This window comes from Nitrosomonas sp., from assembly GCF_024282095.1.
Lineage (GTDB): Bacteria > Pseudomonadota > Gammaproteobacteria > Burkholderiales > Nitrosomonadaceae > Nitrosomonas.
Genome location: NZ_JAMWZS010000003.1, coordinates 57,672 through 115,342 on the forward strand (window position 1 = coordinate 57,672; position 57,671 = coordinate 115,342).

Annotated in this window: 55 protein-coding genes (2 of these 55 cut by a window edge); 26 read left to right on the plus strand and 29 right to left on the minus strand. The window is 45.7% G+C overall.

What is annotated here, in order from left to right:
- On the plus strand, window positions 1-672 hold the final stretch of the coding sequence (locus Q0K92_RS01765) for a calcium-binding protein (protein ID WP_297324089.1). 1,293 nt of this gene lie to the left of the window's left edge; only the last 672 of its 1,965 coding nucleotides appear in the window; its start codon lies off the left edge, out of view; it ends in the stop codon at window positions 670-672.
- Between the two features lie 111 nt (window positions 673-783).
- Here the strand turns inward: Q0K92_RS01765 and Q0K92_RS01770 are convergent, their stop codons facing one another.
- Together Q0K92_RS01770 and Q0K92_RS01775 are read right to left on the minus strand one after the other, a co-directional pair.
- Window positions 784-2,037, minus strand: a complete 1,254-nt coding sequence (locus Q0K92_RS01770; RefSeq protein ID WP_297324090.1) for a hypothetical protein — start codon at window positions 2,035-2,037, stop codon at window positions 784-786.
- A gap of 20 nt (window positions 2,038-2,057) precedes the next feature.
- The gene (locus Q0K92_RS01775) at window positions 2,058-2,507 is read right to left on the minus strand and encodes a DUF4124 domain-containing protein (RefSeq protein WP_297324091.1); all 450 of its coding nucleotides are present in this window, start codon (window positions 2,505-2,507) and stop codon (window positions 2,058-2,060) included.
- Between the two features lie 171 nt (window positions 2,508-2,678).
- On the opposite strand from Q0K92_RS01775, the gene guaB reads away from it, so the two are divergent.
- The 3 genes from guaB to Q0K92_RS01790 all read left to right on the plus strand — a co-directional run bounded on the left by guaB (window position 2,679) and on the right by Q0K92_RS01790 (window position 6,280).
- On the plus strand, window positions 2,679-4,142 hold the full coding sequence (gene guaB / locus Q0K92_RS01780; RefSeq protein WP_297324092.1) for an IMP dehydrogenase: 1,464 nt from the start codon (window positions 2,679-2,681) through the stop codon (window positions 4,140-4,142).
- A 12-nt stretch (window positions 4,143-4,154) separates the two neighbouring features.
- Complete coding sequence (gene guaA, locus Q0K92_RS01785) at window positions 4,155-5,717, plus strand: glutamine-hydrolyzing GMP synthase (RefSeq protein WP_297324144.1); 1,563 nt, start codon at window positions 4,155-4,157, stop codon at window positions 5,715-5,717.
- Between the two features lie 71 nt (window positions 5,718-5,788).
- Window positions 5,789-6,280 (plus strand): CDP-archaeol synthase, encoded by a 492-nt coding sequence (locus Q0K92_RS01790; protein WP_297324093.1) that lies wholly within the window; start codon window positions 5,789-5,791, stop codon window positions 6,278-6,280.
- Here the strand turns inward: Q0K92_RS01790 and Q0K92_RS01795 are convergent.
- A complete protein-coding gene (locus Q0K92_RS01795) occupies window positions 6,277-7,212 on the minus strand; it encodes a metallophosphoesterase (protein WP_297324094.1) in 936 nt (311 codons plus the stop codon). The two genes, Q0K92_RS01790 and Q0K92_RS01795, sit on opposite strands and share 4 nt — an antisense overlap.
- A gap of 216 nt (window positions 7,213-7,428) precedes the next feature.
- On the opposite strand from Q0K92_RS01795, the gene Q0K92_RS01800 reads away from it, so the two are divergent.
- The 3 genes from Q0K92_RS01800 to nudB all read left to right on the plus strand — a co-directional run bounded on the left by Q0K92_RS01800 (window position 7,429) and on the right by nudB (window position 10,120).
- Window positions 7,429-7,752 (plus strand): FmdB family zinc ribbon protein, encoded by a 324-nt coding sequence (locus tag Q0K92_RS01800; RefSeq protein WP_297324095.1) that lies wholly within the window; start codon window positions 7,429-7,431, stop codon window positions 7,750-7,752.
- Window positions 7,753-7,860: 108 nt separating this feature from the next.
- A complete protein-coding gene (gene aspS, locus Q0K92_RS01805; RefSeq protein WP_297324096.1) occupies window positions 7,861-9,642 on the plus strand; it encodes an aspartate--tRNA ligase in 1,782 nt (593 codons plus the stop codon).
- A gap of 19 nt (window positions 9,643-9,661) precedes the next feature.
- Window positions 9,662-10,120: a dihydroneopterin triphosphate diphosphatase gene (nudB, locus tag Q0K92_RS01810; RefSeq protein WP_297324097.1), complete on the plus strand. Its 459-nt coding sequence runs from the start codon at window positions 9,662-9,664 to the stop codon at window positions 10,118-10,120.
- A 3-nt stretch (window positions 10,121-10,123) separates the two neighbouring features.
- Here nudB and Q0K92_RS01815 read toward each other — a convergent pair whose 3' ends face one another.
- Entirely contained in the window at window positions 10,124-11,473 is a 1,350-nt protein-coding gene (locus tag Q0K92_RS01815; protein ID WP_297324098.1) for a SulP family inorganic anion transporter, read from the minus strand.
- A gap of 481 nt (window positions 11,474-11,954) precedes the next feature.
- Here Q0K92_RS01815 and Q0K92_RS01820 point away from each other — a divergent pair, with 481 nt between their 5' ends.
- Window positions 11,955-12,206 carry a hypothetical protein gene (locus tag Q0K92_RS01820; RefSeq protein ID WP_297324099.1) on the plus strand — a complete coding sequence of 84 codons (252 nt, stop codon included), beginning with the start codon at window positions 11,955-11,957 and terminating at the stop codon, window positions 12,204-12,206.
- A gap of 462 nt (window positions 12,207-12,668) precedes the next feature.
- On the opposite strand, the gene Q0K92_RS01825 is transcribed toward Q0K92_RS01820, so the two are convergent.
- The 10 genes from Q0K92_RS01825 to Q0K92_RS01870 form a co-directional block, all read right to left on the minus strand.
- Complete coding sequence (locus tag Q0K92_RS01825) at window positions 12,669-12,920, minus strand: hypothetical protein (RefSeq protein WP_297324100.1); 252 nt, start codon at window positions 12,918-12,920, stop codon at window positions 12,669-12,671.
- Window positions 12,921-13,081: 161 nt separating this feature from the next.
- Window positions 13,082-14,242: a carboxysome shell carbonic anhydrase domain-containg protein gene (locus Q0K92_RS01830; RefSeq protein ID WP_297324101.1), complete on the minus strand. Its 1,161-nt coding sequence runs from the start codon at window positions 14,240-14,242 to the stop codon at window positions 13,082-13,084.
- 52 nt (window positions 14,243-14,294) lie between these two features.
- A complete protein-coding gene (locus Q0K92_RS01835) occupies window positions 14,295-15,344 on the minus strand; it encodes a carboxysome shell carbonic anhydrase domain-containg protein (protein ID WP_297324102.1) in 1,050 nt (349 codons plus the stop codon).
- Between the two features lie 29 nt (window positions 15,345-15,373).
- The gene (locus Q0K92_RS01840) at window positions 15,374-16,879 is read right to left on the minus strand and encodes an NADH-quinone oxidoreductase subunit M (RefSeq protein ID WP_297324103.1); all 1,506 of its coding nucleotides are present in this window, start codon (window positions 16,877-16,879) and stop codon (window positions 15,374-15,376) included.
- Between the two features lies 1 nt (window position 16,880).
- Window positions 16,881-18,467 (minus strand): NADH-quinone oxidoreductase subunit M, encoded by a 1,587-nt coding sequence (locus Q0K92_RS01845; protein ID WP_297324104.1) that lies wholly within the window; start codon window positions 18,465-18,467, stop codon window positions 16,881-16,883.
- Between the two features lie 7 nt (window positions 18,468-18,474).
- Window positions 18,475-20,043, minus strand: a complete 1,569-nt coding sequence (locus Q0K92_RS01850) for a proton-conducting transporter membrane subunit (protein WP_297324105.1) — start codon at window positions 20,041-20,043, stop codon at window positions 18,475-18,477.
- Window position 20,044: 1 nt separating this feature from the next.
- Window positions 20,045-23,332, minus strand: coding sequence for a DUF2309 domain-containing protein (locus Q0K92_RS01855; RefSeq protein WP_297324106.1), 3,288 nt, complete (start codon window positions 23,330-23,332; stop codon window positions 20,045-20,047).
- 8 nt (window positions 23,333-23,340) lie between these two features.
- Window positions 23,341-24,813, minus strand: coding sequence for an NADH-quinone oxidoreductase subunit M (locus Q0K92_RS01860; RefSeq protein ID WP_297324107.1), 1,473 nt, complete (start codon window positions 24,811-24,813; stop codon window positions 23,341-23,343).
- A gap of 570 nt (window positions 24,814-25,383) precedes the next feature.
- On the minus strand, window positions 25,384-26,331 hold the full coding sequence (locus Q0K92_RS01865) for a calcium-binding protein (protein WP_297324108.1): 948 nt from the start codon (window positions 26,329-26,331) through the stop codon (window positions 25,384-25,386).
- Window positions 26,332-26,587: 256 nt separating this feature from the next.
- Window positions 26,588-27,739: an RNA methyltransferase gene (locus tag Q0K92_RS01870; protein WP_297324109.1), complete on the minus strand. Its 1,152-nt coding sequence runs from the start codon at window positions 27,737-27,739 to the stop codon at window positions 26,588-26,590.
- 36 nt (window positions 27,740-27,775) lie between these two features.
- On the opposite strand from Q0K92_RS01870, the gene msrB reads away from it, so the two are divergent.
- Genes msrB through Q0K92_RS01890 form a run of 4 tightly spaced genes read left to right on the plus strand, consistent with a single transcriptional unit; the run spans window position 27,776 to window position 30,565 of the window.
- The gene (gene msrB, locus Q0K92_RS01875; protein WP_297324110.1) at window positions 27,776-28,243 is read left to right on the plus strand and encodes a peptide-methionine (R)-S-oxide reductase MsrB; all 468 of its coding nucleotides are present in this window, start codon (window positions 27,776-27,778) and stop codon (window positions 28,241-28,243) included.
- 8 nt (window positions 28,244-28,251) lie between these two features.
- Window positions 28,252-29,688, plus strand: coding sequence for a Na+/H+ antiporter NhaC (nhaC, locus tag Q0K92_RS01880; protein ID WP_297324111.1), 1,437 nt, complete (start codon window positions 28,252-28,254; stop codon window positions 29,686-29,688).
- 1 nt (window position 29,689) lies between these two features.
- Window positions 29,690-30,085, plus strand: a complete 396-nt coding sequence (locus Q0K92_RS01885) for a lysophosphatidic acid receptor (RefSeq protein WP_297324112.1) — start codon at window positions 29,690-29,692, stop codon at window positions 30,083-30,085.
- An 18-nt stretch (window positions 30,086-30,103) separates the two neighbouring features.
- The gene (locus Q0K92_RS01890) at window positions 30,104-30,565 is read left to right on the plus strand and encodes an isoprenylcysteine carboxylmethyltransferase family protein (protein ID WP_297324113.1); all 462 of its coding nucleotides are present in this window, start codon (window positions 30,104-30,106) and stop codon (window positions 30,563-30,565) included.
- Window positions 30,566-30,913: 348 nt separating this feature from the next.
- On the opposite strand, the gene Q0K92_RS01895 is transcribed toward Q0K92_RS01890, so the two are convergent.
- Complete coding sequence (locus Q0K92_RS01895) at window positions 30,914-31,663, minus strand: IS5 family transposase (RefSeq protein ID WP_297324077.1); 750 nt, start codon at window positions 31,661-31,663, stop codon at window positions 30,914-30,916.
- Between the two features lie 254 nt (window positions 31,664-31,917).
- On the opposite strand from Q0K92_RS01895, the gene Q0K92_RS01900 reads away from it, so the two are divergent.
- Both Q0K92_RS01900 and Q0K92_RS01905 read left to right on the plus strand, forming a co-directional pair.
- Window positions 31,918-32,616 (plus strand): PEP-CTERM sorting domain-containing protein, encoded by a 699-nt coding sequence (locus tag Q0K92_RS01900; RefSeq protein WP_297324114.1) that lies wholly within the window; start codon window positions 31,918-31,920, stop codon window positions 32,614-32,616.
- A 266-nt stretch (window positions 32,617-32,882) separates the two neighbouring features.
- Window positions 32,883-33,473 (plus strand): cytochrome P460 family protein, encoded by a 591-nt coding sequence (locus Q0K92_RS01905; RefSeq protein ID WP_297324115.1) that lies wholly within the window; start codon window positions 32,883-32,885, stop codon window positions 33,471-33,473.
- A gap of 157 nt (window positions 33,474-33,630) precedes the next feature.
- Here Q0K92_RS01905 and gloB read toward each other — a convergent pair whose 3' ends face one another.
- Window positions 33,631-34,404 (minus strand): hydroxyacylglutathione hydrolase, encoded by a 774-nt coding sequence (gloB, locus tag Q0K92_RS01910; RefSeq protein WP_297324116.1) that lies wholly within the window; start codon window positions 34,402-34,404, stop codon window positions 33,631-33,633.
- A gap of 94 nt (window positions 34,405-34,498) precedes the next feature.
- Between gloB and Q0K92_RS01915 the strand changes: the two genes are divergently transcribed.
- The 3 genes from Q0K92_RS01915 to dnaQ are packed head-to-tail and all read left to right on the plus strand — an operon-like array spanning window position 34,499 to window position 36,472.
- Window positions 34,499-35,275: a methyltransferase domain-containing protein gene (locus Q0K92_RS01915; protein WP_297324117.1), complete on the plus strand. Its 777-nt coding sequence runs from the start codon at window positions 34,499-34,501 to the stop codon at window positions 35,273-35,275.
- Window positions 35,272-35,742, plus strand: a complete 471-nt coding sequence (gene rnhA / locus Q0K92_RS01920; protein WP_297324118.1) for a ribonuclease HI — start codon at window positions 35,272-35,274, stop codon at window positions 35,740-35,742. The genes Q0K92_RS01915 and rnhA overlap by 4 nt, the downstream gene beginning before the upstream one ends.
- Before the next feature lie 10 nt (window positions 35,743-35,752).
- Window positions 35,753-36,472 carry a DNA polymerase III subunit epsilon gene (gene dnaQ / locus Q0K92_RS01925; RefSeq protein ID WP_297324119.1) on the plus strand — a complete coding sequence of 240 codons (720 nt, stop codon included), beginning with the start codon at window positions 35,753-35,755 and terminating at the stop codon, window positions 36,470-36,472.
- Between the two features lie 54 nt (window positions 36,473-36,526).
- Here dnaQ and hpnA read toward each other — a convergent pair whose 3' ends face one another.
- The 10 genes from hpnA to tsaE form a co-directional block, all read right to left on the minus strand.
- Window positions 36,527-37,516: a hopanoid-associated sugar epimerase gene (gene hpnA / locus Q0K92_RS01930; protein ID WP_297324120.1), complete on the minus strand. Its 990-nt coding sequence runs from the start codon at window positions 37,514-37,516 to the stop codon at window positions 36,527-36,529.
- Between the two features lie 100 nt (window positions 37,517-37,616).
- On the minus strand, window positions 37,617-38,666 hold the full coding sequence (locus Q0K92_RS01935; RefSeq protein WP_297324121.1) for a phytoene/squalene synthase family protein: 1,050 nt from the start codon (window positions 38,664-38,666) through the stop codon (window positions 37,617-37,619).
- A gap of 71 nt (window positions 38,667-38,737) precedes the next feature.
- The gene (lysA, locus tag Q0K92_RS01940) at window positions 38,738-39,991 is read right to left on the minus strand and encodes a diaminopimelate decarboxylase (RefSeq protein WP_297324122.1); all 1,254 of its coding nucleotides are present in this window, start codon (window positions 39,989-39,991) and stop codon (window positions 38,738-38,740) included.
- On the minus strand, window positions 39,988-40,161 hold the full coding sequence (locus Q0K92_RS13015; RefSeq protein ID WP_366083914.1) for a lipoprotein: 174 nt from the start codon (window positions 40,159-40,161) through the stop codon (window positions 39,988-39,990). The genes lysA and Q0K92_RS13015 overlap by 4 nt, the downstream gene beginning before the upstream one ends.
- Before the next feature lie 124 nt (window positions 40,162-40,285).
- Complete coding sequence (locus tag Q0K92_RS01945; protein WP_297324123.1) at window positions 40,286-40,906, minus strand: ABC-type transport auxiliary lipoprotein family protein; 621 nt, start codon at window positions 40,904-40,906, stop codon at window positions 40,286-40,288.
- Window positions 40,903-41,802 (minus strand): MlaD family protein, encoded by a 900-nt coding sequence (locus tag Q0K92_RS01950; RefSeq protein ID WP_297324124.1) that lies wholly within the window; start codon window positions 41,800-41,802, stop codon window positions 40,903-40,905. The genes Q0K92_RS01945 and Q0K92_RS01950 overlap by 4 nt, the downstream gene beginning before the upstream one ends.
- Entirely contained in the window at window positions 41,775-42,578 is an 804-nt protein-coding gene (locus tag Q0K92_RS01955) for an ATP-binding cassette domain-containing protein (RefSeq protein ID WP_297324125.1), read from the minus strand. Before Q0K92_RS01955 ends, Q0K92_RS01950 begins: the two co-directional genes overlap by 28 nt.
- Before the next feature lie 3 nt (window positions 42,579-42,581).
- Window positions 42,582-43,712 (minus strand): ABC transporter permease, encoded by a 1,131-nt coding sequence (locus tag Q0K92_RS01960; RefSeq protein ID WP_297324126.1) that lies wholly within the window; start codon window positions 43,710-43,712, stop codon window positions 42,582-42,584.
- Between the two features lie 125 nt (window positions 43,713-43,837).
- Complete coding sequence (locus Q0K92_RS01965) at window positions 43,838-45,250, minus strand: N-acetylmuramoyl-L-alanine amidase (RefSeq protein ID WP_297324127.1); 1,413 nt, start codon at window positions 45,248-45,250, stop codon at window positions 43,838-43,840.
- A gap of 101 nt (window positions 45,251-45,351) precedes the next feature.
- Complete coding sequence (gene tsaE / locus Q0K92_RS01970) at window positions 45,352-45,858, minus strand: tRNA (adenosine(37)-N6)-threonylcarbamoyltransferase complex ATPase subunit type 1 TsaE (protein ID WP_297324128.1); 507 nt, start codon at window positions 45,856-45,858, stop codon at window positions 45,352-45,354.
- Here tsaE and queG point away from each other — a divergent pair.
- The 5 genes from queG (at window position 45,853) to Q0K92_RS01995 (ending at window position 51,645) form a co-directional block, all read left to right on the plus strand.
- Window positions 45,853-46,965: a tRNA epoxyqueuosine(34) reductase QueG gene (queG, locus tag Q0K92_RS01975; protein ID WP_297324145.1), complete on the plus strand. Its 1,113-nt coding sequence runs from the start codon at window positions 45,853-45,855 to the stop codon at window positions 46,963-46,965. The genes tsaE and queG overlap by 6 nt on opposite strands.
- Window positions 46,962-48,173, plus strand: a complete 1,212-nt coding sequence (gene purT, locus Q0K92_RS01980; RefSeq protein ID WP_297324129.1) for a formate-dependent phosphoribosylglycinamide formyltransferase — start codon at window positions 46,962-46,964, stop codon at window positions 48,171-48,173. Before queG ends, purT begins: the two co-directional genes overlap by 4 nt.
- Window positions 48,174-48,205: 32 nt before the next feature.
- The gene (locus tag Q0K92_RS01985) at window positions 48,206-49,108 is read left to right on the plus strand and encodes a D-hexose-6-phosphate mutarotase (protein ID WP_297324130.1); all 903 of its coding nucleotides are present in this window, start codon (window positions 48,206-48,208) and stop codon (window positions 49,106-49,108) included.
- Between the two features lie 108 nt (window positions 49,109-49,216).
- Window positions 49,217-50,176: a hypothetical protein gene (locus Q0K92_RS01990; protein ID WP_297324131.1), complete on the plus strand. Its 960-nt coding sequence runs from the start codon at window positions 49,217-49,219 to the stop codon at window positions 50,174-50,176.
- A gap of 98 nt (window positions 50,177-50,274) precedes the next feature.
- Window positions 50,275-51,645, plus strand: coding sequence for an SLC13 family permease (locus Q0K92_RS01995; protein WP_297324132.1), 1,371 nt, complete (start codon window positions 50,275-50,277; stop codon window positions 51,643-51,645).
- Here Q0K92_RS01995 and ampD read toward each other — a convergent pair.
- Window positions 51,635-52,189 carry a 1,6-anhydro-N-acetylmuramyl-L-alanine amidase AmpD gene (gene ampD, locus Q0K92_RS02000; protein ID WP_297324133.1) on the minus strand — a complete coding sequence of 185 codons (555 nt, stop codon included), beginning with the start codon at window positions 52,187-52,189 and terminating at the stop codon, window positions 51,635-51,637. The two genes, Q0K92_RS01995 and ampD, sit on opposite strands and share 11 nt — an antisense overlap.
- A 74-nt stretch (window positions 52,190-52,263) precedes the next feature.
- Between ampD and tmk the strand changes: the two genes are divergently transcribed.
- A complete protein-coding gene (gene tmk / locus Q0K92_RS02005) occupies window positions 52,264-52,890 on the plus strand; it encodes a dTMP kinase (protein WP_297324134.1) in 627 nt (208 codons plus the stop codon).
- On the plus strand, window positions 52,883-53,923 hold the full coding sequence (gene holB, locus Q0K92_RS02010; RefSeq protein ID WP_297324135.1) for a DNA polymerase III subunit delta': 1,041 nt from the start codon (window positions 52,883-52,885) through the stop codon (window positions 53,921-53,923). The genes tmk and holB overlap by 8 nt, the downstream gene beginning before the upstream one ends.
- Here the strand turns inward: holB and Q0K92_RS02015 are convergent, their stop codons facing one another.
- Together Q0K92_RS02015 and Q0K92_RS02020 are read right to left on the minus strand one after the other, a co-directional pair.
- Entirely contained in the window at window positions 53,924-54,445 is a 522-nt protein-coding gene (locus tag Q0K92_RS02015) for a heme-binding protein (RefSeq protein ID WP_297324136.1), read from the minus strand.
- Window positions 54,446-54,671: 226 nt separating this feature from the next.
- Entirely contained in the window at window positions 54,672-55,256 is a 585-nt protein-coding gene (locus Q0K92_RS02020) for a hypothetical protein (protein ID WP_297324137.1), read from the minus strand.
- Window positions 55,257-55,596: 340 nt separating this feature from the next.
- Between Q0K92_RS02020 and Q0K92_RS02025 the strand changes: the two genes are divergently transcribed.
- Both Q0K92_RS02025 and Q0K92_RS02030 read left to right on the plus strand, forming a co-directional pair.
- Window positions 55,597-56,307, plus strand: a complete 711-nt coding sequence (locus Q0K92_RS02025) for a dienelactone hydrolase family protein (protein ID WP_297324138.1) — start codon at window positions 55,597-55,599, stop codon at window positions 56,305-56,307.
- A 55-nt stretch (window positions 56,308-56,362) separates the two neighbouring features.
- Window positions 56,363-57,671: the 5' portion of a hypothetical protein gene (locus Q0K92_RS02030; protein ID WP_297324139.1), read on the plus strand. Its footprint extends 1,235 nt past the window's final position; the window shows 1,309 of its 2,544 coding nt (coding positions 1-1,309); the start codon lies at window positions 56,363-56,365; the stop codon falls past the right edge of the window.

Consider the following 57,671-nt stretch of genomic DNA (forward strand, 5'->3'; position numbering starts at 1 on the left):
TTGATCGGTAATACGGCTGCCAATCAATTGAACGGTGGTGATGGTGACGACACACTCAATGGTATAACGGGTGCGGATACTATGATCGGCGGACTGGGATTCGATAGCTATGTGGTTGACAATGTGGGTGACACTATTATCGAGAATCCGGGCGCAGGTACCGATAAGGTCAGCAGCAGTGTCACTTACACGTTATCCGCCAATGTAGAGAATCTCACATTGACAGGTACAATAGCGATTAATGGCACGGGTAATGCGCAAGCGAATAGCATTACGGGAAATGGCGTCAACAATCAGTTAAATGGCGGAGCGGGTAACGATATTCTGAATGGCGGCACGGGTACCAATACACTAACAGGTGGAGCCAATGCGGATATTTTTCGTTTTACTACGATCAATCACACTGACACGATCACCGATTACAGCGTGGCTGAAGATACTATTCAGTTTGAAAATTCTGTATTTACCGCGTTAACGACGTCTGGCACATTGGCTGCTGATCAATTCAGAATCGGCACAAAAGCATTGGATACGAATGATTTCATCATATATAACGATGCGACGGGTATATTGTTATACGATGCGGATGGAAGTAATGCCGGGGTTGCGAAGCAAGTGGCTATCGTTGGTGTTGGATTGAACATGACGAATGCGGATATTGTAGTGATCTAGCGGGTCGTTGAAAAATGCATTGCCTGCGGTGCTAAAAAACAGGCTCAAATGTTTATTTATCAAGCATAAACTATGCTTTTCAACAGCCTGTTAGTCAGGGAAGTTAGTTGTTTAAAGCGTGTGAGCAGGCAAATTAGAATCCGATGAATCAGGAAAAAATTTTTCTTTACGCCTCTGTTCATTAAAGTAGAGCGATTCGTTGGGTTCAAGCCGATACCCCAGATCTTGAATTTGCACCCAGATATCAGGAAATTTTCCCAGCCGTTTAAAGCGGCGAGCATTTTTCTTGAAACCCGATTTGTTATTCAATGCGTATAGCAGTTCAAATAATAACAACCATCCTGAGATATCAAACTTATTGGTTGCTAATTGTTTCTGCAGGAATTGAATAGCAGCTTCAGAATTGTCCTGCTTGATCAGCAAACGGGCTTCGGATGCCATGTCACTGGATGATGTCTCAGGTGAGTTTTGCATGGGATCGGCGCTATGGCGGTTTTGATCCAGAAATAACACCTGGTATTGATGCGGATTGGAAATTCCAGGTGGTAATGATGCTTCGCGAGGCTGTGTCAGTCTTTCCTGAATCCTGCGGTAGTTGCGCAATATTAGGATGACGATCAGTACCATCAATAAAATTCCCAAAACAAATACACTATCGAATCTGAATGGGTTTTCCCACGAAGTATCACTGGATTCTGCTGGCGATATCGGATCTTCAAAGCGTTCAGTAGGTTGTAGGCTGATTTCTTGGAATCCGCCTGAATTGGCGATCTGTGACTCGCTTGATTGCTGAGTTTTCATTGCATATAGAGATTGAATTTCAGCGATTCGTGATGCAAGAGATGCGGTGTGTTGAGTCAATGCAGTAAGATCGTGCGTTTCTTTCTGCGCAATTTGTTCGAGTTGTGAGATCAATTGCAAGAATAAGTGATTGCTATTTAAGTTGGAGATCACTGCAGTGGGCGTTATTGGGGATTTGCTTTGTGCCTCGTTGTTGGCGGTAATTGCGCGCCGTTTTTTGACGGTCGGTGCAGAATATGCATGAATCGTTCTTAAATCAGGAATATGAATGACGGTGCCGGCAGGTAGTGGCTGATAAGTGCCGGCAGGAAAGTGCTCAGGATTTATACGAATGACTGCCCGAATGAATGTGTCGCGAGTGGTGGAATCCTTAGGAAACATCAGGCGCGCGATCTGTAAGATATTTTCGCCGGGCAGAAGCTCCCATTGCATTGTCCGGTTTGTTGCTTTTTTATGGACAGCGTTATCCTGTCCCGAATATGCAGCAGCTGTTTCAGCGACAACCGAAGCGCTTGCCAGGGAAAATATGGCAACCAGTATTAATTTGCTGATCAATGCAACCATCTAGTCTTTAAGTAATTAATTTATTTGCAGAATGCCGCAACTGCCTTGTTGGCTTCAGCAATTTTCTTCTGACGAACATCATCATCCACATAAGCGATGCCGCCACTGCCGTCAGGCACGGTCAAACGGGGTGAATCAGTATATAATCTAACCTGCCCTTGGGCGTCAATACATTTCTTTTTATTCTCTTCTGCTTTCGCTAGTTGTTTGGTTTCTTCCTCTTTTCTCTGTTCTTGGCGTTTGTTGAATTCAAGCCGCTCATCAGCCGGGTTTTGGGATTTGCTGGTCTCATTATTTGCAGGTGCGAGCACCGGTTTGATATTCAACCGTTGCCCTTCCTTGGCAGCACCCGGCGGAGGAGGCAGGTCGGTGTATTGTGTTTTGCCATTTTCATCAACCCATTTATAAATCTGGGCGCTGGCTGTTACACTGAATAGCAATATGAGTCCTGTAAATACAAAATTTTTCATCGCATACTCCTGAGAATGAATGATTTGAACTACATCGGACATGTATTTATGTAACTTGAAGATTTGCCACATTACATCACAATTACCGGAGATATGTTGTATTCTTAGCTAAATTGGAGCGAAATTTGCGGTCGCTTTGGCTATAATGTCACTTTGTACAGGATTGTTATTATGCAGTTGATTCAAAAAGCACTCACCTTCGATGATGTTCTTTTAATTCCGGCTCATTCGACCGTTTTGCCGCGTGATGTCAGTTTGGCGACAAAATTAACCCGTACCATTGCACTGAATATTCCACTGATATCGGCTGCCATGGATACCGTTACCGAGGCACCACTGGCCATCGCCCTGGCGCAAGAAGGCGGTATCGGAATTATTCATAAAAATATGTCGATTGATGCGCAGGCAGCGCATGTGGCGCAAGTCAAACGCTTTGAAAGCGGGGTAGTGAAGGATCCCATTACCATCCACCAGAATATGACGGTGCGCGAAGTGCTTGAGCTGATTCGCCGCTACAAAATTTCCGGATTACCGGTAGTGAACGGCAAGAAAGTTGTCGGTATTGTAACCAACCGGGATCTGCGTTTTGAAACGAATCTGGATCAAGCCATTAAACACATTATGACGCCGAAAAGCCGATTGGTGACGGTCAAAGCGGAAACTTCGCGCGATGAAGTATTGGCATTGCTGCATAAACACCGTCTGGAGCGTTTGCTGGTTATCAATGATCAATTCGAATTATGTGGACTCATCACCGTTAAAGATATTATCAAAACTTCAGAATATCCACTGGCCAGCAAAGATGAACAGGAGCGTTTGCGTGTCGGTGCGGCGATTGGTGTCGGAGAGGGTAGTGAAGAACGTGCCATTGCGCTGGCTGAGGCTGGCGTTGATGTGATTGTGGTCGATACTGCGCATGGTCACTCGCAGAGTGTTCTGGATCGCATTGCCTGGGTCAAAAAGAATCTGCCGTCAGTGCAGGTGATTGGCGGCAATGTTGCCACCGCAGCGGCTGCCAGAGCGATGGTGGACAATGGTGTGGACGCGGTAAAAATCGGCATCGGTCCCGGCTCCATCTGTACCACGCGCATTGTCGCCGGCGTCGGTATTCCGCAAGTAACCGCTATCCACAATGTATCGGAAGCATTAAAAGGCAGTGGTGTGCCCACCATTGCCGATGGCGGCATTCGCTATTCAGGCGATATTGCCAAGGCGCTAGCAGCCGGCGCGGATACGGTGATGTTGGGAGGATTGTTTGCCGGAACCGCAGAGGCGCCAGGGGAAATCGAATTGTTTCAGGGCCGTTCCTATAAAAGCTATCGCGGCATGGGTTCGCTGTCGGCGATGCAACAAGGATCCAGCGATCGCTATTTTCAGGAAAAAGAACAGAAGAATAATGACAAACTGGTGCCTGAAGGGGTGGAGGGCCGTGTGCCTTTCAAAGGCAGTATTTCCGCGGTCATTCATCAACTAATGGGGGGCGTGCGCTCAAGTATGGGTTATCTGGGTTGTGGAACAATTGCGCAGATGCATGAGAAAGCGGAATTTGTTGAAATTACATCCGCGGGTATTCGTGAATCTCACGTACACGATGTGCAGATTACCAAGGAAGCGCCTAACTATCATGTCAAGTAAACAGTAATGCCAATGCATCAAAAAATTCTTATTCTGGATTTTGGTTCCCAGTACACGCAACTGATTGCCCGGCGTGTTCGTGAAACGAATGTTTACTGCGAATTACATCCGTATGATGTCACCCCGGAATTTATCAAAGCATTTGCCCCCAAAGGCATCATACTTTCCGGCGGTCCCGCATCGGTCACCGAAGATGAGACGCCACGTGCGCCGCAGATCGTTTTTGAACTCAATGTGCCGGTGCTTGGCATTTGCTATGGTATGCAAACCATGGCGGCACAATTGGGCGGTACGGTTGAAAATGCGCTGGTGCGCGAATTCGGCTATGCAGAAATCCAAACGACGCAAGATGGTGCATTATTTCAGCAAGTTAAGGACCGCACCAATGCAGCCGGAAACAACATTCTGGATGTGTGGATGAGTCATGGCGATGCAGTAGTGGCGCTGCCTGCCGGATTTCAGGTGATGGCACAGAATGCCGCGACACCGATTGCCGCCATGGCGGACGATACACGGCGGTTTTATGGCATTCAGTTTCACCCCGAAGTTACCCACACGCTGCAAGGCAAAGCGATTATCGACCGGTTTGTGCATGACATTTGCGACATTGGACATGACTGGAATATGCCGAATTATGTCGATGAAGCCATCGGCAAGATTCGTGCAGCCGTCGGCAACGATCAGGTGATCCTGGGTTTATCGGGCGGCGTGGATTCCTCGGTAGCAGCTGCATTGATTCACCGCGCTATTGGTGACCAACTCACGTGTGTATTTGTGGACAATGGTCTGCTGCGCGCCAACGAGGCTAAGCAGGTGATGGAAACTTTTGCCAGCAATCTGGCGGTTAAAGTGATTCATATTGATGCCAGCCGCGATTTTTACCGCAACCTCAAAGGCATTGTCGATCCTGAAACCAAACGACGGGTGATCGGACGTGAATTCGTGGAGGTATTTCAGCGCGAATCGGTAAAAATCAAAGATGCCAGATGGCTTGCGCAAGGTACTATTTACCCCGATGTGATTGAATCTGCCGGTGGTAAAACCAAAAAAGCCCATACCATCAAATCCCATCATAATGTCGGCGGATTGCCGGAAACACTACACCTCAAATTACTCGAGCCGCTACGTGAGCTATTTAAGGATGAAGTGCGCGAATTGGGATTGGCGCTCGGCTTGCCGCGCGAAATGATATTCCGTCACCCATTCCCCGGACCGGGGCTGGGCGTGCGCATTCTGGGCGAAGTCAAATATGAATATGCCGAATTACTCAGGCAGGCAGACCAAATCTTTATCGAAGAATTACAACATTCCGGTTGGTACGACAAAACCTCGCAGGCATTTGCGGTTTTTTTGCCGGTCAAATCCGTAGGCGTGATGGGGGACGGACGCACCTATGAATACGTCATCGCCCTTAGAGCCGTGCAAACTCAGGATTTCATGACCGCCAACTGGGCGGAATTGCCGTACTCACTATTAAGTAAGGTTTCCAATCGCATCATCAACGAAATTCGCGGTATCAACCGCGTGGTCTACGATATCTCCGGGAAGCCACCGGCAACGATTGAGTGGGAGTGATTTATAAGTGGGAACAGGGCATCAACCCGGAGCCAATGAAATAACCGTTGTTTTTACCTTTGGTGCATCCAATGGAAGAATTACAACAAGAAATGATTTTGTTGTTTTGGTTGATGGGAGTAAATGGCGCGCCCATTTTGCTGGCGAAGTTTGCTGGCAAGCGGTTCGATTATCCGATTGACTGCAATCAATTATTTTTCGATGGGCGACCCATCCTGGGCGCATCGAAAACCTTCCGTGGTTTCATAGCTGCGCTTGCAATATCGGTTCTGATCGGCAATATCCTGGCGCTGCCATTGCTGACAAGCTTGCTGTTCGGCGCGCTATCGATGGCAGGCGATATGATTTCAAGTTTTATCAAGCGACGCTTGGGGTTACGGTCCAGCGCTATGGCACTGGGTCTGGATCAAATCCCGGAATCTCTGTTTCCGCTGGTGGGATGCCAAGTGTTGCTGGGAATCAATGCCGAGCAGATTTTTTCGATTGTGCTGGCATTCTTTTTTATAGAATTGATTCTTTCACGGATTTTGTTCTGGCTGAAAATCCGCAAAACCCCGTACTAAACTTGCAGCAAATGATGGATAGTGACTTCGGGCGGACAATTGAATCGCACGTTGACAATGGACGTGCCGGCGCCTACCGAGGTATAGCCCTGCATGTGCTGATAGCGCCACTTTCCGGCTCCCATATAACGCGGACATTTGGAGTCCAACGTCAACGGAATGCCGCCGGGCAGGCAAATCTGGCCGCCGTGCGTGTGACCGCACAGCATCACATCAAAATCAGCGTGTGCCGCCAGACGATAAATTTCCGGTGTATGCGAAAGCAATAGCGAGACAGCATCCGGCGGGATATGTTGAGCTGCTTTCTCAAGATTATCCACGCGAAAATAGTGAGGATCGTCAACGCCTGCCAGGAAAATCCGCGCACCCTCTCTTTCCAACGCAGTGGCCTCATTCATCAGCATGATGACACCCATGGATTCCAACGCCGGCAGCATGCGCACCGAGTCATGATTTCCCAGAATCCCGTAGACAGGCTGTTTCAACATCAGTACAAGCCGCTGCATACCAGCTACCGCACCTTCAATCTCGCCAAAGGTGCGGGCACGATAATCTCCCGTCAGCACACAGATATCATAGTGCAGATCAGCAACCGTTTGAATCAGAGCATTTAAATTGCGCTCATCCATATCGACGTGCAGATCGGTGAGATGCAAGATCTTGAAATCATGAAATGCCTTCGGCAGATGCGGCAAATGAATCGGATTTTTCTTCACTTGCAAGTTACGCGCATTGCGCTGTCCGCGCTCATACATGCCGACTAATTGGATGGCATACCGAACCAGCGCATGCGCCGAGTACCAGTTCTCCGGATGAAAAAAATTCAACCCCCGGCCAAATACATGGTGCCCTCGTTCAGCTTCAATACCAAGCCGTTGCCGGGCATGCACCCGGCCCAAGCGTGTTGCTAGTTGTTGTTCGATGTTATCCATATTGGCCCGGTTATTTTGTGGTTGAAATTCATAACATTCGCTGAAAAACTTCCCTGCGCAATTGGTTGAGGCATGTCTATGATATTTTGATGGCGTTCGCGTAGCAAAACATTCTACCAATACCACATCAGCATACCTTGCCATATTAAGTTCTTAAAAGAAAGCCGGTTCAGGTATAATTCCCGATTTCTCAATATTGGATTGTTGGAGGTCTCTATGCCAATTTATGAATATCTTTGCAATTCATGCGGTGCCGAGAAAGAACACTTGCAAAAGATTAGCGATGCACCCATTACTGTTTGTCCTGTTTGCGGCAGCAGTAACTATACCAAGTTGATATCCGCTGCAGGATTTCAACTGAAAGGCAGCGGGTGGTATGTTACCGACTTCAAGAATAACAAAGCAAAACAGACGGATACCAAGCCAGCTGCCAAAGCAAGTACAGAAAGCGCAGAGAGTGCGCAGTCGGCAGCACCTGTTGCTGCGGATACAACTGCAAGTAAAGAAAGCAAACCGACTTCTACTGCAGCGGCTGATTAATTGCTAGCCCGCGATGTGATCGACTCAACAAATTTTTATCGCAACAACATTGCGGTATAACAAAGAAAAAATCATCAATCCCACCACTTCAGACTATTGAACAGAACTATGCGTACAAATTACTGTGGCGCCATTAATGCCGGATATCTTGATCAAACCGTTACACTTTTTGGCTGGGTGCACCGGCGCAGGGATCACGGTGGCGTGATATTCATTGATTTGCGTGACCGTGAAGGCTTGGTACAGATCGTTTGCGATCCTGACAATGTGGAAACATTTCAAACGGCAGAAAAAATACGCAATGAATTTGTACTGAAAATTAGCGGCAAAGTAAGGAGACGTCCTGAAGGAACCATTAATGCGTCTTTATTCAGCGGTGAGATTGAGATTCTGGTGGCAGACATTGACGTGTTAAATGCCTCATTAACGCCACCTTTCCTGATGGATGATGACAATATCAGCGAAGTGGTGCGATTGGAACATCGCTATCTCGATTTGCGGCGTCCGGCGATGCAATCCAATCTGCGCTTGCGCCATAAGGTTGCCATGGCGGTGCGCGTGTTTCTTGATCAACATGGATTCCTGGATATTGAAACACCGATGTTGACCAAATCCACGCCGGAAGGTGCACGGGATTATCTGGTGCCGTCACGGGTCAACGCCGGTCATTTTTTTGCGTTGCCGCAATCGCCGCAATTGTTCAAGCAGCTTTTGATGGTGTCCGGGTTTGATCGTTATTATCAGATCACCCGCTGTTTCCGCGATGAAGATCTGCGTGCGGACCGGCAACCGGAATTTACCCAAATCGATATTGAGACCTCTTTTCTGTCGGCGAACGAAATTATGTCACTGATGGAAGAAATGATTCGCGGCCTGTTTAAAACCGTGAGTAATGTGGATTTGCCCAATCCATTCCCGCGTTTGACGTACGCTGAGGCGATGTTCAAATACGGTTCGGACAAGCCGGATTTGCGCGTTCCACTGGAATTTACAGAATTGACCGACATCATGAAAGATGTGACTTTCAAGGTATTCCGTGAAGCGGCGGAGAAGCCGGACGGCCGCGTGGCGGCGTTATGTGTGCCGAAAGGCGGGGAATTGTCGCGCAAGGAGATTGATGACTATACCAATTTTGTCGCGATTTACGGCGCCAAAGGCTTGGCGTATATCAAAGTCAATAATCTGGCCGATGGCGTGGAAGGATTGCAATCGCCGATTCTGAAATTCCTGCCGGAAGAAACGATTAAAACCATTCTTGCCCGTACCAACGCAAAGAATGGTGATTTGATATTCTTTGGTGCGGATAAAGCCAAAATCGTCAATGAATCTCTGGGTGCTTTGCGTATCAAAATCGGCCACCAGCACGGTCACGCCGAATCCGGCTGGAAACCGTTATGGGTGGTTGATTTCCCAATGTTTGAGCGCGATGAGGAAGAAAATCGCTGGCAGGCGCTGCATCACCCCTTTACTTCACCCGCCGATGGGCATGAGGATAGGTTGGAAACAGATCCGGGTAATGCCATCTCCAAAGCCTATGATATGGTTCTGAATGGCTCAGAAATTGGCGGAGGGTCGGTGCGGATTCATCGTCAGGATATTCAATCCAAAGTATTCCGTGCGTTAAATATTTCAGAGCAGGAAGCGCAAGAGAAGTTTGGTTTTCTGTTAGAAGCATTGCAATATGGTGCGCCGCCGCATGGTGGCATTGCGTTCGGCCTGGATCGTATTTTGACCATGATGACCGGTTCGGAATCAATTCGTGACGTGATCGCTTTCCCTAAAACACAACGTGCGCAATGCCTGTTGACCCATGCACCCAGCACGGTGGATGAAAAGCAATTAAGAGAATTGAATATTCGCCTGCGTCAAACTGAAACCAAACCGAGTTGATAGATAGCTGGTTGTTCTGATGTACAAAATACCGGTTTCTGTTCTGGTTGTGATTCATACTACGGATTTGCAGGTATTATTATTGGAGCGAGCTGATCACCCGGGTTACTGGCAATCGGTGACGGGCAGCCAGAATCCAGGTGAAACGCTGTATCAGACCGCAGTACGCGAAGTTTCTGAAGAGACCGGCCTAAACGCTGCCGATTATGCACTGACCGATTGGCACATTGAGAACCAATACGAAATATATGAAGAATGGCGCTGGCGTTATGCGCCTGATGTGAGATTCAATACCGAGCATGTCTTTGGATTATGTTTGCCGGGCGTAACGCCGGTAAGAGTCGCTGCAAGAGAACATCTCAATCACATTTGGCTGCCGTGGCAGCAAGCGGCTGAAAAGGTATTCTCAAGCAGTAATGCAGGAGCCATTCTTGATTTGCCTGCACGGCACAGCCTGACTCAATCTGACCAGCAATAATCCTTAATCCGCCCCACCTTCACCGGCAAATCGTTCAAGATATTTCTTGATAATCGCTCTACTTTTCATATTGTGTACATGATGCAGCACAATGTAATTGACGATTCCATGCATTGCCAGCGCTAATAATAATCCTTCAAAAATACCAAGCCGATAAACAAGCAGGGCACAAAGCATGGCCAATATCATTGCATATTGACCTTGATGAGCTACATGCAATAACCCCATCATCATTTTCCAACCGGTAAAGATCATGATGACCGCTAGGGAAAATTTAGGTAGGTACTCCAAATATTGTGTATTCACTACAAAGAAAAGAATCACAAAGCCGATGACCAGCACGGAAAATTTGGTGTAGGCACCCGCTAGTTTATTGGTGGTGCTTTTGGCGACACCATCCAGGTTGGTCATGCCGCCAAAGAAGCTTGATCCCATATTGGCAATCCAGATAGCCAATAAGCTGTTATTGGTATTGCATTTGCGCTGCAAAGGATCTATTTTTTGGATAGCTGCATTACTCATAACCTGTTCAATGACATCAATAATGGCCAGCATGGCCGCAAAACCAATGACATATAGCCAGGTTAATGTGCTGTCAAAATGCGGCAGTGGTAATGACAGGTTAAGTGGCACATCTTCCACATGCAACATAGGCATGGTAATCAATTGGGCTAAAAGCGCTCCAGCGATAATCAATACAAAGTAGGGGATAGCGGGTTGTGTCGTTTGGAATTTGGTAAAGAGATAGATGAAAACAGCAAATCCTGCGACGGATATCAAAACCATTTGGGTACGTGCGCCATTCCAGAATACTTCGGATGCCAATCCTTCGGGTATTTCATAAGTCATGGCAAAAAAATTAATGGCAATCTTCAGCCCTACACCGGCTAACAGACCTTCAACCAGATATTCGGGTACCGCCAGGAGAATATATTTCTGTAAATCGAATTTCCAGATGATGGCTTGCATAAATGCAGTCAAAAAAATGACAAAGGCCATATTTTCTATCCCGAAGCTTGCGACACCCAATGCAAGAACGGGCGCTAAACCAGCCGCTACGCCAGGTGCTCCAATATAGTTTCCCGGCCTGATCCAGGCATTAATCCAACCGACAAAACATGCTAAAACAACAGTAGCGAGTGCAACTTTGATGGGATAATCTGACATCATCGCAATACCGGTTGTCAATGGAATCGCCATTGCGCCGGTAATAATTCCTGCCTGCAAATCCCGGAAAAAGAAATTAACCTGAAATGCGGCTGAGTTTGATATTGGAATTTGTATCTTTTTTTTACGGTCTGTTTGCTTGGATTGTGGTGTAGATTGATCAGGTGAATTGTTATCTTGCGCCATAAGTAATTTTTCCTGAGTTAATTTTCATGCTTCCGAAGCAAATTGTTGCCATCTAACTATGAATGCGGTTGTGCATATGCTGCTTTCGCCAGATTAGCAATTTGTTCATGATTAATACAAATGAAGAATTTGAATAACAGCCGTGGAAAATTGCATTGTTTGCGTACTTATCATAGGTCTTCGCTAATTGAATTGATTGCATACTTTTCTTGTGTACTGGAAACACTCCAAGTAGCCATTTAATTTAGCAAGTTACACCAATGGCTTCTTTGTTATTTGAAGAAAGAAGATCTGCTGATTTTTGACGGCCATTTAAGACTCGCAGAAAATACGAATATAAGACTCATCATAATTCAGTTTATTTTAGAAATATTGTGAACATTCTGTGAGAATGATGTAAACTTTGTGTGAAGTTATAAGTTTTCTACTGGAAACTTTAAAAAGCTTTAATTTACTTTTCATATAGGTATAGGAGATTAATATGAAAACAAGTCATTTTTTTCTTAGCACGGCAGTCAAAGTGAGTTTTATTTTGTTTGGCATTATGCCAGTAATCGGCTTAATTTTATTTGGTGCTATGCCTATATCTTCAATAGTGCAATCGGTAATAAACTGGGCGGGAATGGATATTATTCTCGGAGTAACAGTTTTTCTGGGCTATCTTATAATTACTGCAATACGTGGTGTTTTAAAGAAGAGAACATATCATTCTTCAATGAGAATTTCTGCATAGACTTTCCCTAAGCTCAAATAGTGTCAATGTGGTCTAATGATAAGCATTGACACTGCTTTCACTCCGATACTTTTTGCAACTTGTATTTTTCATTAGCTGATAATTGCTAGTGGAAGCGCAAAAGTACTGTTATCTGCATAGTATCGTATAAGTGCATGCTAATTGCTAATAATTTGATTCTATGTAAGATTACTGTTAAATGCTGTTTTTCTGAATTAGCATTGCTGATCTGTATGACTCACAGCTTTAGTGTGTATTCTGCTCCCATGCTTATTAGGTTGTAAATATTCCTATTTAGCGAGAGCGCTATGGTTATACATAGCCGTTAACTTCCTCATCTGTTTTATAGTTATCATCACAGATTTCGTAAGATTACTACTTTAAATGATAAACAGTTATCTCGTGCACTCTTGCGATAAGGTATATAGATGAAATTAACCGCGCGAATCGCTACAAAACCTGCTACGCGTCTTGCTGCGCAGCTGTTTCTGCAGTTTCTCGTTCTTCAATTTCTGGTACAGCTATTTCAGATTCGTTTTGTATTTGCTCGTTGCTGTAAACTGCATCATGTGTTTCATCCTTGGCATGAATATCAATATCATGCACGTTCTTCACATCGTCACTAATATCCCTTTCTATGCCATCTTCGCTACCTGTATTTTCTTCACTATTTTTAGAACCAAAAAGACTCGAAATCCAATCAGAAAAACCCATGGTACTTCTCCTTTCGTTCGAATAACGTAAATTGATAGATCTTACATAATATGTGCGATATCAGTTTTTAGTAGTTTTATATGTTTACTGTATGATTATAAATAGAGTTATTACCTCCTTTCTGAAAATAACAAAGATAAAACTCAAATCAAACAAACGTCTTATCCAAGTCGCTCTGTCATTTTAAACTGTCTGGTATTTAAATCGGTACATCCAGTAAGTATTTGCAAATGAGGCGCTAAATCAGGAACCTTATCTTTGATGATATCGAGTGCAAATTTACTGAGAAACCGTGCTTTTTCTGTAGCTAGGCGATACTCAGGGCCGGTCTCATCTCTGTAAACACCTGAAGTCAGGAGTACCACACCATCTGGATCAATTCGGCCGTCGTCAATATTGTTTTTCAGGAGCTTTGCAGCGGTTTCAATGGCAACCGAAAGGTTGGGGTCGAACGGTCCGACGATAAAAGCCGTATTGATAACATGCAACCAGTCAAAGCCACGCCCAACTCCCAGTACCCATTCTTTATGTTCGGCTTCTTCAATGGGTCTGTTGGAAGCCCGAATCTCCGCAATGTGTTTAATATTTCCCCGTACTAACGGTAAGAAGTCTCGAATAATTCGTTCGGGCATAGACGGATAGAGTGAGCGAAGCATTTCTTCCAATTCGAGCTGAGAAGACTCTTTGGTATTTGCCAAATCAATGAAACGATCGTTCTCACCATGCAGGATCAAGGCATCCAAGTCGGTTTCGATACCGCACACGATGGGTACTACAGCGCCACCTCGACCATAAACAGAATCAAATTGATTTTTCAGCTTTATCGCTGCGGCTTTGGCAGCATCGGTGTCATAGCCAAATCCTCTACAACCCCGATGAGTATCGCCACGTGCAAAATGATAGGTTACAAACACTAAGCAATGTCTACCTCGACTGATGGAATATTCCACCCATTGATCAATCGCTTTCTGAAAAAATGGCCAGCCTAAGTCAAATATGCCGCCAAGATTACGAAATGGTTGAATGATCCCCAGTGTAGTTTGTGTCATAACGGGTAGATGCAATCGACCATCCATGCATTTAAGTGCTGCTATTTCAGTTGGATGCTCATTTCTATACTTGCGTCTCTCAACAGCCAGATCCATAAAGGCTTGAGAGTGTTGTGTATTTAAATTAAGTAGATAATCAATCCCAGTATTTGTCACATCGCGCGTACTTGCAATATCTTTACTGACATGCTCTTCTGTGTTGATTTCATTATCCTTACTTTCTTCATTATTTTTAGAGTTAGAAGGACCCGACAGCCAGTCAAAAACCCCCATAGTATTCTCCCTTTTAGATATGATCTAAGCAACTGAAAATGTTTAGAGAGTTTTATCCAAGCCGCTCTATCATTTCAAATTTTCTGGTATTTAAATCGGTACATCCAGTAAGTATTTGCAAATGAGGCGCCAAATCAGGCACCTTATCCTTGATGATGTTGAGTGCAAATTTGCTGAGAAACTGTGCTTTTTCTTTAGCTAGATGGTACTCAGGGCCGGCCTCATCTCTGTAGACACCTGAAGTCAGTAGCACGACACCGTTTGGATCAATTCGGCCGTCGTCAATGTTATTTTTCAGGAGTTTTGCAGCGGTCTCGATGGCAACCGAAAGATTGGGGTCAAACGGTCCGACGATAAAAGCGGTATTGATAACATGTAGCCAGTCAAAACCGCGCCCAACTCCCAGTACCCATTCTTTGTGTTCGGCTTCTTCAATGGGCCTATTGGAAGCACGGATCTCCGCAATGTGTTTGATATTTCCCCGTACTAACGGTAAGAAATCTCGAGTAACTCGTTCAGGCATAGACGGATAGAGTGAGCGAAGCATTTCTTCCAATTCGAGTTGAGAAGATTCTTTGGTATTTGCCAGATCAATAAAACGACCGTTCTCACCGTGCAGGATCAAGGCATCCAAGTCGGTCTCGATTCCGCACACGATGGGCACTACAGCGCCACCTTTACCATAAACAGAATCAAATTGATTTTTCAGCTTTATCGCTGCAACTCTGGCAGCATCGGTGTCATAACCAAATCCTCTACAACCCCGGTGAGTATCGCCACGCGCAAAATGATAAGTGACAAAGACTAAGCAATGTCGACCACGACTGATGGAATATTCCACCCATTGATCAATAGCCGCCTGGAAGAATGGCCAGCCCAAATTAAAGATACCGCCAAGATTACGAAATGGTTGAATGATCCCAAGTGCAGTTTGTGTCATAACCGGTAAGTGCAACCGACCATCCATACATTTAAGTGCCGCTATTTCAGTAGGATGTTCTCCTCGATACCTGCGTCTCTCTGTAGCCAAATCCATGAAATCTTGCGAGTGCCGTGCGTTTAAATTAAGCAGGTAATCAATCCCGGTGCTCATGTTATCCATTATTGTTTTCCTTATCTTATATGTAAAGTTTAGGGTGTTTGCATAGTTAGCCGAGATAACCATACCTCGGCGGCAACTTGATTCAATTTTAGTATACCATCTGGGAAAAAACCAAATATCAGAATCAATAGTGTCGGGATGCATACTAAAGCGAGTTCTCGTAACTGTAAATCATGCGTTTGTTTTGCATCAGCATGTGAAATTGGACCGAGGAAGGCGCGCCGCGAAAAAGATAGCATATAACCGGCACCCAGGACCGCACCGATTAAGGCGGCAATCCCTAATGCAGCATTGACAGTCAATGCACCAATAATTATTAAAAATTCTGCTGGAAATCCGCTGGTTCCGGGTACGCCGATACTTGCTAGCGCAAACAAAAAATAAACACAGGTTAGACGCGGCATCACTTTGGCAAGACCTCCCAAGTGAATAACATCCGTGCTACCCAGGCGATGATGGATAAATCCTGAAATCAGCATGAGCACACTGGCAATGAGTGTGAAGTTGAGTAATTGGAAAATTGCGCCCTGAACCCCTTGCATCGTTAGTGAGGCAATTCCGACAATGACCAATCCAACGTGGCTTACACTGGCATAAGCCAGTAAACGCCGCAGATTGGTTTGCTGTAACGCAATCAGTGCAGCATAAATCAGTGTAATGGCACCAAAAAGGCTGATTACCCAACTGAATTCAACGGCTGCAACAGGCGCAAGCGGCATGGTAAAGCGCAGAATGCCGTAAACACCGAGCTTTAGACCCACTAATATCGCAACGATATGAGTCGGGCCCTCCATAGCAACGGTAGGCAGCCAAGTATGGAATGGAACGAGTGGTGCTTTGACAGCGAAACCGAATAGCAAAAGCAGAAAAACTAACTTTTGCTCATCATCCGGTAATACAGTTTGCAACAAAATTGGCAAGCTGAATGACAAGCCTTGAGGTATATCGCTACCTATTTGAAAGGCGTGGTTTGCAGCCAGGAGAGTGATAGCGAGTAATAACGCGACTCCGCCGGCTAACATGAATAATGTATATTTCATCGCCGCTTCACGTCGTTGCGAGCCGATACCCCACAAGCCGATTAAAAAGAAGAAAGGGGGCAGCGTGAGTTCCCAAAATAAGAAAAACAATACCAAATCTAATGAACAAAATACCCCGACAGTAATCCCTTGCAATGCTAATAATAATGCAAAATGAAAGCGCGGATTGTGTTGAACCGAGTTCCATGAAGCAAGGATCACTATGAGTGTCAATAGCGCTGATAACGGCAGGAATAATAAAGAAATACCGTCTATACCAATCATGTATTCAATTTTAAGCTGTGGTATCCAGTTATATTTCTCGACCAGTTGAAAATCACCAATAGAAGCATCAAAAAAATATACCACGAAGAGTGCCAAGATCAATTCTAAGCCAGAAAACAGCAGTGCAATCAATTTGGCCAAGCCGGTGCTCTGCGTAGCGCCAACGATAATTGCTCCCAATAAGGGAAAGAAAATAAGAAAACTAAGCAATGGAAAATCGACTTCACTCATTCTAATTATCCTTGGTAATAATCAACATCGTTTTACTGTCGGAATACGATGTTTTTGCGGGAGTGGGATGCAACTCTTTGATGGAGCCTGCACCTTGGTCAATAATATGTAACCAAGGTGAAGTATGGAAACCAATACCAATCAGCAAGGTGCAAATCACTGCAACAATGATTGTTTCATTGATAGGTGATGACAGCACAATTGGTTTGGGGGAATATAAAAAGGGTCCCTGAAAACGTTTAGGTGTGGCTATAAAAATCTGCTGGAAAGCACGCAACAATAGCGCTGCTGCCAAAACGTTACCGATCAGCACTACGATGGAAACAAACCAGCCATGCTCCTTGATGGAACCTTCGATTAATAAATGAATGCCATCGAATCCCGGGGTACCGGGCATGACCATGGTACTTAATGCACTGATAACGAATAAGATAGCTATCCCCGCGTTAGCATCGAACATACCACCCAGACGCGGAATCATTGAGGTATTGGTACGCTTATAGATCATACCGATACTAAATAGCATACCTGCTGCTGCTAATCCAAAAGCAATTGAAAGTAGCATGCTGCCTTCCAGTCCATAACGATTAAAGGCAAAGATTCCAATGACCAGTATTCCTGTTTGACTGATGACAGCAAAAGCCAACAGGCGACGGATGTTGATCTGCATGAGCGCAAGCAGGGCACCATATAAGATTCCAATCAATCCAAATATCAATACCAGCCAGGACCATTGTTCTGAAGTCTCAGGGAGAATGGGTATTAGGAATCGAATGGCCGCATAAACACCCAATTTCAAACTGACTAATAAGATCCCTACACTAGCGACAGTGCCTTGTTCTGCCAGTACCGGCAACCATCCATGAAACGGGAATAATGGCATCCGAATAGCAAATCCAAAAAATAATAGGAAAAAAGTCAGTGTGGCATATTCCACTGAAGAATCACTTTGCTGCAGAGCCAGCCAGTCAAATGTTAATGTATCTCCTGAACCCATAATGCTAAATCCAAGCATCAAGAACCCGGCAAGAACCATTAGTAATCCACTACCCCAGTGCTGTAGTAAAAGGGCGACAACCCAGCGCCGATTCTGCCCGGTACCGGAGCGTATAGTGAGTATCGCAACCGGGATTAATTCCAGTAGACACCAAAACCAGAATTGCAAAGCATTCATTGCAACAAACGCGCCGATTAAAATCGCTTCATATCCCAGTAGTGCAGCAATATAAATTCTGTCTGAAGCGGAACGGCGTGTTGTCAATGTATAAATCAGAGCCAAGGATGTTAAGATGGTTGTCAATGGGATGAACAGAACACTGATGCCATCTACACCAACCGTATAAGTAAAAATAATATTTTGTACCTGTTCATACAGCTGAATGCCTGATTTAGTAGTGTCAAAAACTAGCAGTAGATAAATACTCAGTAAAAAAGTAAGTATCGTTCCTGCGAAACCGATGCGTAGCGCAATAGCTCGTGTTGGCGACAATAAAACTGCAATCATTGCTACCAATGGGATCAGCGTCATCGATGTTAGCAGTGGGAACATCGCTGTTTCCCACCAAAGCGTAATATTTACAGTATCCATTTAATCCTCATATCGAAGATGCACTCAATAACACCACAAGAACAAACACAACAAGATAGCGTGGTTTAAGTATTAATTTTTCAAATGAATTCGCCAGATGTCCTAGTTGCTTACCGATATCGACCATTTCTATACCAACCCCACGTAGCACCAATCGTTCCTCAAACCAACTCATTGCACTGGCTACCCACTCAAAAATTTTTCCGGCGATACCTTTGCCGCGACCAAATTCAGTCGCATCATAGCCTGAACGCGCAATTTTGATTTTTTGTTCCAGTTGAGCCAGGGTTGATATTGCGTCGCGCGAAGTAGGTGATCCTACTGCACGGTCGATAAAGTAGTTGTCAAAATAATCCAGATCCCGGCCTAATCCATAAGTCGGCCTTACTAATGCGCGATCTATGATAGGGTCAAGCCAGAAGCGTTGCAGCGATGAGTTGTACAACCAGCGCAAATGAGCCAAATCTCGTGAAACCGGCCGCATGGGGTTGCCATTGGCGTGAAGTACCAGGGATGGCGAAGTCAAAACCTGATACCCACGCATAATGACATGAGCACACATATGCCAGCTCGCAAGCTCCCAAAAACCTAAGCCACATTCAATAAACATCAATCCTATCTGGCCTGTAATTGCGAAACAGATGGAGCTTTTTACATCAGTTTGGGTTAATCCGACAATGAAGCTATAGATGGCAGTCAGCAAACCGACTATAACGCACAATATCATTGCAAAAGGTGCTCGTTCAAAGAGGGGTTGCAACAGTATGATCAGGAATACTCCGGAATGTATCATTACCGAACCATAAAACACGGCGCTTGAAGGTGTGGGGCCTTCCATTGCTCTGGCTAACCATGGAGAAAAGGGCAGTTGTGCGGATTTGGTGAAGGCTGCAATGGCGAAGCACAATGCAATGACCGTCGCATGCGATGTGGGCATGACGAGCTCTGCCTTCGAATTCAGATCTGCCCAATTGGTGGTTCCTGCATAGTGAAAGGCTAAAGCGATTCCAAAAATGAAACAGGCATCGCCAACACGGTTGGTAACAAAAACACGCGTGGCATTAATTGTTGCGATTGGGCGATCATATGCATAGGAAATTAAGAGATAAGAACATAAACCGGCAATTTCCCAGCCAATAAAAGTGATCACTGCGTTACCCGACAGCGATATCAGCATCATGCCGGTAGAAAACAAGCTGAAAATAAAAAGATAACGAATGAATCCCTTTTCTCGATGCAGATAGTAGGTCGAAAATTGGATAATGATAACCAGAATTACTGAAAACAGTGCGGCGACGATGACGCTATATCCGCTGGTAACAAAGCGCATTTCGATATTGAGCAATTCGCTACCTAGCCATTGTCCAACGTTAAATGAACCACTGTTGTTACCCAGAAAATCTGAGACCATTAAAGCAATGGCAAGCAAGCAGGCTGATATGATGGCAATTCTTACCATGACAGACATGATATTTTCATATCGCCTATCGATATTTTGAGAAATCAAAAAATTTACACCAATCAGCAGTGCAACCAATAGCGGTACCAGGGGAATTAATGCAGCTAAGTAATCCATGTTATGCCTCCATCCGCTCGGGTTGTTTAATCAGAACAGGTGGCAACGGCTCATTCTCGTTCTGATAATAGGATACTGATGATTCAAGAATTGGTACCTGTCTTTTCTCAGCTTGCCATGGCACAAAACCAACCCCCCGTTCGAATATCGATATTTCACCGCTATCGGGATCCATGGCACCTAACAATATCCAACCGCCTCCGACCAGCTCACGAATAACCGCCTGGCGCTCATATATTTGCCCGAGAATTTCAGTTTTGGCTTCAATAAGAACTTGTAGGCGCAATGGTTCATGAATCTCGACCATTTGCTTGGATAAGCCCGTACGCAGATCACTTGTGGTGCCTTCCATCACGCCAAACATACCGGTAATGTTATGTGTAACCTTTGTGCCGCAGCCAAAATAATCGTTGTTGACTGTGGAAAAATAATATTCAAGATTGATACCGGCACCAACTGGACCAACAGCCAATAATAGATTTTCAAGCAGCTTGCCGTCGGCATCCTGCGTTGGGTCATATGAAATCAGAAAAACCCGGCGGTCCAGAAATGTACCCTGAGAGACTGAACGCCGGCCTATGATAGCCCCCGCGATGGTGGCATGATTATATTCGGGGAAAGCCTGAGAAAAATCATTGGCGCGTAAGTAAACGTGCTGCTTTCCTTCCTCAGGCGTTTTGGGATTATTGGCTGAGGCAAAACGGCGGCAGCGCTCATGAGCAGAAGCTTTACCTGCATTGATTAAATCCCTCTTGACCGCTTCAAAATTTGATAATGCATGCTGGGGAATATCGATCACGTCATACCAGGTATATTCATCGCTACAGGTATCATGTTCGGCACCGACAAACCAGGTATCCTCTGGAATATTGATACCGCGTTGCGCTAGCAATGCCCTGATTTCTGGACGATTTGCCATAGCAGCAAACAACCGTGCATTGGGGCCGCCACGTTTGCCACTGCAAGCGCCACAGTTATAAGCGAATCCATGCGGGTTATTTTGATTGGTAGAACCATGCCCAAACAGCACAACAATGGGCGCAAAACCATAGGACAAGCCTGTTGTACGCATAAATACAGTGAGTTTGTCAGCTTGTTCTTGATCAGTAAAACCCACACGAGGATTATCCGGTGTTGCGGCAGTATCTGACGCTGGTGCCGTGAACATTAACCGCGTAGGGACTTGTTTTTCGATACTTCGGCGCAGCGTGTTATTAATTGCCAGCGTATATTTAGGTAGAAATACTTTGCCCAATAAGCCAAAGAAAACAATGGGTGCCAGTGCGTCAATCACCGCATGTGAGAAAATCAGGCTGCGTCGCAGTGACTGATTCATTAAATAGGCTAGCTTCTTATAAAGGCGATAACCGATGGTATGTTCTTGCAGCACACGATCGGTGCCTTCTCTCGGTATCTCATTCACTTCATTGACGGGAGTTACGGGCAGAGGACATTGTTTTTTTATTTTTATGTCGTCGATTCCCTTGTAATTCATTGGAATACCGAAAAACCCTGCAGCACCAAGTGTTTCGATAGTTGGATTAATTTCTTCCAATTGACGACGCAAGCTTTCTTCACGATCATCCATGCACGTGACAACTTGTGCTTGTGGTCTCTGCTCGCGCTTAGCCCAGCGTCCACGTTTTAGGTTTGCATGTAAGACTTGATAGAAATTTTCTCTGTAATGATATTCGTAAGCATACAGCCACAATTTGCCACGTTGATCAGCAGTAAATTCATCAAGAACCGCCAGCATGCTATGCAAGTCTTTTTGCTGAGCATGCTGGAGGTGCATTGCATTTACCCCCAGATGCTGGCATAAGCGGAGTAATCGCCAACCGCCGTTGAACGCATTATGGCTAATATTATCTTCTACCATCGGACTGTGTTGCCACGTCCAGATTAAATCAGCGAGATCCTGCCACTCTGATTGCTTATACCGCTCTGAACTGGTACGCAACAGCAGATTTCTAACCGAATTAGTCAGGTATTCCGGTAAATCCCCATGATAGAATAACTTCCGTACCATGAATTCCGAGAGATTTTTCTGAAAATAAAATCGTAATGCGCCCACTCGTGCATCAATATTCCAGATATCTTCACAGGCTTGATAAAGCCATAGTCGATCTAACGTCAATCGGATAGCGAGATAATCGGCCAAGTGTACTTTTGAGGGACCGTTGTCAGGAAGATAATGCGGACGATGTTGTCGCCAGTTAATCATGCCTGCCCAACCCGGCAAATCAAATGCAAGCAAACGTAAATATCCTTCCCACTTTTCTTCGGGAATTTCTAAATGGGTCAGCTGCATAATGATGCAATCAACAGGATCTGTCGGAGTTTCTGAGATAACTCTCTGCCAATCAGGCAAGTCATGTAAAAATGGATTGGCATCATAGTGCATAACTGATCGCCAAGCAGCATACAGTCCAACCTCTCCGCAACCGGGTAATTTCCATGCGGATACGCCTTCATCCAAAGCAGATGCGCAGATGCGTATTAATTTAGTGCGGACTGAATACAGAATGTCTATTCCAGTGAGCGCCTTTATAAAATCGCGCATGGTTATACTGTCACCCAATTGTGCCAGCATCTCATTGAGCTTGACTTCAGCTTCCTCACGCATTTTCAGGTGAATCAACAAATTATCGCTAACCGCTTGGGCGGAGTGGATTCTTTCCAACCATGTTTTTGCTTGTTCTTCCGATAAATCAAGCATGTTTTCGGGGTGTAATGAGGATTGCTCTAAATTCAGCTTACTTAAAATGAGGTCCCAAATCTGTTTAATGGCAACGGCTTCATCGGCATCACCTGCAAGCAGTTTTTTGCGTACAGCGTCAGGCACATCGGGTTGAATTTTTTGCAATGCATTCAGTTCCTCGATTTGCCAATTTAATTGGCTGGCAGAGATGCCCTGCAAATCACATAGTAGTGCCACGCGATAAATATCGTTGCGTGTGATGGTCATCTGCGCCAATTTGCAAACCACTTGATCAGCACGTAATTCCGGATCATGCGCGATAGCAGCGGTCAGATCCTCATCGGTAATGGACCCTTTCTGGTATAGCGCACGGTTGCGTTCGTCTGAGAGATAGCCGTGAATGCCCGTTAATGTTTCAACTTCTTTGACGGCCTCTTCAAATGGTAAGTGCTGAAAACCATGGATAGTGTTGTGGTGGACAAATTCACGTATAGTCGCTTGTCCAGGCAAGAGATGATCTAAGTGATCCAAATAAGCTAATATTTGCTCTTTCTTATCAGAAAATTCAGAGTGTCCTTTTATTGTCATTGTTAATCCTATTGAATACGTTGACTGATAATATCGCTCATCTGAGTAATGGTTGCCGTTGATAAATCAATTAAAAGCGACGGCCATAGACCAAAAAATACAATGCTGGCAACCAGTATGCCCGCTGCCAATAGCTCGGGTGTTCGCAAATCCTCAATTTCACGCATTTGCGGTTTTACAGGGCCTGTAAATAGCATGCCAATGGTGCGCATTGCATATGCTGAACTAATGACGATGCTTAAGCCCAGAAAGATCATCAGGAAACCCCATTGCTGAAAACCACCAAGGAATGCATGAAGTTCGGCAAAAAATCCGACTGTACCCGGCAAGCCCATGGCAGCGAATAAGGTGATGGTCATGAATAGAGCAAAGCGTGGCATGACTTCAACCAAAGAGCTGTAGTCCAGGATGTTGCGGGTATGAGTTCGTTCATAGAGCAGCCCCACCAGTAAAAACATGGCGCCCGCTATTAAGCCATGAGCCGTCATTTGTAAGACAGCACCGATGAATCCGGTTAAGTTCAACGTGGCTATATCCAGAAGTACTACGCCCATGTGACTTACAGAGGAATAGGCTACCATGGCTTTAAGATCAATCTGTCGCCAGGCTAATAATCCGCCATAAACCATACCAAATAATGCCAGGAAAACAAGAACGGGCTGCAGTACCTGCGCTGCTTCGGGTAGCATCACGACTGCCCTGATTAATCCATAAGCACCCATTTTTAATAAAATGCCGGATAACAGGATACTGACTGGACTGGGTGCTTCTACGTGTGCTAAAGGGAGCCAACCATGAATTGGGAAAATAGGCATCTTGACACCAAAGCCGATCAAGAATCCTATTAATACCCATACTTGCTCATTCTTAGGCATGCTTTGCGCTGCTACGCTCATGGACGACATCAGTGTGCCGCCGTGCGGTGGCATATACTGACTGATCGCAAGCAAGCTGATTAACATAAAAATCGAGCCACCCATTGTATAGAGTACAAAATTAAGGCTCGCCACATGACGTCGTACACCGCCCCAACGACCAATCAGTAAGAATAGCGGCGCTAAGGTCACTTCCCAGAAAATATAAAATAAGGTCCAGTCTTGCGAAAGAAACACACCCAGCATCCCAAATTCGAGTAGCAGGATACAGATGTGATAACCCTTGGTACCGTTAGAAATATTGAAAGAGGCCAGTAGCGCAATGGAAGTAAGCAAACATGCCAAAGCGACCATGGGTAATGACAGACCATCAACGCCTAATGCAAAGTGGCTACCCAGCTTTGGGTTGAGTACGAATTGCTGTTCAAACTGCAAGCCGCTATCGTGTATGTTATAGATAACAACTAGCCAGCAGCTGATCAAAAAAGCAATTGTTGCAAACAGGTTTGCGATGAATCGAATCTGATTGATGTTCTGTTTTGGTGTTAACGCCAGAAATAAAATGCCTATCGCAGGCATCCAAAGTAATATACTGAGTATCCCCATGGAATCTTTACCTTTATTACTGGAAGTGTTTGTGTTTAGTTTTTAAAACTAGGAGTTTGGGCTTTTATTAAGCATTTTTAATTCTAGTTTTTTCTTAATATAATTATCAGTATTTGAAGGATTATTTCTATACCGTACAGCGCAGATTTAAATATCCCTTACACCAACAAGTACACCGACAAGTTAACATAAGAAATGTGAATAAATAGTGAAAAATTAATATAAAAGATGTGAATAAGTAGTGAAGGTGACGAGGTATTAGTTTGATGTTAAGAAAAATTAATTTGAGAAGCTGCAATCTTCTTGAGAATGCTCTTTATTTCAGCAAATTAACTCTAATAGTTTTAGGTAAAAACAAGAACTGACAATGGCTGCGGAAGAGGGTAGGAACAGAACAATAAGTCGACTTATTGCCGCAACATAGATGCTATTTTATCAGATTATTTCAATAAATCCACTCCATCTATCTCGTTTCTCTTTTGTGAAACGCTATTGCTGTTTAAATTAGCACATGCAAACTCCGCCGCCGACAGCGACGGAGTGTTTGGGTTAGCTTAGATGATCAAGAAATCAGTTCACTATCAAGAAATCAGCCGCTGATAAGGGTGGAACTCCGCTTAAGCTGGCAAATTGAATTGCTGCACCGGCACCATTACCATTGGCATCATACGATAAGGCGCCTGTCGTGGTATTGTAAAGTAGGAAGTCGTTAGCATCGGCAGCAACAACACCGGGACCTGCACGGAAATTACCTGCCGCAATTGCTCCCGGTAATCCAAAACTGGTAAAAATATCATTGTCCAATCGAATCGTATCGACGGGTGCGAAAAAGCCACTGATAGTATCTACATTAGTGGCGCTATTCAGCGTGGTGTCGAATAGGTAATGATCAGTGGCACCGAGACCAGCAAAGAGAGTATCGTTACCTAGGCCGCCAGCCAAGATGTCGTCGCCATTGCCACCTCGCAGGATATCGTTGCCCGCTTCACCTCGGAGAATATCGTTACCATCATCACCGATCAAAGTATCGTTTCCGGAGCCACCAAACAGCTGATCATTGCCACCCAAACCGGCAAGAGTATCATTACCGCCTAAGCCTCTTACCGTATTGGCGGCTGAGTTGCCGGTGATATTATTGCTGTTGCCATTGCCTGTACCATTAATAACTGCAGCGCCTGTCAGATTAAGGTGCTCAATACCAAAGCCCAGAGTATGAGTGACGGAAGAATTAACCGTATCAACACCGCCCAAGGCATCATTGAAGGATTCTGCAGCAATATCTCCTAAATCATCTACAAAGTAGGTGTCATTCTGATCACCGCCATTCATGTTGTCAGCGCCGGCACCGCCGTCTAATGTATCGTTTCCATTGAAGCCAAGTAGAATATCTGTTCCAAGAAAGCCAGAGATAATATCGTTGCCATTGGTTCCGTCTAATTGAGGAAAGAATTGAAGGATAACGCCATTGAATTGCAGTGTGTTGTTGTCATTAAAGTTTGTACCGTTAACAATTGCCATTTTATTTACCTCACATAAAATAGAAAAACTTCGACGAGTTGTTGTACTTCTGAGTGCACTACACGCTATTGATATAATGCAATAGCAGCTGGTTTCAGTTGCACGCTATCCTGCGAATGTAATCTAAATTGATTGCAATTTTATTACGCAAGCTCAGAATTTAATGATACAGCATATCCAACGAGCTGCCACAAGTGGTGCTGAATAATGGAAAGCGTCGCCATTGGAACTCCTACCTGCGTGCGCAATCGACCATTTAAGCTTTGGTAAATACTGCCAGCGCTTCGACATGCGGTGTATGTGGGAACAGGTCGACAAGCTGAATATCGCTGATGGTCCAGCCGTTTTGGCTGAAAAACCAGGCGTCACGGGCGAAGGTTTCCGGGTTGCAGGAGATATAGTAAATATTTTTTAAAGCGATGAAGCTGGTAAAAAATCCCTGATGTTTTTTTAATCCGGCGCGAGGTGGGTCAAGTACTAAAGTTTCTGCATCGCTGACATTTTTTTTCAATTTTTTCCAGACAACAGGATCAAAAAGATCAACAGTCTGAGGCATCACTTTGGCGAGATTTCTGGCTTTGAGTGCCTGGATTGCGCCGGCTTCTGATTCGTAAGCGATAATGGCTGTGCAATCGGATTCGGCGATGATTTGTGTGAAATTGCCGGAGCCGCAGAATAATTCCACTACTTTGCCCGGTTGCGGATTATTTGCGAGTTTTTCTCTGAGCCAAGCCTGCATCCATTCGTTTTGTGCTGTATTGCCTTGCTTGAAAGGACGCTTTTGGTTACTGCGAATCTCATCGGCTTGCATGTCGTCATCCAGTTCAATCAGTTGCCAATTGTGTCCGGAATCCGCGTGCCATGCGCTGTTGGGTAGAGACTGGCGGGTGATTTTCAGCAGATTCCGGCATTTCTCATTGAGTACCATGCAATCATTGATGGGAACGATCTGATATGAGTTTTCGGACACAAACCCCAGTTTCACACCGTCTGTTTTGACCTGGCATCGATTGCGATAACCGTATAACTGCGGAGCAGGATGAATGGAACCAATGGCTAATGAGGCCGTATCAAATCCGACTCTTTTCATGGCGTAAACAAAGCGACTCCTCTTTTGTTCGAGCTGGCTTGTATAATCGGCAATCATCCAGGGGCAACCGGTGCAGGCATTTTCTTCCAGACTGGCGTATGGACACGCGGGAATCTGTCTGTACGCAGAGGGTTGGGTGAGATGAAGTAATTTTGCGTAGGCGAATTTTTTATTGTTGAGTGGCTTGTCGATCACTTCAAATTCGCCGCTATCGCCTGGCCACGTGCCATAAACGAAATAGGAAATATTATTCTGGATATTTTTGACAACGCCCAGGCCTTTTTGTGATAAATGTGTAATCGTGCCTTTAAATTTCATATTGATGGTTATTTTTGATAATAAGGAAAATCCGCTATGGCGAATACCTACAAGAGTTTTAAAAAAAACCCTGCGTCACTAAAAACAGATCTGACTCCATTACAGTATCAGGTGACGCAAAAAGCGGGTACCGAACCGCCTTTTCAGAATGAATACTGGAATCATAAAGCAGAAGGGATTTATGTGGATATTGTATCCGGTGAACCTTTGTTTGCGTCGATTCATAAATTTGATTCGGGTACCGGCTGGCCCAGTTTTTATCAGCCGATTGACGAGCAATATATCCAGTTCAAAAAAGACAATGAATTATGGGTCTCTCGTACCGAAGTCTGCAGTCGCTATGCGGATAGTCATTTAGGTCATGTTTTCAATGACGGTCCATCACCTACCGGCATGCGTTATTGCATCAATTCTGCTGCATTGAAGTTTATTAAAAAAGAGGATTTGCATGCGATGGGCTATGGCGATTTGGTCGCATTGTTTGAGAACAAGCCGGAGAAGTAGGGGCGTTAATGGCTGAAAACGATTCACCATTGGAAGAATTATTGACCACGCAGCGACCGCCATCCTTATTACAAGCGATTATCTGCTTTGCCGGTGTGTTTTTGCTGATCTCGTTGGGCATGTTTGTGTATGCGGTCAGTATTCACGCGCTTATCTTTTTGGCGTTGATCTGGGCGAGTTTGCAAGCGCGCTGGCTGGGTTATTCGTTTGCCGAAGTTCGCGGCATGATGGACGACGGCATCACCAAGGCGCTGCCGGCGATTTATATTTTTCTGTTGGTCGGCATGGTGATCGCCAGTTTCATGCAAAGCGGCACTATCGCGAGTTTGCTGTATTACGGGCTGGATCTGCTGAGTCCGAGCATATTTCTGGCGGCGGGATTGATATTGTGCAGCTTTATGTCGGTTGCTACCGGTACTTCCTGGGGTACCGTCGGAACGATCGGCGTGGTGTTGATCGGTATCGGGGATGCAATGGGTATCCCGCTGCCGCTGGTGGCAGGCATGATCGTCTCAGGTGCTACGTTTGGCGATAAGTTGTCGCCCATTTCAGATACCACCAATCTCGCCGCCATGAGCGCCGGAACCAATCTTTACCGGCATATCGGTTCCATGTTGTATACCACTTTGCCTACATTACTCATCGTTCTGGTTATCTTTATTGTTTGGGGACTGCAGTATGGCGACAACGTATTGCCGAGCAGTCAACTTGATGAGATTCGTGCTGCATTGGCAGGTGCTTACCAATTGAATCTATGGGTGACATTATTACCTTTGCTGCTGATGTTCGGTTTGAGTATCAAACGCTATGCCGCAGAAGTGAGCATGGCGTGCAGTATTGCACTGGCGATGCTGATTGCTGTTGTGTATCAGGGCAAGGAAAGCACTGATGTGATCAATGCGTTGTGGTTGAATTCCGCAGGTACCACCGGCGTAGAAAATATCGACACGCTGCTTGGGCGTGGCGGTATTTACAGCATGGCTTGGACATTGCTGCTATCGATCATGGCATTGGCACTCGGCGGGATTTTGCATCACACTGGATTATTGCGTGTACTGCTGATGCATATCATCGTACGCATTCGACGCATCAGCACATTAATAGCGACTACTATCGCATCCGGACTGATTGGCAATATGGCGATGGGGGAAGCCTATATTTCGATCATTCTCAATTGTCAGCTTTTTAAAGGGGCTTATCAGGAGAAAGGTGTGGACAGGGCGGTGTTATCGCGCTCGGTAGAGGAAGGTTCCACGCTGACCACGGCACTCATTCCCTGGACGACTGCTGGCACCTTCTATGTGGCGACGCTTGGGGTCCCTACGCTGGAGTATGCGCCATATGCCTTGTTGAATGTATTGAATCCTTTGGTTTCTATTGGTATGGCGATACTTGGGATCGGGTTGTTGCAAGACAACCATAAGTCTGAAAAAGTGAGGAATTAAAATGAAACAAGCATCAAATCATCAAGTTAATTGGAAAAAAGTACTGGTTAGCGTGTCGGCCCTGATCGGTGGTTTTCTATTGTCGTTCATTGGCTTCGGGGTACTTTGGAGTGGTATATCCTGGCATTATCAACTCATTATGTTTTTGCCGTTTCTGCTATTGTCATTTGCGTTAACCCGTTGGGGTAAGGGGGCGCTGGATAGCTGCTTCTTCATACTGTGCGGCGCTGCGCCGCTCGGAATTTTAATAACTCAGTTTCGCGACAATAACGATTCACATCTCCTGCCGATTCTCATGGTGTCCAGCTGGCTGATCGGCATAATCTCCGGTTATTTTTTGGCGAAAATAGCGCCGGATTCCGGATTGGGATCGCTTGAAGATAATTCTTCATCCTAAAGACAAAGGTACTTTTCTATGCATTATCTTGAACTTAAGATTCCACCGGCAGGGTTGGTACTATTATTTGCCGCGGCAATGTGGCTCACTGCGCAAACAAATTCATGGGCGATGGTGCAAATTCCAGGTGAGGAATGGGTGGCGATCGCGTTGTCGATGCTGGGCTGCACGCTGATTATCGTCGCTGCCATCCAGTTTATTTCAGCAAGAACAACGGTGAATCCATTAACTCCGGAATCAGCTACTGAGATTGTCACCCAAGGTATTTACAAACTAAGCCGGAATCCCATGTATGTTGGCTTTCTTGTGATGCTGGTAGCGTGGGGAGTATTTCTGGAAAACATCCTGTCTTTATTGTTGTTGCCACTGTTTGTTTTATATTTGAACCGATTTCAGATCATGCCAGAGGAGAAGGCTCTATTAACCAAATTTGGTGATGGTTATGGCCAGTATTTAAAATCGGTGCGCCGGTGGGTGTGACATCATATTTTTATCGGTTGTAGCATGAATTGAAGTAATTTTGCTATTGCATTGGCTTCAATATCACTCCGGAACTGTTGCAGTTTTTGTCAGATGTTGAGGTTATTGAATAGAAAATGGGTGTAGCCGGTGCGCTCAGACATGACAAGCGTACTAATCCGTCAGGAACACTACCAAGAGTTGGTCACGGGTTCCATATTTCTTGTAGGTGCTTGAAATTCATTGATTATTATTCTATCCGAACGCGTTTATACAGCAAAATATAACCAAAGCCGGTAGAAAATTTCCCGCAATGACGCCCTGATTATCAAGTTTTCGTTAGGAAATTCCCTAGGGTCTGTTGACATTTTACATAGGTAACCATAGATACCCACATGCCATAGCGACCATGCTTTCGTAATTTCTCTTCAGCTTATCGTATCTTGTTGCCACCGCGCGATACTGTTTTAGTCTTGCAAAGGCATTTTCCACCAAATGCCGATATCTATACAAACCCCAATCCATATCCGCATTACCCTTCACCGAGTTGCGCTTTCTTGGTATTACAGCCCTGGCTCCCTGCTTCGTTATTTGCTCTCGTATGCACTCGCTATCATAGCCCTTGTCTGCAACAATCACCTCCGCATCAGGTAACTTGGCAATCAAACCGGGTGCTGCAGAGCAGTCATTGACTCCTCCACCGGTAATCTCAAACTCAATCGGTAAGCCATAACTATCAACCACCAAGTGAATCTTCGTGGTATTCCCGGCACGGCTTTTACCAATGGCTTGAGGTTTCTTATTAGCTGCTCCCGCACTATGCTGATGCGCTTTCACGTAGCTACCATCAATAAATTCCCACTCACAATCCGCGTCAATGATCAGTGCCTTGAAAATCCTACCCCACTTGCTACTCGATGACCACGCATTGAATCTTTTGTAAATCGAATTCCAACTTCCAAATGCCTTCGGCAAATCTCGCCACGGACAACCTACTCGCATTCGATACAGCATTCCTTCTACCGTCATACGCAAATTGCGCTTGTTATAAATGGCTTCTTGAAGCAGAATCTTCTCCAGCTTCGACCAAAACTCATCACTGAGCATCAAGCGGGGCATCGCAAACTCGTTTTATTGGTGGTATAGGAACCTCAATATTACGAGTTTGCCTCTTTCTATTAAATACTTATCTTCAATTGTCAACAGACCCTAGTATAGAGAGACTACAAAAAAAGGATTAATGGCACTTACGCAGCAAGTGCTTTATCGATATATTTTGCTCCACAGTAAGTGCGGAAATTTGACAGATGATTGCTTACTTACCTGAGGTTCAAGTTTCTTAACCTACACTTTTAATAAAAAGGGAGTTTAGAATGAAGATTAAAAAATTAGCAGTTCTGATTGCTGCTGTCATGGGTGTTAGTGCAGCGCCGGCATTTGCAAACGTTGGAGATACTGCAACGTATAAATTTGATTTGCCTTCTACGGCATCATTTACGCCACCTTATCCCGTTGTTGCTGAACTGACATTGACAGAAATAGTGGGCGGTGTTCAGTTTACGCTGACACCAAACTGGTCATCACCAGGGTTTGCTGATCCTGCAGATTCGACAGTCAACCGTCTCGATTTTGTTTATCAAGGGCCGGCTAGTGTTACTTTTGCACAACCCACAATTCATGGCGCTGATATTAAAACCTTTGCATACGAAAGTGGCCAGAATATGGATAGTGGTTACAAATCGGACAGTCAGCACATCACGATTGACTGGTTTCCTCAAAACAAGGCTGAGCGGTTCGATGGCGATTTTGCAAACAGCATCTGGACGATATCCGGTACGGGTGTGGATTTGACAGATTTTACCGGAACGCTAGCTCATCCTACTTCCGGCAAGCCAGATCCAATTTTTGGAATCATATCAGTGGATCCTTATTCATTGACAAACATTCACCCAACACCATCGAACTGGGTCAGCGGAATCACTTCACCTGTTCCGGAACCAGAAACCTATGCAATGTTATTGGTCGGATTGGGTTTAGTAGGTTTCTCATTACGTAGACAAAAACAAAACTAAAATATTAGCTTCAATTTTTCAGAGAGCCCCTGAAATATGATTTCAGGGGCTCTCTCTTTTTAAAACTTGTTAAAGTATTTTCAGTAAGGATTCATTGCTGGTGGTTTTTTTGATTCTTTTGAAAATTGAACGAACAAGTAATTTTTTGTTAAAGTCACTTTGACTTACCTCTTGACGAAGATGATATGTCTGACTACCATAAAAAGGAAGGCAGTATATGCTATTGCTTTTTCTTTACGTTTCTTTAATCATTTTAAGGGTTTATTATGTTACAGTTTAAAAAGACGTTATTAGGTGGTATCGCCCCGGTATTGTTATCTCTTGCACTGGCAAGTCCAGTAAGTGCTTCTGATGCGCATGGACACCATAAAGACCAGAATTTTGGTAATTTTACTAAAGAAAATGTATTGCTTACGCCAAGAGACTACCGCGAATGGATTTTTGTAGGCGCGCCGGTTACCCCCAAAGATATGAATGATGGAAAACCTGCATTTCCTGAATTTCATAATGTATACATCGACCCAACCAGTTGGAATCATTGGAAAAAGACAGGTGAGTTCCGTGATGGCACAATCATCGTTAAAGAACTCGTGAGTGTAGGTGCAAAAGAATCGGCGAGCGGAAATGGTTATTTCCAAGGGGAATTCAATGGAATCGCTGCCACGGTAAAAGATTCCAAACGCTACCCGGACAGACCTGGTAACTGGGCATACTTTACTTTTGAATCCTATGAAGCCAAGCAAGGCGTAATACAGGCAGATGATGCCTGTGCAGCTTGCCATAAAGCCAATGCTGCACAGGATATGGTTTTCACACAGCATTACCCGGTATTACGTGCAGCTAAACCCAAGAAATAGCGGATAGCTGATCTAGCTGCCGATAAGTTTTTTGTAATCAGGCAATTTGACAAATGCTTTGTTGCAGTCAAATTGCCTTTTTAGTTTAATAAGATCAAATTGTTATTCTTGTCATCCATGAGAATATTTAGTAACTGTAAAAATATTCTGAATTTCTTCAAAAATTGTTTTTCCATTCACGTAACACGGTGAAAACGCTTAAAGGATCTGCAAGGGATGTAGCAGCGTAGTTCTGCGCGCTATTCACAATGTCTTGTTGATTGCAGCGTAAAAAAGGATTGACTGCCTTTTCCAGCGCAAGCGTGGTAGGAATTGTTGGGATATTTTGATTACGTAATGCTTGTGCGCTGCGTTCCAATTCGATCAGTTGCAGATTTTTCGGATCGACAGTTCTGGCAAAGCGAATGTTACTTAGCGTGTATTCGTGCGTACAATAAGCAAGAGTATCATCAGGCAATCGACAAATTTTTTGCAGCGATTCATACAGTTGTTGTGGGGTTCCTTCAAAAATCCGGCCGCATCCGCAAGAAAAAAGTGTGTCTCCGCAGAATACCAAATTGATTGGATCTGACCCATAATAAGCAATATGCCCTTGCGTATGTCCGGGGGTATCCAATACGGTGAGATGAAGCGATATTTCTGACAAACTGAGCCGATCCCCTTCTTTTACCGAATGAGTAACTGTTGAGATAAATTCATGTTGCGGGCCATAGACTGGAATATCGAACAATTGAAGTAATTCGGCATTGCCGCCTGTATGATCATGATGGTGATGCGTAATGAGGATTGCACTTAATTGCAATTTTTTTAACGCAAGATACTCAATAACGGGAGAGGCTATGCCCGGATCTACAACAACAGCATAATCCTGATTATGGATAACCCATATATAATTGTCTTTAAAAGCATGGACAGGATAAATGTTCAGCATGAAATTCCCATGTAAAAATTCTTCAATATAGCGTTGATATGCTTAACAGGCCATTGAAAAACGATAACAATTTAAGTAGATAAGCTGATTAATAATGGTTATAAATAATCATCAGCAGTGGTTTGAATCTTCGCTTGGCCGATATTTGATCGACCAAGAGTATCGCTATTTTGATCAGGCTGTAACAAATATCTTTGGTTATAATGCAGTTCAGATCGGCTTGTCCCAGTTTAATTTTCTTCGTTTGAACAGAATGCCTTTGCATTTCTCGCTGGGACTTGAGAATCGCGTATCCGTGCGCGCTGCGGCTGACTTCCTTCCTATTCAAAGTAATAGCATGGATCTCGTAATTCTGCCACATGTACTTGAGTTTAATCATAATCCGCATCAAATTTTACGGGAAGTGCACCGAATTTTGATTCCTGAGGGGCATATCGTCATATCAGGGTTTAATCCATTGAGCTTATGGGGCGCTTGTCGCTGTTTAAAATCTACGCCGAAAGAGTATCCGTGGAATGGAAATTTCATCGCACTATCAAGGCTTAAAGATTGGTTGAAATTACTGGATTTTGAGATGGCCGGCGGTCGATTAAGCTGCTATGCGCCGCCATTTAAACAGGAGAAATGGATTCAGCGGTTTAGTTTTATGGAAGCCGCAGGGGATCGTTGGTGGCCGATTTCAGGCGGGGTTTATTTCTTGCATGCGATTAAACACATGCATGGTATGCGAATTATTAAGCCTGGTTGGAAAAATTGTTTTAACCCGAAAGCGCGCGTAGCGCCGGTTGCCCAGAAACTGAATAATAAAATTTCCGCAGAGGAGCAATCATCGGATCGCCCAAACCTGACGGATGAGTTGAATAAGCCATGAATACCGGAGATTCTAAAGTCGTGGAGATATATACGGATGGCGCGTGTAAAGGAAATCCAGGGATCGGCGGGTGGGGGGCTTTGTTACGCTATGCGGGCCATGAACGTGAGATTTTTGGTGGTGAGAAATTAACAACGAATAACCGCATGGAGCTACTGGCGGCAATACGTGCTTTGGAGTCGTTAAAACGTCCATGCAAAGTACACTTGCATACCGATTCGCAATATGTACAGAAAGGCATCAGCCAATGGATCGATGCATGGAAAGCCCATAACTGGCGCACATCCGCAAAAAAGCCGGTTAAAAATGAAGATTTGTGGAAATTGCTTGATCAACTGACGCAGCAACATGACATTGAATGGTGTTGGGTGCGTGGTCACTCGGGTAATAATGACAACGAGCGGGCCGATGAACTGGCGAATCGTGGTGTTGAAATGATTTCCACCGACGACATGCAAAATACTTAGAAATTTTAATATGCGCCAAATAATACTGGACACTGAAACAACCGGCCTGGATCATAAACAGGGACACCGCATTGTAGAGATCGCGGCGGTGGAGTTAAGTAACAGGCAGTTTACCGGCAATCACTTCCACTATTACCTCAATCCTGAACGCAACAGCGATGAAGGTGCTTTGCAAGTGCATGGCTTAACCACCGAATTTCTGCAAGACAAGCCGAAATTCCATGAAATATCGAAGGAATTCCTGAACTTTATCAGTGATGCCGAGCTTATTATCCATAATGCGCCATTCGATGTCGGGTTTCTCAACCATGAATTGAATTTAATCAATTTGCCGGCATTGAGTGGCTATTGCTTATCCATAACGGACACATTAAAACTGGCCAAGGAGCTGCATCCCGGTAAACGCAATAATCTTGACGCCTTATGCGAACGTTACGCGATCGATAATTCCAAACGAACGCTGCATGGCGCGTTGCTGGATGCGGAGCTGTTGGCCGAAGTTTATTTGGCCATGACACGCGGACAAGAAAGCCTGCATATTGAGCTGGGGCACAGTGAGCTTACACAATACGCAGTGGATCATCTGGACGGTTGCAATTTGAAGATCGTTAAGGCGACAGCGGAAGAACACGCCCAGCATCTGGCGATATTGGAAAGCATTGCGCGCGAGAGTAACGGTAAGTGCGTGTGGAAGAAACTTGAAGCGGATCATGGTATGGAGTCGAGCTGAGGAATTTTTACGAAAACCGGTAAAGCTGCTAGTTGTTACAAGGACTTAGTGCGGTTACTTGCAGTAACCATGCTCCTTGAACCACCGGACAGCGTCTTTGAGCGCTTCAATGGCAGGGCGGTATTGATAGCCTAATTCGCGCTGGGCCTTGGTACTGGAGAAAAACATCAATTTCTTGGCCATATGCACGCTGTCCAATGTTGCGCGTGGTTCGGAATGTGTGAAAGTTGCAATCTTTTCCATACACCATGCCATGGGCAGCATTAAATTCACGGGCATCTTGATGCGATTTACTTGTACCTCATTGATTGCGTCAATCGTTTGCAGGATTTGCAATAGCATCATGTTATCGCCGCCCAGTATGTACCGCTCACCCGGTTTTCCATGTTGATAAGCTAATAAATGTCCATGCGCAATATCGTCCACGTGCGCAATGTTTAATCCGGTATTCACATAGGCGGGCATTCGACCCATTAATGTATCCACTACGATGCGACCTGTTGGTGTCGGGCGTATGTCGCCGGGACCGATGGGCGTGGATGGATTGACGATGGTCAAAGGCAAACGGTGTTCATCGGTCAATTTTTTTACGATTTGTTCGGCCTGATATTTGGATCGCTTGTAATAGCCGTTGATCGTTGCGGGATTGGATGGTGTTTCCTCATTCGCCGGCAATCCACCCGGGTTCAGACCTAAGGTTGCCACACTGCTGGTATAAACAATACGTTTCAGACCGGCCTCCGCGGCAGCCATCATGAGCGCTTGTGTACCGTTGACGTTGATTTCATGCATTGTCTGCGGATCAGGCACCCACAGACGATAATCCGCAGCCACATGAAATAGATTATCGCAACCGTTAACCGCTCGTTTGAGTGATTCGTGATCAAGCAAGTCACCCTCAGTAATTTCAACCGGGAAATTTTCAAGGTTTTTCCGGTTACTACCGGGTCTCACCAGCACACGAACTTCATGACCTGCAGTCAGTAAACATCGCATGACAGCTGAGCCGAGAAACCCTGTTGCACCGGTAACCAATGATTTCATAATTAAATACGATCTTGTAGCACGTTATTGACAAGTTAGCTTAAAAATAAGAAGCACAATTCGGGGTACGGCAAATCAATCAGCGACCTTTTATTTGATTTCAGAGCAAGACTTCTTGATGTACTTCAGCATCGGGAAGATTCCTGGATGTCAGTTTAAACAATAAATTGAGCGCCCGGTTGTGACTCGCAAATAAATTGGTTGTGACGATGGTTGCTTTCACATCACGACGACTGATTTTAACCTGTGTTCCTTCAGAAAAATTCCGATGCTGATTGATTTTATTGAGCGTCAAGATGGCCATGCCGATTGCCCATAAACAGAAACGACGAATTCCTTTTTCTTGTGGAGGAATCAAACTGGTGTATACGAGTGCATTCTGTAAGTGGCCTTTAGCGATACCCAGCAACTCTGCTAATCCTGCCTGAAATTCCGGATCGGACATGCCCGGCTGTAAGTTATTGAGATTGAATCCATGTTTAAGGAAAATATCCTGCGGGAGCCAACACGCGCCGCGTTTACGGTCATCCCAAATATCCTTGAGGATATTCGTCATTTGTAATCCCTGGCCAAATGATACGGAAAGTTTCATCAGCGTGGGTTTATGGATATTGATTTCCTGAGAGTAATCGCAAAACAATTCAGTGAGCATTTCACCGACTACACCGGCAACGTAATAACAATACTGGTTCATTGCAGGCAAGTCTTTCAGTCCTTCCAGAGATTCCGTTTCCTGATAGTCGGACATGCCCTGCGCCATGATGCGAACGCAGCGCTCCAACGCATTACGTTGCGCGGGATTGAAGCTATGCGTGACGCGAATAACCGCAGGTGTATTTTTGATTAAATCATGCTCTGCCGGGATAGTATGATCGGAAAGGAGCGGATAGAGTTTTTGTGCAAATTCTTCGGCGGATGCGTTGCCACAGACTACTTCAGAAAATAAGTGCGATAGTTGCCTGGTTTGCTCTGATGTGAGCGCATTATCATCTTCAATCGTATCGGTGATGCGGCATAGCAGATATGCATTACCGATAACACGGCGCAAAGCTTCGGGTAGTTGTGGAATGGTTAATGCGAACGTGCGCGATACGCCTTGCAGGATATAATCCTGATATTGCTCGTCGTTGATACTGGGAAGGCTTGTCATTACAGATTTGTCATAAAGCGATAAGGCATGTTACTACAATTGGGCGCATCGCCATATCCTATGCCGTTAAATTAAGACAAAATTTGTTCGCCAGCGATGAGTTGATCGATGGTTTCGCGTTGCCGAATGACATGCACGGTGTCCCGATCCACCATCACTTCAATTGCGCGCGGCCGGGTATTGTAATTCGAACTCATGCTCATGCCATAGGCACCGGTTGACATGACCGCCAATAAATCCCCATCGGCCAGACCAAGCATGCGGTCATGGCCCAGAAAGTCACCGGTTTCGCACACAGGGCCGACAACCTGATAATTTTTGACATCTGCATTATTCTTGCTGACCGGAACAATGTCATGATAGGCATCGTAGAGTGCCGGGCGCATCAGATCATTCATTGCCGCGTCGACAATGGCAAAGTTGCGTGCGGATGTGTGTTTGAGATACTCAACGCGCGTGAGCAGAATGCCTGAATTACCCACCAGAGAACGGCCCGGTTCAATGAGCAGACGTTGTTTGACTTGACCGGTACTGGCACATAGCGCAGCAACATAATCCTTGATGGACGGCGGGGTTTCATTGGTATAGCGAATGCCTAATCCGCCGCCCAAATCCAGGTGCTCAATTTCCAGTCCTTGTGATTGCAACTTATCCAGCAAATTGAGCATTTTGTTGCTCGCTTGCATGAATGGCTCAAGTTCTGTCAGCTGGGAACCAATATGGCAATCCAATCCGGTAAACCGAATGGAAGGATACAGGTGCGCGGATTGATAAATTCTTTCAGCTTCACCGGCCGGGACACCAAATTTATTTTCTTTCAGGCCGGTTGAAATATAAGGGTGGGTTTTTGCATCCACATCCGGGTTGACGCGCAAGCTGACCGATGCAATCTTGCCCAACTCTTTTGCGATCTGATTCAGAGTGGCCAATTCTGCCTCGGATTCCACATTAAAACACAGAATATCGGCATCCAGTGCCATGCGTATTTCATGAGTGTTTTTGCCAACACCGGAAAAAACCGTTTTCCTCGGATCTCCGCCGGCCTTGATAACGCGTTGCAGCTCGCCGCCCGATACGATATCAAAACCACTGCCAAGTTGCGCGAATAGATTGAGTATGGCGATGTTGGAGTTGGCTTTTACTGCGTAACAAATTAAATGATTCCGGTTGGCAAAAGCGGCGTCGAATTCCTGATAAGCCTTGGTTAAGGCAGCTCGTGAATAGACATAGCACGGTGTGCCGAATTCATCGGCAATCTGTTGTAAAGGTACTGATTCTACAAAGAGTTGATTGTCGCGGTAGCTGAATTCCGGGAAGCCGCTCATTTCTTCTCTGCTTCATTGGGTGATGTGCGATTTACCTCATCAGTTTTTGGAAGAGGAAGATAAAGTGGTCCCTTAAGACCACAAGCGCTGAGTAGATAGGTTAAGAGAAGTGTAGTAAAAAACAAACGCACAAGAAATCTCCTGAACAATAATTTGCGGGATACTAACATAAGCGAATGATAAGGGCACCTCTAAAAATCCAGATTTGCGAGTATCCGCTTTTGTGGGTTTTCTGCTTACTTCGTCTCGCCACAATGTTGCGTTACTTGAAAAAATATTTCCCTACTACTAGAGTTAATAAGGCGGCAATTCAGTAGTGAGCCATCCAACGAGTTCATTAATTAATTGATGACTGGCAGAGCCCAGTGCGAATACAGCACCTGCTGCATCAGCCGTCGGTGTTTTCTCTTTAATACTGAAATCTTTTTGGGCGAATAGATTGCGCGAGTTACGTTCAATCAAACTGGCACGCAAACCAACCACAACATGGCTGTCTTTCTCGGTATCAAATGCCTGAATAAATTCTTCTAATTCAATATGTAAAATGTAGTCTGTTTTTGCGGTGCTACTATTTTTGATGACTTGCTCGTTCGTATGGGTAACGATGCGGTCGCGTATTTGCTGGGTAAGGATGGCAGCAGGTGGTGCTATCCAACGACTATTGGCGTAACGATATGATTGAGATGGATTGTGATACAGAAGCCGATAATGGATTGCGGTGTTATCCAGCCATGATGGTACGATTGCATCGGCGATGAGTATACTTTTTCTTGGCTGATGCGATTGCTGCGATCTATTGTGAGCAAGTTGCTGTAACCCAAAATCATAAACAGAAACTGCAGAGGGTGACTTATGAAATACGGCGCAACCTGAGAGCAGGTAAGGAACTAGAATCAATAATAGAATTTTTATCATTTAATATTCTCTGCAGGTGGTATAAAGCCCGCTTCTCCAGGACCGGGTGATGATGGTGAGCGACCGAATATCAGGCTTTGCGGATTCTCTTCCAATTGATGCAGCACCCGGTCTAAATTATTTGAATTACGTGTGATGCTGTCACTCACTCTATGTAGTTCAGGGATTGTGGTTGCTAATTCCTGTGCGCTTTGAGACAAGCTGTCAAAGATACCTTCTTTCTGATTGGCTTTTGCCACTGCAAGATTGATTTCACTTAAAAGTTGATCGAGGCGTTTAACCAGGGTCGCAGATTCAATGGTCAGTTCAGTGAAAGACTTTAATACGGGTTGTAAATGCCCGGCAATCCCATCAAAATTTCTGGTGGCTTTTTCAATATTCTGCAAAATTTTTGCAACTTGTGTTTGATTCTGATCGTCCAGCAATTGATGCATTTTTAATACCAATTGATTGACATTGCTCAGTAAATCCTGACCGGATCCAGTCACTTCATCGAGCAATGAGCGGCGCATTGGAATACGCGCATCAGACGGTAATTGCTCATTGTCAATACCATCATCATTTAACTGTATATAAGCAAGTCCGGTAACACCTTGGTATCCTAACTGTGCGTAAATCGATTTGCTGAGTACCACATTCTCGTCAATCAGGATATGAATGAGAATCTGGCGTAGATTATCGGGGTCAAACTCGATATTTTCAACTTTGCCAATATTAACGCCGCGATAGTGTACGGCAGATTGCGGGCTCAGTCCGCTCACCGATTCTTTGGTTACCACGAGATAAGCGTTATGCTGGATATTGCTGCCACTGAACCGCATCGCAACTAAAGCGATCGCGATACTGAGGAAAATAACGAAGAGGCCGGCTACGAGAGCGTGGGCGCGGTTTTCCATGTTTGCTCCGAATAATCTTTTTGATTAAATTTATGTCGTATGCTCTTAAAGAAGCTGGTGATAAACGGATGCTGAAAGCGACATATTTCAGCGACAGTACCGGTTGTCACCACTTGTTGGTCAGCCAGCACAGCGATGCGGTCTGATAACGCAACCAAGGTATCGAGATCATGGGTTACCATGACAATCGTTAGATCCATTTCGCTGCGCAATGTAAGCACCAGTTCTACAAAACTTTCGCTTAATTCAGGATCCAGTCCGGCGGTGGGCTCATCCAGGAATAATAATTCCGGATCTAATGCCAGCGCACGTGCTAGAGCGACACGTTTGATCATTCCACCCGATAAGGCCGAGGGCATTTTGCCGGCATGTTCCGGTTCGATTGCCACCATATTCAGCTTGATCATGACCAAATCACGAATCATGCTTTCACTTAGTGTGTGTAACTCCCGTAGCGGCAAAGCAACATTATCAAATACAGTCAATGCGCTGAATAATGCACCTTGTTGGAACAGCACGCCGGAACGATTGCGGATGCTTTTTCTTTGAAGATTAAAATCGGTAGGCGCACTTCCAAAAATTTTTACGCTACCTTGGGCGGGTTTTTCCAGACCCAGCATCTGGCGCAGTAACGTTGTTTTTCCGCTACCGGAACCACCGATCAGTGTCAGTATTTCGCCACGATGAATGGATAAATTGACATCTTCATGGACGACATGGTCGCCAAAGCGCGTATGTAGCCCTTCAATTTCGATAATGCATTCCGGCTTCATCATGATTTAGGTGAGCCCTACATCGGAAAATATTACTGCAAAAATCGCATCGACAATAATCACCATCGTGATTGCGGTAACCACGGAAGTCGTCGTGCCTTCTCCCAGGCTCTCGGTATTGGGTTTGATTCTTAAACCGAAATGGCACGCGATCAGCGCAATCACCATGCCACATACTACCCCTTTTCCGAGTCCCAGCCATAAATTGCCGATCGGCACAGAATCCGGTAATGCAGTGATAAAGTATTGATAGCTCAAGCCTAACTGTAATTCTGCCGCGACCATTCCGCCCAACAGTGCCATGGTGCTGGTCCACATGACCAACAATGGCATGGCAATCCCAAGACCTACTATTTTAGGTAGAATCAAACGTTGACTATGCGAGATGCCCATAACCGTCAAGGCATCCAACTCTTGCGTGACGCGCATGACACCCAATTGCGCTGTCATCGATGATCCGGAGCGGCCGGCTACCAGGATCGCGGCCAGCATGGGGCCCAGTTCACGAATAATGCTGATGCCTAATATATTGATGATGAAGATATCCGCGCCGAACAATTGCAATTGTTTGGAAGATAGATAGCTCAATACGATACCGATCAGAAATCCGACCAGCGCTGTGATTCCCAGCGCTTGTGCACCGGTGCGAAATAAATTGGCAGAGATTTCGCGCCAGGGAATGTAAACAGGGTGCCGGATTAAATAAACAACATCAATCAGTAATTGACCGATCAGCGTGATCAGGCCTACGGTATGTTGCCATAACAGCAATACTAATTGCCCCAGCCATGTAATGGGCCAGAGGATATCGCGATATTGGGTTACGGGTTGTGGCGTAGGGAAATGTTCCAACCGCTGAAACATTTTTTCATGTTCCGAGCGCAATTGCAGCTGTTTGGGGCGCTGTGCATTCCAGGCGTGCCATAACATCATCATGCCGGCTGTATCCATTTGTTGAATGCCGGTTAAGTCCCAGTGTAAGTCAGGATTTATCGCCTGTTGAGTCAGTTCGCCTGCCAGTGTTTCCAATACATGCTCAAGTGCTGTCAGCGTATAGTTACCCACCAGCGCTATGCGTTGCGTGCCTTGTTCATTACTTAGCTGATACCACTGCGTTAGGGTTTGATCGGTGCGCATTCACTCATGCTTGCTTGGTAATCGTAAATTAGGACAATTGTGAATTTTTGTTGGACAGCGGTTATTGTATACCGTTTGCCGTGACAGTTTAATGCGTTTACATTGCTTCACGAAAGATGGCTGGTTTATTTGACTTGCGCTATTTCGGCGCGAGTGAGCGCCGGGTTGCTTGCAAAGTAGTTTTTAATTCCCACAAAAACCGCATCGGCCATTTTGTTTTGATAAGTATTGTTGCGTAACTTTTCTTCTTCTTTGGGGTTGCTGAGAAAAGCTGTCTCGACCAGGATGGAAGGAATGTCCGGCGATTTGAGCACTGCAAAACCGGCCTGCTCGACACCTTTTTTATGCAGGTGATTGATGTCGCCAAGTTGTCTCAGAACATGTTCGGCCAGTTTTACACTGTCGTTAATGGTTGCGTTTAATGACAGATCCAACAACAATTCTTTGATATCTTTTGATTTTGATGTGATATCAATTCCTCCCATCAGATCGTTGTCCACGCTGTTTTCCTTGTCGGCAAGCCAACTGGCCGTAGTTGAGGTTGCGCCATGTTCGGATAGTGTAAATACTGAAGAGCCGTGCGCATGAGATTTCGGATTGGCGTCCGCATGTATTGACACGAATAGGTCGGCATTGGCGCGTCGCGCATTGATACGCCGTTGCGGGAGTGAGATGTAGTAATCGCCGGTGCGGGTCAATACCGCGCGCATATTCGGTTCTTTATCGATTCTTTCTTTGAGTTTCCTGGCAATTGCTAATGTCACATCTTTTTCGTGCGTGCCTTGATAACCGACTGCGCCAGGGTCTTTACCGCCATGACCGGGATCAATAGCAACAATGATCATTCGTGGAACCATCACAGGTTTACGGCTTTTGGCAGCCTGGGAACCAGCGGCGGGTTGTTTCGATTGACTTATCTGGGGTTTGGGAAGTGGGCGGCTGTGTTGCGCGTGATTTGCCTTGGGTTGCTTGCCGCTCTGTATCAGTGTGGCAACCAATTCGTCCAGAATATCCGCTGTGGAATCAGCATCCATACCGGCGTCAAAATTGGCATTCAAGTCAGTTTTCGCTGCTTTATCAGGATGGTAAATATCCAGTATCAATCGATGTGCATAATTTTCTTTCGGCGCAACTACAAAGGTACGCGGCACTACATTCGCTTTCAAATCGAATACCAGTCGGATGACATCGGGTTTGAACTGTCCAATGCGCACTTTCTCCACCAGAGGATCAATGGCATTCACTTTCTGCGGTAATGTTGCAAGTGCCGGAGAAGGCTTGATATTGCTTAAATCGACGATAACCCGATGCGGGTTTTCGAGCATGCTGAGCTCATACTGCAGCGGTTGATTGGATTCCAATGTGATGCGGGTATAGTCCGGTGTTAGTCCGACACGCACCGATTTAACGGTAACATCTGCAGCAAGTGCAGATTGGCTTGATAATAGCAGCAGGCAGGTTAGGACAAGGAGCGCCAGGAAAATACCTTGTGCAGCAGCAATATGACGATTACTAGGGAAACTCTGAATAACTGTCATTTCGAGCGCAGCGAGAAATCTATGACATTGATTCACAAAGATTCCTCACTTTGTTCGGAATGACAAACATGAATTATTCAGAGTTTCCCTAGAATAGGTGATCACACGTTGTTCTGATTTTTCCAATGTTTTAAGCATTGTTTTCCTGTCTCTGTACCCACTCGAATTTCAACACTTCGACCCGTTTCAAGCATGTTAAAAAACAGCTGCAGATCAGCCACGGGCAACAAATCTCCCGCTTTTTCAGGCCATTCCACTAAGCAGATTGAGTCCGAATTAAAGTACTCGCGGAAACCTGCTTCTTCCCATTCAAAATAATCATTGAAACGATAAAAATCAAAGTGATACAAGTATAACCTAGAAATTTTATAGATTTCAACTAAATTATACGTGGGGCTTTTAACAATATGCTGGTAGCCAAGGCCGTGTAAAATACCGCGCGCGAATGTTGTTTTACCGGCACCCAGATTGCCAATCAGATAAATAATCAATCCGGCATGCAGGGTAGCAGCCATTGTTTTACCAAAATCCAACATCGCTGTTTCATCAGCCAGATAATACGTAAGGTTCTGTGTTGGCTCGGAATCTGTAGAATGAATGTTATGCAAGAAAATACCTCAACAAATAAATTGCCTGATTACATCGCTTTGGCAACTGCTATCAAAGCGTGGAGTAAGGAACTCGGTTTTCAAGATACCTGTATCGCGGATGCCGGTGCTGATATGTCCGCAGTGGAATCCGGTTTGTTCCAGTGGCTGGATAAAGGATATCACGGTGACATGGATTATATGGCGAAACATGGCACCAAGCGTACCCGGCCCGCTGAGCTTGAACCCGGAACACAACGGATTATTTCGGTGTGCATGAACTATTCCCCGCCTTCTGCCAAAAATAGCTGGGATGTGATCAACACCGGCGATCAAGCCTTTATTTCGCGTTATGCATTGGGGCGGGATTACCATAAGGTCATGCGCGCACGTTTACAGCGATTGGCTGATAAAATCACCGCAGCAGTAGGGCAATTCAATTACCGGGTTTTTTCGGACAGTGCGCCGGTGATGGAAGTGGCGTGGGCGCAGAAAGCCGGTCTGGGCTGGCGTGGCAAACATACCTTATTGCTGTCGCGTCAAGCGGGTTCGATGTTTTTTCTCGGTGAAATGTATACGGATTTACCGCTACCCGTTGATGAGGTGACCGGAAATTATTGTGGCAGTTGTTCCAAATGTATCGACATTTGCCCGACGCAGGCTATCGTTGCGCCGTATCAGCTGGATGCCCGACGCTGTATTTCCTATCTGACCATCGAATTGAAAGGCAGCATCCCCGAATCGTTACGATCCCTGATTGGCAATCGTATCTATGGATGCGATGATTGCCAGTTGGTATGTCCGTGGAATAAATTTGCCAGAATCACCAATGAGGACGACTTTCATGTGCGTAATGGCCTGGATGCTGTGTCATTGGTTGCGCTATTCAGTTGGGATCAGGAAACATTTGAAACCAAATTGGCCGGCACGCCGATCCGCCGCATCGGTTATCCGCAATGGCTGCGCAATATCGCCGTCGGTTTGGGCAACGCGCCGTATTCCGGTGAGATTGTCACGGCATTGCAAGCCCGCCTGGATGATGCATCGGCTTTGGTACGCGAACACGTGCAATGGGCATTACAACAGCAGAACAAAAAAAGAACAACAACTGAGGAAAACACACCATGAATAAACGATCAGTGATTGGTACACCGCTGAGTCCGTCAGCGATCAAAGTCATGCTGCTGGGCAGTGGTGAGCTTGGCAAGGAAGTCATTATCGCGCTGCAGCGTCTGGGCGTGGAAACCATTGCGGTGGATCGCTATGTCAATGCACCGGGACATCAGGTAGCGCATCGCGCACATGTGATCAATATGGCCGATGGGCAGGCGCTGCGCGCACTGATAGAGCAAGAGCGGCCGGATATCATCGTGCCCGAAATTGAAGCCATTGCCACCGACATGTTGGTTGAAATTGAGCAAATGGGACTGGCGACAGTGATTCCGACTGCGCGTGCCGCCAAGCTGACGATGAATCGCGAAGGCATTCGCTGCCTGGCGGCGGAAACGCTGGGCTTGCCGACGTCGCCTTACGCCTTTGCCAACAGTTTGAATGAGTTATGCTCCGCGATTGACGACAAAATCGGCTACCCCTGCATCGTGAAACCAGTCATGTCGTCATCCGGCAAAGGGCAATCACGCATCGATCATGCCGGAGAAGTGGAAGCGGCCTGGAATTACGCCGCGAGCGGCAGCCGCGTGAATCAAGGGCGGGTGATCGTCGAAGGGGTGATTCATTTTGATTATGAAATCACGCAACTGACCGTGCGTGCGTTGAATGTAAACGGCGATGTGCAAACACATTTCTGCGAACCGATCGGGCATGTGCAAGTGCATGGCGATTATGTCGAAAGCTGGCAACCGCAAGCGATGACGCCGCTGGCATTGCAACGTGCACGTGAAATTGCCAAGAAAATAACCGATGATCTGGGCGGTTTGGGTATTTTTGGCGTGGAATTATTCATCAAGGGCGACGAAGTCTGGTTCAGCGAAGTCAGTCCACGGCCGCACGACACCGGTATGGTGACAATGTGCAGCCAACGGCAGAGCGAATTTGATTTACATGCGCGCGCCATATTGGGATTGCCAGTGGATGCCTCCCTGCAGGCTCCGGGCGCCAGTGCAGTGATTTACGGCCAACTGGAAGCCCAAGGCATTGCGTTTTCCGGCGTGGTTGAAGCGCTCAGCGTGCCGCAAAGTGACTTGCGTTTATTCGGCAAGCCGGAATCTTTTGTGCGACGACGCATGGGCGTCGCTTTGGCGAACGGCACCAATACAGACGAAGCGCGGAGCCGTGCTAAACTTGCAGCCAGCCGAGTCAAACCCATACAAGAATAGAAAATCAAACAACAACTTAATAAAGGAAAATCATGACAATCGAACAACTCAACGCGCAATTCGGTATTGCAGGTCAACTGGAATTTATCGCAGGCAACGGCGGGCTGCCGATGATTCAGGTGAAAACCGCTAAAGCCAAAGCACTGATATCAATCCATGCCGGTCAGGTGTTGTCGTATCAACCGGCCGGTGAACCGGAAGATGTGATGTTTTTGAGCGCGAAAGCGTATTACCAGGACGGCAAAGCGATCAAGGGCGGCGCACCGATCTGCTGGCCGTGGTTTGGCGCCGATCCGGAAGGCAAGGGAAGACCAGGGCATGGTTTTGTGCGCAATCGTCCGTGGAATGTGGTAGCTACCGAGAAGATGGGGAATGGCGACATCAAGGTTACCTTGGGATTGGTGAATACACCGGAAACACAGGCTATCTGGCCGCATTCCTTTGTGTTGAACCAGGAAATTATCATCAGCGATTCTTTGAATCTGTCCTTGATTACCCGCAACACCGGGAAAGAAAAATTTTCCATCACGCAAGCGTTTCATACTTATTTCAAGGTAGGTAATATTACGCAAGCCAAAGTGCTTGGCTTGGAAGGTTGCGATTATATCGACAAAGCGGGCGGCGGCAATGCGCAAAAGCAGCAATCGGGTGCTGTGACCATCGGATCCGAGGTCGATCGCATTTATCTGGATGCTGGCAATACCTTAACGATCGACGATAGCGCACTGAATCGCCGTATCCAGATCACTTCACAAGGCAGCAAAACCGCAGTGGTATGGAATCCCTGGGAGAAAATTGCTAAGGAAATGGCCGATCTTGAAGATGCGGATTATCAGCGCTTGCTGTGCGTTGAAACGACTAATGCGGCGAATGATGTTGTTGAAGTTGCGCCGGGTAGTGAATGTCGGTTGGTTGCTAATTATCGGGTGGTATAATTTTAGATTGTAAGATAGTTCTGATAAACTAATGCCTTAAATTGAAGTATGGCATGGCAAGTTATCAGAATTAATTTTAACATCTCTAAAATTTGGGAATAGGCGTTCATGGAAAATCTTCTTCAGTTTCTTATCTTTGCTGCTTATCTTGGTGGGTTTTTAATTTGTTTACTCACTTTTGTTGTTTTTCTTATAGGTAAGTATGAGGATGGCAAGGTAGAAACGATTAGAATTGGGAAATTTAGCTTAGCCGCTGGAAAACTAACACATTATTTTTGGGGAGGAATATTATTTGCGATCGTATCGATGATAATTTTCGATAGATATGAAGATAGAAATTCAAATTTGGCGTGTGATAATGCTAAATGTGCTCAATTGACCGGTGAAAATAGAAATTTAGAAACACAAGTTAATGATCTAAAGAATAAATTATCAAAATTCGAGCAGACTGGAAAAGAAAAATGTGACTTGCTTGCAAAAACAGGGCATTTTATTTTTCACCAAAACACAAAATATCTCTTTACATCAACAGAATTTACGAAAAATCATGGTATTCGAGCAACAGCAATTAGCGGAAGCTGGGACAATGTACGCTGTATATCAGATGGTAATTCAGGATATCTTTTGGAAGGTATAGATACTTCTGTGCATGAAATTGAAGTTAGTGTACCTGGTGATGGGTTTAAATATATTGGAACTGCTGAATCAAAATACAAAACGCAGCTTCCGATCAATAACGATGGAACGTTTGGTATGCGAAGAATTCTTCATGAGATCGAAATGATTCCGAAGTATTCTTGTAAAGAATATGAAGAACAGTTCAAGGATAAGATAGCTGTATATGACGAATACAGAAGAGAGCTACATGGACGCAAAACGAATAAATTTAAAGAACAGCCGACTCAACCTTGTATAACTGCAATGGGGCAAGATAACTCGGCAATCGTTCTAATGTTTGCCTGTAGAAACTATACTAGGACGATGGTACAAGTAAAAAGTGACCATTTGTCAGTGAAAGAAAGTTCAAATATGAATTTAGCTGAACCTAAATCAAAGCAATGTAACTAGCTGATACAAAAAATCTCCATAAAAATTTAGCATGGTGAAATTACGAGCTAAAATTTTCTCTTTCTTTAATAATTTCTTGTATGTGGTTAAAAGAATCTATGTTACGCCACTGGACTTTAATTCTTGGTCCACTCCTTGCCGCACTCCTCGCCGCCAGCATGAACGCATCCGGTTGGGATGCCAAAGCCTGTTGGACAGGTGCCGTTGTGATGTTGTGTGTCGTGTGGTGGCTTTTTGAGTCGATTCCGATACCGGCCACTTCCATGATTCCGCTTGCAGTCTTTCCATTGGTTGATGTTCTGTCAAAGGAAGATGTGGCCAAAGCCTATGGAAACGATATGATATTGCTGATGTTAGGCGGATTTATGATTTCTGCTGCTTTAGCAAGTTCTGGCGCACATCATCGCCTTGCCTTGGGGTTGATTAGAATAATAGGCGGAAATAGCAGTCGGCGCATTGTTTTGGGTTTCATGTTTGCCTGCGCACTGCTTAGCATGTGGATTTCTAATACGGCAACGACGCTCATGATGATACCGCTGGCACTTGCTGTTATCGCTCAAAGTAATGATAAAAAACTGGCGCTTCCTCTGCTATTGTCAGTTGCTTATGGTAGCAGTATCGGTGGCTTGGGATCGCCCATCGGCACACCTCCCAATCTGGTTTTCATGAAGGAGTATGAAGGTTTTACAGGAAACACGGTGAGTTTCCTGGAGTGGATGAGTTGGGGGGTGCCTGTCGTTCTATTAATGGCACCGCTGGCTGGTTTGTGGCTGACACGTCATTTGAATTATGTCGGTAAGTTGACTATGCCGGAATCGGGTCGTTGGCGCCCGGAAGAGCAGCGTGTTCTGACTATTTTTGGCATAACCGTTCTCGCTTGGATAACGCGCACAGAGCCTTTTGGTGGTTGGAGTGGCTGGCTTGATCTTAAGGGAGCAAGTGATGCAACGGTTGCATTGATTGCTGTGCTTGCTATGTTTTTGATCCCCAATGGTCGTGATGGGAAACTTCTTGATTGGGAAACCGCAGTCAAAGTGCCTTGGGGTATTCTTATTCTTTTCGCCGGCGGTATCGCCATTGCTCAGGCCTTTGTTGAAACTGGCATATCCAAATCAATTGGTGAGCAATTGGCAGTGCTGTCTGGCCTACATCCACTGATCATTATTGTATTCGTTACGCTGGCAGTTATCTTTCTCACAGAAATAACGAGTAATACGGCAATCACCGTTTTGTTGATGCCGATTCTTGGACCTGCCGGCGTAGCAGCGGGTATTGATCCCGCTTTGCTAATGGTACCTGCTGCGATGGCTGCTAGTTATGGTTTTATGATGCCCGTGGGGACACCGCCCAATGCAATTGTGTTTGGAACCGGCATGGTTCCAATGACCAGTATGGCGCGTGAAGGGCTGGTGCTTAATTTTATTGGTGCTGTGGTTATCACGCTGGTGTGTTATTTGTTTATCGCTTAATGATGTTGCTACCCAGGCAATTCGTATATCTTTTCCAATCAAAATACGGCCCCGGATCAGTTTTGCGTCCGGGCGCGATATCGGAATGTCCGGTGATATCCTTGATCGGGTAGTGGACGCACAAGCACTCTGTCAATGCAATCAATGTTGTATATTGTGCATCGGCAAAAGGTATGATATCGCTGCCTTCCAGTTCAATGCCAATCGAAAAATCGTTGCACCGTTCCTTACCTTGCCAGCTGGATACTCCTGCGTGCCAGGCGCGCATATTACAAGGTACAAACTGTATGATTGAGCCATCACGGCGGATGAAAAAATGCGTGGATACCTTCATTCCCTGCAACGATTGGTAATAAGGATGCGCGTGCGGGTCGATTTGGTTTGTGAACAGTTCAATCACGCCATTGCCGCCAAATTCATTCGGCGGCAGGCTGATGTTATGGATCACCAGTAAGCTGATGTGAGTACCAACTGGCCGCTCATCAAAATTCGGGGAGGCGATAAACTGGGCAGTCTCCAGTAGACCTGCGGCATCTATTTGCATGCGTTAAAATGGACTGATGATTAACTGATCGTGCATGGTAGCTTACCTTCATAACACTTGAAAACAGAAAAGGCATGACACAAGGCAAATTCATTACACTGGAAGGCATTGACGGTGCAGGTAAATCGACTCAGTTGGCCTGGATCATCGAATTATTGCAACGTGCGGGGTTAACGGCTGTGGTTACGCGGGAGCCGGGCGGAACACCTTTGGGTGAGCAATTACGTACATTGCTGCTGGATAAGTCCATTGCCATGCATGCTGAAACGGAAGCATTATTGATGTTCGCCGCGCGCCGTGAGCACCTCGATAAAGTGATTCTGCCGAGCCTGGTACAAGGTCAATGGGTCATATCCGATCGCTTTACCGATGCCAGTTTTGCCTATCAGGGAGGCGGCAGAGGATTGGATGGCGAGAAACTGGCTATCCTGGAGCACTGGACGCAAGGTACGCTGCAGCCCGACTTAACGCTGTACTTCGATGTGCCTGTCGACGTGGGACAGCAGCGCGTGAGTCAAATCAAGGTTTCCGATCGATTTGAGCAAGAGCAGGCCGACTTTTTCCAAAGAGTGCGTGCGGCCTATTTGACCCGAGCCAAGCAGTTTCCTGATCGCATCAAGCTGATTGATAGCAGTCAATCTTTATCCGAAGTCAAAGCTGCGGTTGAACAGGTTCTACAGCATTTATTGAATCATGAGTGATATTTATAGCTGGCAACAGGGAATCTGGCAGAAGTTGGCGCAGAATCGCCAATTCCTGGGTCACGCATTGCTGTTAAAAGGGAAAAAAGGCATCGGCAAGTACGATTTTGCGCGTCATCTGGCGCAATCATTGCTATGCACAGCGCCCATAGCAGAACAAAAGGCTTGCGGGGAATGTTCAAGCTGCGGATGGTTTGAACAGAACGGACATCCCAACTTTTATCAGGTTATGCCGGAAGCATTAGCGGTTCACGCTGGTGAGTTGAATGAGAAAGAAGACAGTGACGAAAAGTCCGGCAGCGCCGCGACCAAGAAAAGTGCCAGCCAGCAGATCAGTATCGAGCAAATTCGCAAACTGACAGATTTTGTTTACATGACCGGGCATCAGGATGGCTACAAGATTATCCTGATTTATCCCGCCGAAACCATGAATAGATCGGCAGCCAATGCGCTGCTCAAGAAACTGGAGGAACCGCCGGCCAATGTGCTGTTTATTCTGGTCACGCATCAGGCACAGCATGTGTTGCCGACCATACGTAGCCGCTGCCGGCAAATCGCAATGCCGATACCGGATGTTGAAACTTCGATTGCGTGGTTAAAACAGCATGCGATCAATGACCCGCACGCTTGCCTGGCAGCCGTCGGTTTTTCCCCTTTGTCAGCCCGGCTGTTTGGTCAAGGAGAAAATGCGATGCAATACCAACAATTCATACAACACATCGCTGATTCCAAGCGACTGGATGCACTTTCTCTGGCCGAGGCCTTGCAGCCGGCAAATCTGTCTGTTGTTGTCAGTTGGTTGCAAAAATGGTGTTATGACTTGATCAGCTATCGCACCACTGGAAAAATCCGCTACTATTTGAATCAACTGGCTACCATCCAAGCGTTGAGCGGGCAGTTTGATTTGTTGGAGTGCATTACTTTTGCGCGTACTTTAAATGCAAAGCAACGATTGTCTCAGCATCCGCTGAATCCTCGCTTGTTCCTGGAAGAACTGTTTATCGACTACGCCGCGGTGGTGCGCAGCCGATAATCACTTGCTTTCGAACGTATCATCCGCTTTTAAGACTTTAAGTGCGGCACTGGCACACACTTCATCAAACTGAATCCCGGGAGCGCCGCCCACACCGATACCGCCGACCACTTCACCGCCGATCTTGATCGGGAAACCGCCGCCCAGCAACAGGATGTTTTCGTTCAATCGTGTCAGACTCTGCAATTCAGGTTTTTGTGTGACCAATACGGCATATTTATGTGTCGAGTCGCGCAAGCTATTCGCTGTGTAAGCTTTGCGGCGGCTGCTATCCAGCGTATGAGGTCCGGCGCCATCGGCTTTTAACTGCACTTTGAGTAATCCGGATTGGTCGACAATGGCAACGCTGACCTTGAATCCATCGTCATGGCATTTTTTTACGGCTGCCATTGCTGCCTGGGTTGATAATTCCAGCGGCAGAACCTTCTGCGTCAGTAAATCTTGCGCCCAGGCCGGATTGGATAATGTAAAGATTGATAACGCTGAAATACTGAGTATAACTTGGTGGAGTTTGTTGGTCATGATCAGGTTCCTTTTTAGGTCAATTAATGATATGGCCTGCTGGATTGCGTGGTACAGCGAGGCTAACATTCTTTTGAATCTATTTTCAGATTAATAGCCTGTTAAATATCTCTGAAAATAGATTTTACCTGATGTCACTTTGGAACAGGGCAGCAGTGATTATTTTCCTATCGTTGCTGCCCTGTGAGATGCAATCAGCAGTAAATCTGATCAATCATGATCATTTTTAACGACCTTTCTGCTTATTTTTGCTGTCGTCGTCGTCATCTTCCTCATCATCATTGCTAGCATCACTGTAATTTGCCATGTTGGCATTATCTTGAAGGAATGTAACTTCCCAGTTAGACGAATTACCGCGGCGATCCATATTCACGGTGACAATGGAATCATTAATCTTAACGCATGGGATCGTCAAGACACCTCTGTCCAGATCCACTGTGGAGATACATTCTTTGACCGGGATAGTTTTCTGTTCCAGGCACTTGGATACGTCGACAGTCACGGTGTCGGTCAGCGCGTTGCCTTGACTATCGAGCGGATGTACCGTCACGATTGCATAATTGCGCTTGATGACAACATCGGTCGCAGTTGCCAGCGAGCTGGTGACATCATTGCCTGCTGGATCGAGCAAAGGTGGTGCGGTGCATTGATTCAGCTGCCCGGTGAGCAAATCCTTAACAACCAAGCTCTTGTCAGCGATGAATATTTGATCATATTTGATGGCGACGCTTTCGGCAAATACTGTGCTGGTTGCACATAGTAATGAGGCTGCTACGCACGTGGAAAAAATTTTATTTCTTAGAAGTACCATTTTGCAAATTCCTCATAAAGGTTTTGTACATGAGATTTTCTCGGGTTCTTTAATTGTTGAGAAATATCAGAACAATCAAAGTGTTCTTGTTGCCGCAGCATAAGTATTCAGTTACATATATGAGATATGTGCGATAGCAAGATGTCGTTGTTATCGAATCAGATTTTTATTTATTGAATTTTTAGCACCGGTTAAGCGACTAAAGCGCTTATCAATGCGATATAAGAAGTTTATGTCGCATCTTTGCTGCACAAATGTAATAGTAACTGGACAAGCTGATATGCTGTTCAGGAAGAGAGTAATAATATATCGCTGGTGATTGTTTAATGAAGGAAGAAATATGATTACAAAAAACATTGATTATGAGGACGGCGGCCGGCTGCTCGAGGGTTATCTGGCGTATCACGATACCGGCAAGTCTAAGCCCGCTGTGTTGGTGGCACACGATTGGAGCGGGCGGCGTGAATTTGCCTGCAAAGCTGCCGAGAGAATCGCCGACATGGGGTATGTGGGTTTTGCGCTGGATATGTATGGTAAAGGGATTATCGGCGCTGATGGTGATGCGGAGAAGAACGGCGCATTAATGAGTCCGTTTGCGAAAGACCGGGCATTACTCCGGCGCAGAATCAATACCGCCCTGAACACGGTTCGGCAGCTGCCACAGGTCGACGCAACCAAAGTCGCTGCCATGGGTTATTGCTTTGGCGGCATGTGCGTGCTGGAATTGGCCCGCTCCGGAGCGGATGTGCGCGGGGTGATCAGTGTTCATGGCATTTTTATGCCGGGTAATGTCGCGAATGAGAAAATAACTGCTAAAGTGCTTTGCCTGCATGGCCACGATGATCCAATGGTGCCGCCGGAGCAAGTGCTGGCATTTGAAACTGAGATGACGCGAGCAGGCGTGGATTGGCAGATTCATGTCTATGGCGGCACGATGCACGCTTTCACGAATCCGAAAGCCAATAATCCCGATTTCGGAACGGTATACAAGGAAGCGGCAGCAAATCGCGCGTACCGGTCGATTGCTGATTTTTTGAGTGAAATTTTTTAACTGAATTGAATATGACTCAACGCTCAGATCTTTTGACAATGCTTCAATGGTCGGTATGAAAAGTACTATTTTAAAAGGCTTTGTCTTTTTACTGACCATGCTAATCGCACAACCGGGTTTTGCCCAAAAACGGATTTATCTGGCGCCTGATGATCACACCGATTACATGTGGACGGCAGGCGAAGCCGAGTATCAAAGTGTTTTTCTGGCTACCATCGACTATTACCTGGATCAGATGGATGCGACTGCGGCAAGCCCTCCGCCGTATCAGGCGCGCTGGAATGCCGACGGTAGTTTTTGGTTGTGGATTTATCAAAAGAACCGCTCAGCGACGCAATTCCAACGATTGATCAGTCGCATCCAGGACGGGCATTTCAGTGTGCCGCTCAACGCACTGGTGCTGTCAAATGGTGGCACGCCGGCGGAAGCGATTTTGCGCGGCATGTATTATCCGGGATTAATCCAACGTGCGTACGGCATTGATTTTCCGCTGGCGATTGCGATGGAAAATCAAACTTTGCCGTACGGCTTGTCATCATTATGGGCAGGTTCTGGGGCCCAATATTCATGGAAGGGCGTGTGCGGATGCGCCACGCATGTGCCGCATCTGAGCAACCGCGAACGCGAGATTTATTATCTCGGCGGTCGCGACGACAGCCGCATTTTGATGAAATGGAATTCGCTGTTGCTCAATATTACGGATGATAATACCTCCATTGGTGGTTATGCCGAAGGGCGTGATCCTTATACAACGATTCCTTTTATCGATACGGATGCGTCATTTGCAGCACGTTATCCTTTTCCGGTCATTGGTATTTTTGGCAAGGGAGAAGATGATCTCATCACCATCGACGACGAATTCGTCACCGCCGCGAAGCAATTAACCACGGCAAAACGCCAGGTCATTGTGTCGAATCAATTGGATTTTTTTAGGGATTTTGAAGCGCATCACGGTACAGAACTGGAAACCTTTGCGGCCAGCTATGGTAATGAATGGGAGCTGTATTCGGCTTCAATGGCGGAAGTTTCAGCGCGGGTTAAACGCGCCGTGGAGAAGCTGCGTAGCGCTGATGCGTTGGCTACGCTGGTTTCTTTGAAAAATTCCACCTTTATGAATAGCCGGATTGCGGCACGTGATAAAGCAATGCTCAATTTCGGTTTGTACTATGAACATAACTGGACCGCGGACGGCCCTGTTTCGCGCGCCGACAGAGCTGACTGGCAGCGCAGAATCGAAGGTGAGATTACATCGTACGTCGACACGCTGCACGAGGATGCAAAAAATCAGCTGGGCACGATGATTGCCCGAAGCGGCACCAATCCGAGGTTTTATGTGCTCAACAGTCTGAGTTGGAACAGAACCG

What these genes read in the sequence shown, in the direction of transcription:
- Q0K92_RS01770 (WP_297324090.1), bottom strand. Translation starts at nt 2,037, where the DNA reads ATGGTTGCATTGATCAGCAAATTAATACTGGTTGCCATATTTTCCCTG.
- Q0K92_RS01775 (WP_297324091.1), bottom strand. Translation starts at nt 2,507, where the DNA reads ATGAAAAATTTTGTATTTACAGGACTCATATTGCTATTCAGTGTAACA.
- guaB (WP_297324092.1), top strand. Translation starts at nt 2,679, where the DNA reads ATGCAGTTGATTCAAAAAGCACTCACCTTCGATGATGTTCTTTTAATT.
- guaA (WP_297324144.1), top strand. Translation starts at nt 4,155, where the DNA reads ATGCATCAAAAAATTCTTATTCTGGATTTTGGTTCCCAGTACACGCAA.
- Q0K92_RS01790 (WP_297324093.1), top strand. Translation starts at nt 5,789, where the DNA reads ATGGAAGAATTACAACAAGAAATGATTTTGTTGTTTTGGTTGATGGGA.
- Q0K92_RS01795 (WP_297324094.1), bottom strand. Translation starts at nt 7,212, where the DNA reads ATGGATAACATCGAACAACAACTAGCAACACGCTTGGGCCGGGTGCAT.
- Q0K92_RS01800 (WP_297324095.1), top strand. Translation starts at nt 7,429, where the DNA reads ATGCCAATTTATGAATATCTTTGCAATTCATGCGGTGCCGAGAAAGAA.
- aspS (WP_297324096.1), top strand. Translation starts at nt 7,861, where the DNA reads ATGCGTACAAATTACTGTGGCGCCATTAATGCCGGATATCTTGATCAA.
- nudB (WP_297324097.1), top strand. Translation starts at nt 9,662, where the DNA reads ATGTACAAAATACCGGTTTCTGTTCTGGTTGTGATTCATACTACGGAT.
- Q0K92_RS01815 (WP_297324098.1), bottom strand. Translation starts at nt 11,473, where the DNA reads ATGGCGCAAGATAACAATTCACCTGATCAATCTACACCACAATCCAAG.
- Q0K92_RS01820 (WP_297324099.1), top strand. Translation starts at nt 11,955, where the DNA reads ATGAAAACAAGTCATTTTTTTCTTAGCACGGCAGTCAAAGTGAGTTTT.
- Q0K92_RS01825 (WP_297324100.1), bottom strand. Translation starts at nt 12,920, where the DNA reads ATGGGTTTTTCTGATTGGATTTCGAGTCTTTTTGGTTCTAAAAATAGT.
- Q0K92_RS01830 (WP_297324101.1), bottom strand. Translation starts at nt 14,242, where the DNA reads ATGGGGGTTTTTGACTGGCTGTCGGGTCCTTCTAACTCTAAAAATAAT.
- Q0K92_RS01835 (WP_297324102.1), bottom strand. Translation starts at nt 15,344, where the DNA reads ATGGATAACATGAGCACCGGGATTGATTACCTGCTTAATTTAAACGCA.
- Q0K92_RS01840 (WP_297324103.1), bottom strand. Translation starts at nt 16,879, where the DNA reads ATGAGTGAAGTCGATTTTCCATTGCTTAGTTTTCTTATTTTCTTTCCC.
- Q0K92_RS01845 (WP_297324104.1), bottom strand. Translation starts at nt 18,467, where the DNA reads ATGGATACTGTAAATATTACGCTTTGGTGGGAAACAGCGATGTTCCCA.
- Q0K92_RS01850 (WP_297324105.1), bottom strand. Translation starts at nt 20,043, where the DNA reads ATGGATTACTTAGCTGCATTAATTCCCCTGGTACCGCTATTGGTTGCA.
- Q0K92_RS01855 (WP_297324106.1), bottom strand. Translation starts at nt 23,332, where the DNA reads ATGACAATAAAAGGACACTCTGAATTTTCTGATAAGAAAGAGCAAATA.
- Q0K92_RS01860 (WP_297324107.1), bottom strand. Translation starts at nt 24,813, where the DNA reads ATGGGGATACTCAGTATATTACTTTGGATGCCTGCGATAGGCATTTTA.
- Q0K92_RS01865 (WP_297324108.1), bottom strand. Translation starts at nt 26,331, where the DNA reads ATGGCAATTGTTAACGGTACAAACTTTAATGACAACAACACACTGCAA.
- Q0K92_RS01870 (WP_297324109.1), bottom strand. Translation starts at nt 27,739, where the DNA reads ATGAAATTTAAAGGCACGATTACACATTTATCACAAAAAGGCCTGGGC.
- msrB (WP_297324110.1), top strand. Translation starts at nt 27,776, where the DNA reads ATGGCGAATACCTACAAGAGTTTTAAAAAAAACCCTGCGTCACTAAAA.
- nhaC (WP_297324111.1), top strand. Translation starts at nt 28,252, where the DNA reads ATGGCTGAAAACGATTCACCATTGGAAGAATTATTGACCACGCAGCGA.
- Q0K92_RS01885 (WP_297324112.1), top strand. Translation starts at nt 29,690, where the DNA reads ATGAAACAAGCATCAAATCATCAAGTTAATTGGAAAAAAGTACTGGTT.
- Q0K92_RS01890 (WP_297324113.1), top strand. Translation starts at nt 30,104, where the DNA reads ATGCATTATCTTGAACTTAAGATTCCACCGGCAGGGTTGGTACTATTA.
- Q0K92_RS01895 (WP_297324077.1), bottom strand. Translation starts at nt 31,663, where the DNA reads ATGCCCCGCTTGATGCTCAGTGATGAGTTTTGGTCGAAGCTGGAGAAG.
- Q0K92_RS01900 (WP_297324114.1), top strand. Translation starts at nt 31,918, where the DNA reads ATGAAGATTAAAAAATTAGCAGTTCTGATTGCTGCTGTCATGGGTGTT.
- Q0K92_RS01905 (WP_297324115.1), top strand. Translation starts at nt 32,883, where the DNA reads ATGTTACAGTTTAAAAAGACGTTATTAGGTGGTATCGCCCCGGTATTG.
- gloB (WP_297324116.1), bottom strand. Translation starts at nt 34,404, where the DNA reads ATGCTGAACATTTATCCTGTCCATGCTTTTAAAGACAATTATATATGG.
- Q0K92_RS01915 (WP_297324117.1), top strand. Translation starts at nt 34,499, where the DNA reads ATGGTTATAAATAATCATCAGCAGTGGTTTGAATCTTCGCTTGGCCGA.
- rnhA (WP_297324118.1), top strand. Translation starts at nt 35,272, where the DNA reads ATGAATACCGGAGATTCTAAAGTCGTGGAGATATATACGGATGGCGCG.
- dnaQ (WP_297324119.1), top strand. Translation starts at nt 35,753, where the DNA reads ATGCGCCAAATAATACTGGACACTGAAACAACCGGCCTGGATCATAAA.
- hpnA (WP_297324120.1), bottom strand. Translation starts at nt 37,516, where the DNA reads ATGAAATCATTGGTTACCGGTGCAACAGGGTTTCTCGGCTCAGCTGTC.
- Q0K92_RS01935 (WP_297324121.1), bottom strand. Translation starts at nt 38,666, where the DNA reads ATGACAAGCCTTCCCAGTATCAACGACGAGCAATATCAGGATTATATC.
- lysA (WP_297324122.1), bottom strand. Translation starts at nt 39,991, where the DNA reads ATGAGCGGCTTCCCGGAATTCAGCTACCGCGACAATCAACTCTTTGTA.
- Q0K92_RS13015 (WP_366083914.1), bottom strand. Translation starts at nt 40,161, where the DNA reads ATGTTAGTATCCCGCAAATTATTGTTCAGGAGATTTCTTGTGCGTTTG.
- Q0K92_RS01945 (WP_297324123.1), bottom strand. Translation starts at nt 40,906, where the DNA reads ATGATAAAAATTCTATTATTGATTCTAGTTCCTTACCTGCTCTCAGGT.
- Q0K92_RS01950 (WP_297324124.1), bottom strand. Translation starts at nt 41,802, where the DNA reads ATGGAAAACCGCGCCCACGCTCTCGTAGCCGGCCTCTTCGTTATTTTC.
- Q0K92_RS01955 (WP_297324125.1), bottom strand. Translation starts at nt 42,578, where the DNA reads ATGATGAAGCCGGAATGCATTATCGAAATTGAAGGGCTACATACGCGC.
- Q0K92_RS01960 (WP_297324126.1), bottom strand. Translation starts at nt 43,712, where the DNA reads ATGCGCACCGATCAAACCCTAACGCAGTGGTATCAGCTAAGTAATGAA.
- Q0K92_RS01965 (WP_297324127.1), bottom strand. Translation starts at nt 45,250, where the DNA reads ATGACAGTTATTCAGAGTTTCCCTAGTAATCGTCATATTGCTGCTGCA.
- queG (WP_297324145.1), top strand. Translation starts at nt 45,853, where the DNA reads ATGCAAGAAAATACCTCAACAAATAAATTGCCTGATTACATCGCTTTG.
- purT (WP_297324129.1), top strand. Translation starts at nt 46,962, where the DNA reads ATGAATAAACGATCAGTGATTGGTACACCGCTGAGTCCGTCAGCGATC.
- Q0K92_RS01985 (WP_297324130.1), top strand. Translation starts at nt 48,206, where the DNA reads ATGACAATCGAACAACTCAACGCGCAATTCGGTATTGCAGGTCAACTG.
- Q0K92_RS01990 (WP_297324131.1), top strand. Translation starts at nt 49,217, where the DNA reads ATGGAAAATCTTCTTCAGTTTCTTATCTTTGCTGCTTATCTTGGTGGG.
- Q0K92_RS01995 (WP_297324132.1), top strand. Translation starts at nt 50,275, where the DNA reads ATGTTACGCCACTGGACTTTAATTCTTGGTCCACTCCTTGCCGCACTC.
- ampD (WP_297324133.1), bottom strand. Translation starts at nt 52,189, where the DNA reads ATGCAAATAGATGCCGCAGGTCTACTGGAGACTGCCCAGTTTATCGCC.
- tmk (WP_297324134.1), top strand. Translation starts at nt 52,264, where the DNA reads ATGACACAAGGCAAATTCATTACACTGGAAGGCATTGACGGTGCAGGT.
- holB (WP_297324135.1), top strand. Translation starts at nt 52,883, where the DNA reads ATGAGTGATATTTATAGCTGGCAACAGGGAATCTGGCAGAAGTTGGCG.
- Q0K92_RS02015 (WP_297324136.1), bottom strand. Translation starts at nt 54,445, where the DNA reads ATGACCAACAAACTCCACCAAGTTATACTCAGTATTTCAGCGTTATCA.
- Q0K92_RS02020 (WP_297324137.1), bottom strand. Translation starts at nt 55,256, where the DNA reads ATGGTACTTCTAAGAAATAAAATTTTTTCCACGTGCGTAGCAGCCTCA.
- Q0K92_RS02025 (WP_297324138.1), top strand. Translation starts at nt 55,597, where the DNA reads ATGATTACAAAAAACATTGATTATGAGGACGGCGGCCGGCTGCTCGAG.